This is a genomic window from Psychrobacillus sp. NPDC096426 (genome assembly GCF_044762745.1).
GTDB lineage: Bacteria > Bacillota > Bacilli > Bacillales_A > Planococcaceae > Psychrobacillus.
This window is the reverse complement of the sequence record NZ_JBIWEX010000016.1, coordinates 57,672-110,858: the sequence shown is the minus strand read 5'-3', so window position 1 is coordinate 110,858 and position 53,187 is coordinate 57,672. Positions and strand designations below refer to the sequence as shown.

General features: G+C 36.9%; 46 protein-coding genes and 1 pseudogene. 22 read left to right on the top strand and 25 right to left on the bottom strand.

The genetic code is table 11. The features are described 5' to 3' along the window. The first annotated feature begins 755 nt into the window (after positions 1 to 755). A complete protein-coding gene (locus ACIQYS_RS14300) occupies positions 756 to 1,886 on the top strand; it encodes a SpoIIE family protein phosphatase (protein ID WP_402981236.1) in 1,131 nt (376 codons plus the stop codon). A gap of 41 nt (positions 1,887 to 1,927) precedes the next feature. Here the strand turns inward: ACIQYS_RS14300 and ACIQYS_RS14295 are convergent, their stop codons facing one another. Then, positions 1,928 to 2,758, bottom strand: coding sequence for a CheR family methyltransferase (locus tag ACIQYS_RS14295; protein ID WP_402981232.1), 831 nt, complete (start codon positions 2,756 to 2,758; stop codon positions 1,928 to 1,930). A 17-nt stretch (positions 2,759 to 2,775) separates the two neighbouring features. Next, positions 2,776 to 5,517, bottom strand: a complete 2,742-nt coding sequence (locus ACIQYS_RS14290) for an ATP-binding protein (protein WP_402981227.1) — start codon at positions 5,515 to 5,517, stop codon at positions 2,776 to 2,778. A 253-nt stretch (positions 5,518 to 5,770) separates the two neighbouring features. On the opposite strand from ACIQYS_RS14290, the gene ACIQYS_RS14285 reads away from it, so the two are divergent. Continuing rightward, the gene (locus tag ACIQYS_RS14285) at positions 5,771 to 6,859 is read left to right on the top strand and encodes a hypothetical protein (RefSeq protein ID WP_402981222.1); all 1,089 of its coding nucleotides are present in this window, start codon (positions 5,771 to 5,773) and stop codon (positions 6,857 to 6,859) included. Between the two features lie 200 nt (positions 6,860 to 7,059). Beyond that, positions 7,060 to 8,415, top strand: a complete 1,356-nt coding sequence (locus tag ACIQYS_RS14280; RefSeq protein WP_402981219.1) for a DL-endopeptidase inhibitor IseA family protein — start codon at positions 7,060 to 7,062, stop codon at positions 8,413 to 8,415. 255 nt (positions 8,416 to 8,670) lie between these two features. Here the strand turns inward: ACIQYS_RS14280 and ACIQYS_RS14275 are convergent, their stop codons facing one another. Then, positions 8,671 to 10,044 carry a DUF4179 domain-containing protein gene (locus ACIQYS_RS14275; protein WP_402981216.1) on the bottom strand — a complete coding sequence of 458 codons (1,374 nt, stop codon included), beginning with the start codon at positions 10,042 to 10,044 and terminating at the stop codon, positions 8,671 to 8,673. Next, complete coding sequence (locus tag ACIQYS_RS14270; RefSeq protein WP_402981213.1) at positions 10,037 to 10,558, bottom strand: sigma-70 family RNA polymerase sigma factor; 522 nt, start codon at positions 10,556 to 10,558, stop codon at positions 10,037 to 10,039. Before ACIQYS_RS14270 ends, ACIQYS_RS14275 begins: the two co-directional genes overlap by 8 nt. A 207-nt stretch (positions 10,559 to 10,765) precedes the next feature. Between ACIQYS_RS14270 and ACIQYS_RS14265 the strand changes: the two genes are divergently transcribed. The 5 genes from ACIQYS_RS14265 to ACIQYS_RS14245 all read left to right on the top strand — a co-directional run bounded on the left by ACIQYS_RS14265 (position 10,766) and on the right by ACIQYS_RS14245 (position 13,854). After that, positions 10,766 to 11,587 (top strand): EcsC family protein, encoded by an 822-nt coding sequence (locus ACIQYS_RS14265; RefSeq protein ID WP_402981210.1) that lies wholly within the window; start codon positions 10,766 to 10,768, stop codon positions 11,585 to 11,587. A 129-nt stretch (positions 11,588 to 11,716) separates the two neighbouring features. Beyond that, positions 11,717 to 12,151: a hypothetical protein gene (locus ACIQYS_RS14260; protein ID WP_402981207.1), complete on the top strand. Its 435-nt coding sequence runs from the start codon at positions 11,717 to 11,719 to the stop codon at positions 12,149 to 12,151. A gap of 38 nt (positions 12,152 to 12,189) precedes the next feature. Continuing rightward, entirely contained in the window at positions 12,190 to 12,423 is a 234-nt protein-coding gene (locus ACIQYS_RS14255) for a YfhD family protein (protein WP_402981204.1), read from the top strand. Between the two features lie 165 nt (positions 12,424 to 12,588). Beyond that, positions 12,589 to 12,897, top strand: a complete 309-nt coding sequence (locus tag ACIQYS_RS14250) for an ArsR/SmtB family transcription factor (protein ID WP_402981201.1) — start codon at positions 12,589 to 12,591, stop codon at positions 12,895 to 12,897. 12 nt (positions 12,898 to 12,909) lie between these two features. Then, positions 12,910 to 13,854 (top strand): cation diffusion facilitator family transporter, encoded by a 945-nt coding sequence (locus tag ACIQYS_RS14245; protein WP_402981198.1) that lies wholly within the window; start codon positions 12,910 to 12,912, stop codon positions 13,852 to 13,854. Between the two features lie 784 nt (positions 13,855 to 14,638). On the opposite strand, the gene ACIQYS_RS14240 is transcribed toward ACIQYS_RS14245, so the two are convergent. Together ACIQYS_RS14240 and ACIQYS_RS14235 are read right to left on the bottom strand one after the other, a co-directional pair. Beyond that, positions 14,639 to 15,058, bottom strand: a complete 420-nt coding sequence (locus ACIQYS_RS14240) for a pyridoxamine 5'-phosphate oxidase family protein (RefSeq protein ID WP_402981195.1) — start codon at positions 15,056 to 15,058, stop codon at positions 14,639 to 14,641. A 252-nt stretch (positions 15,059 to 15,310) separates the two neighbouring features. Then, a complete protein-coding gene (locus tag ACIQYS_RS14235) occupies positions 15,311 to 16,183 on the bottom strand; it encodes a patatin-like phospholipase family protein (protein WP_402981192.1) in 873 nt (290 codons plus the stop codon). Between the two features lie 263 nt (positions 16,184 to 16,446). On the opposite strand from ACIQYS_RS14235, the gene ACIQYS_RS14230 reads away from it, so the two are divergent. Next, the gene (locus ACIQYS_RS14230; RefSeq protein ID WP_402981189.1) at positions 16,447 to 17,712 is read left to right on the top strand and encodes an Nramp family divalent metal transporter; all 1,266 of its coding nucleotides are present in this window, start codon (positions 16,447 to 16,449) and stop codon (positions 17,710 to 17,712) included. A gap of 52 nt (positions 17,713 to 17,764) precedes the next feature. Here ACIQYS_RS14230 and ACIQYS_RS14225 read toward each other — a convergent pair whose 3' ends face one another. The 3 genes from ACIQYS_RS14225 to ACIQYS_RS14215 all read right to left on the bottom strand — a co-directional run bounded on the left by ACIQYS_RS14225 (position 17,765) and on the right by ACIQYS_RS14215 (position 19,921). Beyond that, on the bottom strand, positions 17,765 to 17,944 hold the full coding sequence (locus ACIQYS_RS14225) for a hypothetical protein (RefSeq protein ID WP_402981186.1): 180 nt from the start codon (positions 17,942 to 17,944) through the stop codon (positions 17,765 to 17,767). 72 nt (positions 17,945 to 18,016) lie between these two features. Continuing rightward, complete coding sequence (locus ACIQYS_RS14220; protein WP_402981183.1) at positions 18,017 to 19,114, bottom strand: threonine aldolase family protein; 1,098 nt, start codon at positions 19,112 to 19,114, stop codon at positions 18,017 to 18,019. Positions 19,115 to 19,204: 90 nt separating this feature from the next. After that, complete coding sequence (locus ACIQYS_RS14215) at positions 19,205 to 19,921, bottom strand: gamma-glutamyl-gamma-aminobutyrate hydrolase family protein (RefSeq protein ID WP_402981180.1); 717 nt, start codon at positions 19,919 to 19,921, stop codon at positions 19,205 to 19,207. A gap of 154 nt (positions 19,922 to 20,075) precedes the next feature. Here ACIQYS_RS14215 and ACIQYS_RS14210 point away from each other — a divergent pair, with 154 nt between their 5' ends. After that, the gene (locus ACIQYS_RS14210) at positions 20,076 to 20,957 is read left to right on the top strand and encodes an SDR family oxidoreductase (RefSeq protein WP_402981175.1); all 882 of its coding nucleotides are present in this window, start codon (positions 20,076 to 20,078) and stop codon (positions 20,955 to 20,957) included. 94 nt (positions 20,958 to 21,051) lie between these two features. Here the strand turns inward: ACIQYS_RS14210 and fabF are convergent, their stop codons facing one another. The 4 genes and pseudogenes from fabF to ACIQYS_RS14190 form a co-directional block, all read right to left on the bottom strand. Further along, positions 21,052 to 22,287 carry a beta-ketoacyl-ACP synthase II gene (gene fabF / locus ACIQYS_RS14205; RefSeq protein WP_402981172.1) on the bottom strand — a complete coding sequence of 412 codons (1,236 nt, stop codon included), beginning with the start codon at positions 22,285 to 22,287 and terminating at the stop codon, positions 21,052 to 21,054. 14 nt (positions 22,288 to 22,301) lie between these two features. Further along, the gene (locus tag ACIQYS_RS14200; RefSeq protein ID WP_402981246.1) at positions 22,302 to 22,865 is read right to left on the bottom strand and encodes a TetR/AcrR family transcriptional regulator; all 564 of its coding nucleotides are present in this window, start codon (positions 22,863 to 22,865) and stop codon (positions 22,302 to 22,304) included. 108 nt (positions 22,866 to 22,973) lie between these two features. After that, positions 22,974 to 23,813, bottom strand: a pseudogene (locus tag ACIQYS_RS14195) (aldo/keto reductase). A 6-nt stretch (positions 23,814 to 23,819) separates the two neighbouring features. Next, on the bottom strand, positions 23,820 to 25,022 hold the full coding sequence (locus ACIQYS_RS14190; RefSeq protein ID WP_402981169.1) for an MFS transporter: 1,203 nt from the start codon (positions 25,020 to 25,022) through the stop codon (positions 23,820 to 23,822). A 172-nt stretch (positions 25,023 to 25,194) separates the two neighbouring features. Between ACIQYS_RS14190 and ACIQYS_RS14185 the strand changes: the two genes are divergently transcribed. Then, complete coding sequence (locus tag ACIQYS_RS14185) at positions 25,195 to 25,569, top strand: winged helix-turn-helix transcriptional regulator (protein WP_402981166.1); 375 nt, start codon at positions 25,195 to 25,197, stop codon at positions 25,567 to 25,569. A gap of 873 nt (positions 25,570 to 26,442) precedes the next feature. On the opposite strand, the gene ACIQYS_RS14180 is transcribed toward ACIQYS_RS14185, so the two are convergent. The 4 genes from ACIQYS_RS14180 to ACIQYS_RS14165 form a co-directional block, all read right to left on the bottom strand. Beyond that, positions 26,443 to 27,840 (bottom strand): SpoVR family protein, encoded by a 1,398-nt coding sequence (locus tag ACIQYS_RS14180; protein WP_402981163.1) that lies wholly within the window; start codon positions 27,838 to 27,840, stop codon positions 26,443 to 26,445. A 20-nt stretch (positions 27,841 to 27,860) separates the two neighbouring features. Then, positions 27,861 to 29,024, bottom strand: a complete 1,164-nt coding sequence (gene yhbH / locus ACIQYS_RS14175; protein WP_402981160.1) for a sporulation protein YhbH — start codon at positions 29,022 to 29,024, stop codon at positions 27,861 to 27,863. A gap of 109 nt (positions 29,025 to 29,133) precedes the next feature. Beyond that, positions 29,134 to 31,029, bottom strand: coding sequence for a PrkA family serine protein kinase (locus tag ACIQYS_RS14170; protein ID WP_402981157.1), 1,896 nt, complete (start codon positions 31,027 to 31,029; stop codon positions 29,134 to 29,136). A 241-nt stretch (positions 31,030 to 31,270) separates the two neighbouring features. After that, the gene (locus ACIQYS_RS14165) at positions 31,271 to 32,509 is read right to left on the bottom strand and encodes an MFS transporter (RefSeq protein WP_402981154.1); all 1,239 of its coding nucleotides are present in this window, start codon (positions 32,507 to 32,509) and stop codon (positions 31,271 to 31,273) included. A gap of 502 nt (positions 32,510 to 33,011) precedes the next feature. On the opposite strand from ACIQYS_RS14165, the gene ACIQYS_RS14160 reads away from it, so the two are divergent. From ACIQYS_RS14160 to ACIQYS_RS14150, 3 genes are all read left to right on the top strand, one after another. After that, positions 33,012 to 33,347 carry a L,D-transpeptidase gene (locus tag ACIQYS_RS14160; RefSeq protein WP_402981151.1) on the top strand — a complete coding sequence of 112 codons (336 nt, stop codon included), beginning with the start codon at positions 33,012 to 33,014 and terminating at the stop codon, positions 33,345 to 33,347. A gap of 28 nt (positions 33,348 to 33,375) precedes the next feature. Continuing rightward, positions 33,376 to 34,089, top strand: coding sequence for a YwaF family protein (locus ACIQYS_RS14155; RefSeq protein ID WP_402981148.1), 714 nt, complete (start codon positions 33,376 to 33,378; stop codon positions 34,087 to 34,089). Between the two features lie 124 nt (positions 34,090 to 34,213). Then, positions 34,214 to 34,513: a hypothetical protein gene (locus ACIQYS_RS14150; RefSeq protein WP_402981145.1), complete on the top strand. Its 300-nt coding sequence runs from the start codon at positions 34,214 to 34,216 to the stop codon at positions 34,511 to 34,513. A 63-nt stretch (positions 34,514 to 34,576) separates the two neighbouring features. Here the strand turns inward: ACIQYS_RS14150 and ACIQYS_RS14145 are convergent, their stop codons facing one another. After that, the gene (locus ACIQYS_RS14145; RefSeq protein ID WP_402981142.1) at positions 34,577 to 35,461 is read right to left on the bottom strand and encodes a DUF4349 domain-containing protein; all 885 of its coding nucleotides are present in this window, start codon (positions 35,459 to 35,461) and stop codon (positions 34,577 to 34,579) included. 195 nt (positions 35,462 to 35,656) lie between these two features. Between ACIQYS_RS14145 and hutU the strand changes: the two genes are divergently transcribed. The 7 genes from hutU (at position 35,657) to ACIQYS_RS14110 (ending at position 42,307) form a co-directional block, all read left to right on the top strand. Next, on the top strand, positions 35,657 to 37,324 hold the full coding sequence (gene hutU / locus ACIQYS_RS14140; RefSeq protein ID WP_402981139.1) for a urocanate hydratase: 1,668 nt from the start codon (positions 35,657 to 35,659) through the stop codon (positions 37,322 to 37,324). A gap of 6 nt (positions 37,325 to 37,330) precedes the next feature. Further along, complete coding sequence (gene hutI, locus ACIQYS_RS14135) at positions 37,331 to 38,590, top strand: imidazolonepropionase (protein ID WP_402981136.1); 1,260 nt, start codon at positions 37,331 to 37,333, stop codon at positions 38,588 to 38,590. A gap of 35 nt (positions 38,591 to 38,625) precedes the next feature. Then, entirely contained in the window at positions 38,626 to 40,128 is a 1,503-nt protein-coding gene (gene hutH, locus ACIQYS_RS14130; RefSeq protein ID WP_402981133.1) for a histidine ammonia-lyase, read from the top strand. A gap of 86 nt (positions 40,129 to 40,214) precedes the next feature. Then, entirely contained in the window at positions 40,215 to 40,370 is a 156-nt protein-coding gene (locus ACIQYS_RS14125) for a hypothetical protein (protein WP_402981130.1), read from the top strand. Between the two features lie 697 nt (positions 40,371 to 41,067). Beyond that, a complete protein-coding gene (locus ACIQYS_RS14120) occupies positions 41,068 to 41,196 on the top strand; it encodes a sporulation histidine kinase inhibitor Sda (protein WP_142607610.1) in 129 nt (42 codons plus the stop codon). A gap of 386 nt (positions 41,197 to 41,582) precedes the next feature. Next, positions 41,583 to 42,029 carry a hypothetical protein gene (locus ACIQYS_RS14115; protein WP_402981126.1) on the top strand — a complete coding sequence of 149 codons (447 nt, stop codon included), beginning with the start codon at positions 41,583 to 41,585 and terminating at the stop codon, positions 42,027 to 42,029. Next, positions 42,017 to 42,307, top strand: coding sequence for a YxcD family protein (locus ACIQYS_RS14110; protein ID WP_402981123.1), 291 nt, complete (start codon positions 42,017 to 42,019; stop codon positions 42,305 to 42,307). Before ACIQYS_RS14115 ends, ACIQYS_RS14110 begins: the two co-directional genes overlap by 13 nt. A gap of 40 nt (positions 42,308 to 42,347) precedes the next feature. Here ACIQYS_RS14110 and ACIQYS_RS14105 read toward each other — a convergent pair whose 3' ends face one another. The 4 genes from ACIQYS_RS14105 to ACIQYS_RS14090 form a co-directional block, all read right to left on the bottom strand. After that, complete coding sequence (locus ACIQYS_RS14105; protein WP_402981120.1) at positions 42,348 to 42,551, bottom strand: alpha/beta-type small acid-soluble spore protein; 204 nt, start codon at positions 42,549 to 42,551, stop codon at positions 42,348 to 42,350. A 124-nt stretch (positions 42,552 to 42,675) separates the two neighbouring features. Beyond that, complete coding sequence (locus tag ACIQYS_RS14100) at positions 42,676 to 43,467, bottom strand: VLRF1 family aeRF1-type release factor (protein ID WP_402981117.1); 792 nt, start codon at positions 43,465 to 43,467, stop codon at positions 42,676 to 42,678. Positions 43,468 to 44,381: 914 nt separating this feature from the next. Beyond that, complete coding sequence (locus ACIQYS_RS14095; RefSeq protein ID WP_402981114.1) at positions 44,382 to 45,599, bottom strand: amidohydrolase family protein; 1,218 nt, start codon at positions 45,597 to 45,599, stop codon at positions 44,382 to 44,384. Positions 45,600 to 45,602: 3 nt separating this feature from the next. Further along, positions 45,603 to 46,700, bottom strand: a complete 1,098-nt coding sequence (locus ACIQYS_RS14090) for a hypothetical protein (protein WP_402981111.1) — start codon at positions 46,698 to 46,700, stop codon at positions 45,603 to 45,605. Between the two features lie 251 nt (positions 46,701 to 46,951). Between ACIQYS_RS14090 and ACIQYS_RS14085 the strand changes: the two genes are divergently transcribed. Next, positions 46,952 to 48,766, top strand: coding sequence for a sulfatase family protein (locus ACIQYS_RS14085; RefSeq protein ID WP_402981108.1), 1,815 nt, complete (start codon positions 46,952 to 46,954; stop codon positions 48,764 to 48,766). Between the two features lie 50 nt (positions 48,767 to 48,816). On the opposite strand, the gene ACIQYS_RS14080 is transcribed toward ACIQYS_RS14085, so the two are convergent. The 3 genes from ACIQYS_RS14080 to cax all read right to left on the bottom strand — a co-directional run bounded on the left by ACIQYS_RS14080 (position 48,817) and on the right by cax (position 53,126). Then, positions 48,817 to 50,856 (bottom strand): Na+/H+ antiporter, encoded by a 2,040-nt coding sequence (locus ACIQYS_RS14080; RefSeq protein ID WP_402981105.1) that lies wholly within the window; start codon positions 50,854 to 50,856, stop codon positions 48,817 to 48,819. Between the two features lie 189 nt (positions 50,857 to 51,045). Continuing rightward, a complete protein-coding gene (locus tag ACIQYS_RS14075; protein WP_402981102.1) occupies positions 51,046 to 51,984 on the bottom strand; it encodes an MBL fold metallo-hydrolase in 939 nt (312 codons plus the stop codon). Between the two features lie 83 nt (positions 51,985 to 52,067). Next, the gene (gene cax / locus ACIQYS_RS14070) at positions 52,068 to 53,126 is read right to left on the bottom strand and encodes a calcium/proton exchanger (protein ID WP_402981099.1); all 1,059 of its coding nucleotides are present in this window, start codon (positions 53,124 to 53,126) and stop codon (positions 52,068 to 52,070) included. Positions 53,127 to 53,187 lie beyond the last annotated feature (61 nt).

Below are 53,187 nucleotides of genomic sequence, written 5' to 3'. Positions count from 1 at the left end.
CTCACACCCTCCAAGACTCGCTACGAGCGAATGGCTAGTTCTTACTCGGTGGGAATCCCACCCACTATATGTTGCAACCTATGCTCGGTCGCTCCCGGAGTCGCCGCCCTTCCGCGAAAATCAAAGGAGCTTGCTGACTAATTAGTTTCTCGCTTTAGAAACCAAAAGTTTTACTTGAATCGAGGAGGAAAATCTATTATTAGTAAGTATCTCGTGAAAATTTATCCAATATATGGATAAGAGTAACAAACTGGTTATTGAAAGCAACTAGTTCTATAAGGGAGGCAACCAAATTAACACGAGAGCAACCAAATTGTTGGTGAAAGCAACCAACCCTTAAAATAACAAGTTTACTTGGAGTGAGACGATAATGATTACGAGGCGTTATTTCAATAAATGATTGAATGATTCAAGCTTTACCATAAAAAATGTTCCACTTATTTTAGACAGCATTTTCTAATTAGGTTTAATAAGTATTGCGAAGAAGCGGACCTGCTAAATATAAATCTCTGATAACTGCACACGCCAAGTAGATTTCTATTGATTGCAGCGGAAAGCGTACGCCTGGAGTGGAAATCATAGCGGGCACTTAATAGGGCTTTTTAATGCGCATTATCCATACAATCCGATTGTTCTGTTTACATTGACATATTATTCAATAAATACTGTTTATTCTATATATTTAGTTGATTGTTATCCTCATTATGTTCTATCATATAAAGAACAAAGATTTAATGAAAAGAGGCTATCTAGAGATGACAATCCTAATGGTAGATGATAATTCAGTAAATTTATTTGTAATTGAAAGCATCCTAAAAAAAGCAGGTTATGAGAATTGTCATCCATTAAATTCTGCGGAAGAACTATTCCAGTACTTACGAATGGATGAAATAGAAGCACCCGTCCCAATGGTTGACCTTATCCTATTAGACATTATGATGCCTAAAATTGACGGAATTGAAGCTTGTCGACGTATTCAGCAAGTTGATAGATTAAAAGAGATACCGATTATTTTTCTGACTGCTTTAAATGATTCTAAAAATCTAGTAGAAGCATTTGATGTCGGAGGAACTGATTATGTTACTAAACCAATTGATAAATTAGAGTTTTTGGCAAGAATCCGACTTGCTTTGAGACTGAAATTTGAAAAAGACCGAAATAAAGAGCAGGAATTGAAGATGCAGGATGATTTATTACTTGCGATGCAAGTGCAAGGCAGTCTCTTAAATGACTCCATAAATGACCACCATTTAAGTATTCAAGTATCTCATCGTCCTTCTGATAATCTTTCTGGAGACATGTACCACTGGCATAAATTTAGTGACCATCGATATGGTATTATCCTCTTTGACATGATGGGGCACGGCATTAGTGCTTCACTTGTTAGTATGTTCATTTCCTCGGTTTTAAGGGATGCAATAAAGAACTTAGAAGACCCAATACTCGTTATTAAAGAACTCAATCGTTATATGACCTCTTTACACGATAAAAATAATTTGAATTATTATTTCACAGCGATCTACTTAATCATTGATACTGAAAAACAAGAAATAGAATATGTTAATGCAGGACATCCTCCAGGATTTTTACGAATAGATGGAACACTTGTTACGATGGAAAGAGGGGCATGTGCAGTCGGATTGTTTGATAAGATTCATGTAAAGAAATCTAATGTTTCCTATAAAAAGGATATACAGCTTTTACTTTATACGGACGGAATACTGGAGTCAGAGGCTGTGGATGAAATGGAGACTATAAATAAATTACAATTGGTCACTATGCAAGAATGGAAAGAAACAGATTGTCTATTCCAGACGATTCTCAGCGATATTAACCAGTCCAAACAAAAAGATGATATATGCTTGTTGATGATAAAAACGAAATGAAAAAGTAGCTTCTCCAAACGAAAATTGGATAGAAGCTACTCTTATTTTTTTCGATAGAGCGGCTCAGCTGTCGAAATCTCCTCATAAGCGTCCGCATATTCGCTGATTCTCAACGACTCCTTATTTCCTAGACCAAGAAAACCATTTTGAGACAAACTTCGGATAAATAATTCATGCACTTTGTTTTGAAGCGATGGATTAAAATATATTAATACATTTCTGCAGAAAATCACATGAAATTCATTAAACGATTGATCCGTAACTAAGTTATGCTGTGCAAAGATAACGTTCTTCAAAAGTTGCTCAGAAAAAAATACATTGTGAGAATTTGTTTTATAATAAATAGAAAACTCTTTAGTCCCACCTGCTTTAAGATAATTCTTTGTATAGTTTTGCATTTTATTCAATGGGACAATTCCTCGTCTCGCCTGTTCTAAAGCTATTTCGCTCATATCTGTCGCGTAAATCGTTGTTTTGTCCAGCAATCCCTCTTCATCCAGTAGAATTGCCATGGAAAGCACTTCCTCCCCCGTTGCACAGCCGGCATGCCAAATTCGGATCTCTTTATAGCTACGGAGGATGGGAATGATATTCATTCTAAATTCTTTAAAAAAGGAAGGATCTCTGAACATTTCTGTTACCGGAACGGAGAACCCTTCAATGATTTTTTCTAGAAAACCAGGTTCATGAATGGCCCTTTCAGTGAGTACCGTAATATTTGGAGCGTTCTCTATATTTCTTCTGTTTTCAATCCTCCGTATGATAGAAGCACGTACATATTGTTTAAAATCATAGCCTGCTAAACGGTGAATCGTTTCCAATAGCAAGTCCACTTCCAGTTCTTTTCTTCTATTTTCATCTTGAGTATACATTTAATCATCCATTTCTATTAATTAGAAACCCATACACGTAGGACAGATAAAAGTTGTTCTAAATCCAGGGGTTTGCTTACATAATCAGAAGCCCCTGTTTCTAAACATTTCTTGCGATCCTGCTCCATTGCTTTTGCAGTAAGGGCAATAATAGGTAGATCCACCAGCTCGTCATTTGAACGGATTTTTTGCATTGTTTCATATCCATCCATATTCGGCATCATAATATCCATCAGAATGATATCAAACAATAAGGGCCGCTTTTCTAGAATTTTCAGACATTCCAACCCATTGTTTACGGAAGTAACAATCATTCCTTCTTGCTTCAAAGCAGCTTCTAAAGCAAAAATATTACGCAAATCATCATCTACGATCAATACGTTCTTTCCTTGTAGAACATTTTGATTATCTACTTGTAGCAAATTCGTTTTTGCTGTTTCAGAAGGCAAAATTCCATCATCTATTACAGATACAGCAACTTCCTCTAGTGAAGTTAAAACTCTTCCCTCTACAGTCATCTTTCCGGGAAAGCTTGGAAGGTACAATGTAAAAGTACTACCGAATCCTTCTTCGCTCTCTAGAGTAATATAACCCCCTAAAAGTTTTGCATATTCTTGGCAAATAGAAAGACCAAGACCAGTCCCTCCATATTTCCTCATTGTCGCACCATCCGCTTGTTGGAATGCTTCAAAAATCAATTGGTGCTTCTCTTTTGGAATACCAATTCCTGTATCCTTTATAGAAAATGAAATCCAGTAGTCTTCTTTTCTAGCAAATGCAGGCTCTAAGTCCTTGTTTTGAACCTTTTTAATTTCTATTAGAATACTACCTTTTTCGGTGTACTTAAATGCATTAGAAAGAAGATTCTTTAAAATTTGAAGCATTCTTTTTTCATCTGTACAAAATAGATTTTGGATATTTGAATCTTTTACAATATTAAACAAGAGACCTTTTTGTTCTGCAACATGATTAAAGTTCATTTCTAAATAATTCGGCAAGTCATCGATATTCATTTCGCTATATTCAATTTCCATTTTTCCTGCCTCTACTTTAGACAAATCAAGAATATCATCAATTAATGATAAGAGGTCTTTTCCAGATGTATGGATGACTTTAGCGAACTTCTCTTCCTCTTCTCTCGATTGTTCTTGTGCATTTTCAGCAATCAGTTCAGAAAGGATTAATATACTATTCAAAGGGGTCCGCAGCTCATGTGACATATTTGCAAGAAATTCGGACTTGTACTTAGAACTCAAAACTAGTCGTTCTGCTTGTTCTTCCAATTCTATTTTCGCCTGATTTAACGCAGCTGATTTTAGTTCTGCTTCTTTTGAACGTTCTTCTAGCTTTTCATTTATTGTTTGTAATTCTTCCGATTGCATTTGTAACTCTTCCGACTGTGTTTGTAAATCATCCGATTGAACACGCAGTTCCTCTGTCATGGTCTGCGATTCGGTAAGTAACCGCTCTATTTCTTCCCGATCCTTTGCACTGTTTAATGTAATCCCAAAGTTTTCTATTACATCTACTATAAATTGTTGATCCGCTTTAGAAAAATTAGTCAGACTAAGTATTTCTATTACCGCTATTACTTCTTCTTCATATACAATGGGTGCAATGATCATACCTTTTGGACGAATTGTTCCTAAAGCGGAAGGAATCAATTGAAAATCATCTAAATCACTCAAAATATGCATGCGTTTTTTTAGCGCATACTCCCCAATTAGGCCTTGTCCTAATTCGAAATAATTTCTGCCCACTGTTTCAATTTGCTCTGCAAATGTGGCACTCTTCACAAACCGATGTTTTTCATTTTGAAAGTCTCTTACATAAATAGCACCATAAGACGCTTTTGCCTCTTCCGTGATGGCTGAGATGAATGCCTTACTTAGGTCTGTTATGGACGTAATCCCTTGATAAGAATTAAATGTATTGTTCATACGTTTTTGATGCATTTCTCTTTGCTCAAGAATCGTAAGCAATTCATTTGTTGCAATGCCTAGTTCTCTTATCTCATCTTGGGATCTTAGTTCAATTCTTTTCGATAAGTCTAGCTTACCCGTATTTGTAAAAGTGGCGATACCTTTAATCGTCTCTATTACATCGTTCATCGTTTTAACAATTGAACGAGATACTAACGTAGAGATCACAATTGCCACACCAAACACGAGTATGCCTAACGTGATCAAACCCTCGATTAACCTATCAATATTTTGGTTTAATGCATCTGATCTTTTCTGTCTAGATTCAAGTTCAACTTCTCTAAAGTTATCAAACTGGCTACGAATCAAATCTACCGTCGCCCCACCTTGATCACCTTCTAAATAACTTGACATGTTCCCATTACTTTCTTGTTTCTTTTGATTAATCATCGGTTCTCCCACTGTGTCGATCCATTTGATGATTTTCTCTTTAATAACCATTAGTTTTGCTTGTTGTCCTGTGTCATCTACTAAACTATATAATTCATCAAAGCTATTTCGCCATTCCTTATTTCCTTTGTTATACGGCTGTAGATAACTTTCCTCTCCCGTAATTACATAACCTCTTTGTCCCCTCACCATATCAAGAACATATTTTTCGATTTGATGAGACAATGTCGTTACTTCAAAATCATGACCCATTATATAGTCTTTATCAGCTTGTACGGAAGAAAACTGTTTATTTACAAGAAAGAAGGCAAAAATGAGCATTATTAAAATCAATAAATAGCCAGACATGATTTTCATGCGAAGACTTATTCTTCTATTTTTTTTCATAAATTAAAACCTACCTTCTAATAATCTGCAAAAATACCGCTACTAAAGAACATTATACAATAACTTAAATACTTATTTTATACAATTCTAAATTATTCGATATATTTCGACACCGCTAGATTGAAATTACACCTAACATATGGTAATTTATCCATAATATAATACTAGAAGAAATATTTTATATAGCATATTCTTAATAAGGCTTATGTAAAGAAATGTTATATAAGACTATTTTTTTTGCAGGAGAATAGAAATGAAGAAATTATTATCCATTGTATTAGCAACTGCTATCGCAGGAGCTAGTGTATTCACCCCTTTTACGAACGCGGAAGCGGCATCCATTACTAAAGCTGAATCTTTAGTAAAAGAGGCAGAGAAACATGCTGGAGCTTTAAAATGGCAAATATCGGTTGAACTTACGAAAGAAATAAAATATCCAGATATGAAAATCTTCAACTTAACTAAAGATGCTTACTTAAATGCTAAAAAAGAGATTGCTAAGGTAAGTGCCAAAGATAGAGCGAAGTTAGAAAAACGCCTAGAGGATAACGTTGGTATCCACTATTCTCGTGCGATGGGATACATTGATGCAATCACTTCTGGTAAGAAAATTGTGGATAAAGCAAATCAATTTAACAAACTGTATGCAACTAATCCAACATCTAATGTAACAGAAAAAAGTTACCATGAATTATCTAGCGAAATTCGTAAACAAGCAATCTTACTTTACCGTGTTTATGGAAAATCGACTCGTGATGCAATTTTAACGAAATACAAAACTCCAGGTGAAAAAGCACTTCAATCTTCTAAATACGTAATTACTGCAAAAATGGAGCTAGATAAATTAGATGATTTGATCACTAAAAAAGCAAATCAAAAAGCAGTGGAAGCACAAGTTTCTACATTCTTTGATGCGTTAGAAGCAATTGAGGAAGAGTCAATCATCGTTGACCTTTATTATGCTTACTATGACAGCATTAGAGAAGATAAGAACTTTGTTGCACAAGAAAAAGAAATTACTGAATTCTTCAAAAAAGCTACTGAGTATGCAAATGGCGAAAAACTTGATGAAACACTAAGCCTGTATAGCAAAGAATATCCTGGCTATGACTCACTTAAAGAAAATTTAGAAGCAACCTTCAAAGAATTTAATATAAGGTACCGAACTTTAGGTTTAGAAGTTCAGTATATTATGGAAGAAACAGCATTGGTTATTCATCAGCAAGAAGTAATATTCAACACAACGGATTCACTTGAATATACTACTATTTACCTTTTAGAAAAAGATAAAGATGGAAACTGGAAATTCCTCGATTCATCAGATAATATAGAAGCATACTGATATACATGTTAACGTAGATGTAAAATAGAAGTTTAGTAACTGTAGTTATTTGTAGAAATACAAGTGGCTGCAGTTTTTTTATGAATAAATAAGTAGCTGGTTTACTATTTATAAGAGGTGGAGCTTTCGCATGTAACAGGAACTCCATGCTTTGCGTCTAATGAAATAGTAGAAAAAATACATTCTTTGGAGGGTTATGTATGGGCAAGGTTGGAAAAAAGCTTTTAGTTATCGGATTATTTGTTCTGTTACTTTGTATTCCTTTTTCTCAAAACGCTGTAATGGCTTCAAATGTTCAAACTACAAAACAAACGAATGAGTTAACAACGAAACAAGCAGCTAGCTTGGCAATTGAGTTCAATAAAATATCCAATTACGTGCAACGAGGAGGAGAATACAAAAAGGGAGAATACAAAACTTTTTCATACAATAAAAAAACGTACCGCTATTTATCCAGCTCTATCGACACAAAAAAGAAATTAATGAGCTATTTAGAAAAAGTGTTAGTTTCTTCGGAAGCAGAGCAATTTATCAAAAGCCGAGGAATTATCGAGTACAAGGGCAAATTGGCACAAGTTGAAGCAGATGGCGGCTCTTTATTGCAATGGGAAAAAGCCACTGCTCAGTTTATAAAAACAGAGAAAAATACGCAGCATTACCGTATAATTGTTCCCGTATGGAATACAAATGAAAAGCAAAATTTTATAGTGGAGTATCAATATGTGAACAAAGCTGGTTGGAAAATTAGTAAGGAACCTAAGCAAGAGAAAAATACAGCAATTACAGAAAAATTAGCCGTTGAACTGGCAGCGAAGTTTGAAGCAACCATATCACACGTTCAAGCTGGTGGAGATTACGTGACAGGTGAATACAAAACATTTCCACTTAATGGAGTTACGTATCGTTACCTTTCCAGTAAAATTGATACAAATACAAAATTAATGAATTACTTAACCCAATCAATGACTGCATCTGCTGCAGAGCAATATATAAAAGATAGCGGTATTATTGAGTATAAAGGTAAACTTGCTCAGGTTGAAGCGGATGGCGGTTCTCTATTGGAATGGACAAAAGCTACAGCTGAATTCCTTAAGTCTGATAAAAACACAACATTTTATCGGATAAACGTTCCCCTTGGAGAGACGAAAGAAAGATATATGTATATTGTAGAATATCAATTAGTAGACAAAGTAGGCTGGAGAGTCAGCAAAAAACCTTATATGGATTTGGATATTCCAGGTAATACAAATCCAATTTCCATTCTGTTCAATTATTTACTGATTGACTCAAAAGTAGCACAAAATCAATTTCTTCCATACTCTTCTTTTAATGTGTCAGAGTTTAAAAAAGGAATCAAAAAATTGGAATTGACTAGTTTAAAAGAAATCGGAAGAAATAGCTCACAAGTGGAATTTATCGTCAAAATTAATGCAACACTTGAAAATGATTATAATGGTCCTTTAGTGAGTGGTGAAAACAAGTTGTATTTCACTGTTCAACCAACCGATTACATGGAATTTAAAATTGATCAGGTTGGTATTGTGAATATGTATTAAAAAGCAAATTAGAAATACCGTGGATTTCCGCTACATCGAACGCTTTTTGCGGGCATAAGTCCGCCTCCTGCGTTCTAATCAACTAATATGGATCTATTCATATGCAGCATTTATTATTAGAATGTCGATTATTTGAATCTTGAGCGGTGCTTTGGGTAGAACGTCGACTAAAGTCTTACCGAATTAACTTTAAGAGGGATGTGAAGTGACAAGCTACTTCTCATCCCTCTTTTTCAGTTATCACTTGACTGTTGATTATTTAATTTCTATCTTTACATCTTCTTCTATCCAGGAAGGGTAAAAATCGAGATCCAAGCGAATTGGATTTGTAAAAGTTGTGAATGCGGGTAATTCAAATTCGAATTTCTGCCCCACTTCAGGATCGTTCATCACTGTTCCTCTCACACGATTAATAGAGCCAGGTGTACGCTCTTCAGGAACTAAATAAAATTCTTTTCCTTTAGCATCTATAAATTTATTAAAGTGAACCATATTCTTATCGTATTCCTTATCGACTTGCACTATAAAACTGACTTTATTATCCTTCACTTGCAAGTTAGAGAATATCGATTTTGAAGGCTGTTCCAAAAACTCTTTAGCTTCGGTATCGATTAAAATATGGGCTTCATCTTTATGCATTGCCGCTACTTTTCCAAAGGTTAATGTTAATTCCTTAGGATCATGGAAATAAAAACTTTCCATAAGTGGGACTTCCCACAAGTTTCCTTTAGGTAGTACTTTAAATGAATTTCCAGGCATAGCAGACCAAGTCCTACCCATTTCATCTACAAGCTTTAATTCATCAAATGCTCTCGCCAGAAGCTTCTTTGAATTATTAGGATCTTCCTCTAATCTAACGATCGTCCTTATTGGATTAACGATTATCTGCTTTAGTTTAATACGTTGTCCTTCAATTGTAACTTCTTTATCCACTTCAATACTTTTATTCTCTACATCCATTAATTTATAATTGAATGGAATATTAAAATGTTCCACCTTATCTCCATTTTTTATACCCATCCCCCAAGAGGAAGCGTTTGAAAATGTCACTCTTTCTATAGTTTCCACTCCGCTATAAAAGTTCGCTCCCGCTTTTGGTGTCAAATTCAAAACATAATTACTTAGATCAAGACGATAGCGAGGATTCATTCCTGAGGATAATTGCAGATACTTTAATTCAAGAGTGCTCAAATCCATTTCTTTCGAATGAACAGAATAAAAAACGACCATTCCTTTTTTGTCTGCAATTACTCCATCTAGAGTCACCGTAATACCGTTCTTTTCCTGAGAGAGATTTATTGGCTGATAAAAATCATTTTCTATAGCTGCAGTCAAACCTTTATCTTGCTGAATAAGTGCAACAATACGATCCATCCCCGGAATAGATGCAACCTTGCTAGCGAATACAGGAGATACAGAGATCGAAGTGACAAATGAGATGAGAAGGATTGCTGCAATTACTATCGACCATGTACTCCGTTTTATGATCTTGGTTCTTTTTAACGCTTGTTCTTTTTTTGCTCTCTCGAAACCACTTCTTACGGCAAAATGTAACTTTTCCTTTGATACTTCGACTTGATCAATTGATTTCTTCCTTTGCTCTAATTTCTTTTCTTCCTCTTCAAACACGTTTCATCTCCCCTTTCTCTTCAAATCCTGCCCGAAGTGCTCGCAATGCTTTATGTAGTCGTGTTTTAATCGTTCCTTCAGGTGTATCCCACAAGCGCGCGATGTCCTTTATTTTGACATCCTCAAAATATTTCAAATGCAATAATTCTCTATCGTAATCGGATAAACTTAATAGTGCTTCCTCAACCTCTAAAAAAGTGAAATCTTCGCATACTCCTTGCATGCTAAGTATTCTTTCCTCCAACACTTCCCTCTTACTTTTTTGTATAACATCTTGACAATAGTTCATCATAATACGGATGAGCCATGTCTTAAAGTAAGCAGGCTCCTTCACTTTTTTTATACTACGATAAGCCCTATATGTCACTTCTTGAACTGCTTCTAGTGCATCTACTTCGTTTTTCAAATAAGAGAACGCTGTTCGATATAATGCTTCCTGATAGGTATGCATTAGTTCTAAAAATGCATCTGCATCACCTTTAATCGCTTTCTTCGCCAGTTGCTTTTCACTCAAAATTTCACCCCGTTTCAATTGTGCTTATCTATTAGACCTACAACTAGGAAAAAAGTTTTGAACAAATGGTTAATATATATACGTAATCAGTTAATACTCAAGTTTGTCAATGATACTAGACATATTGCATAGTTATAAACTCACATTCGAAACTTTTTACTCGCAAATTCGTAAGTTGAGTATACAAAGAAAGAGGCGAAACTAAAAGTGCATGGTTCTAAAGAATGGTTACTGGAAGAATTAAAAAAGGTGGAAGATTGGGAGAAAGAACAAAGTGATTTATGGTTTTGGGAGAAGCTTGGTCGCCTGCCGTTTAAAATAATGGATAAATGGACACCCACTTTTATTCAAAATAAAATAGGTATCCTTATAGATGAGCTTGGACAATACATTCAAACAGGTGGAAGCTATTTAAGTTCCACATCCAAAATAGCCTCCTACTATCCAGATTTAGGAGTACGATCATCGGAGGAAGTAAACAAACTACCTATACCCCAAATGGATGTTGCTGTAGATAAACTTACTGGAAACAGAAAAAAACTAGCTACTCTTCAAGGCGCTAGCACAGGTATTGGGGGTATTTTTACACTAACAATCGATATCCCCCTTCTTCTAGGTTTACAATTAAAAACTTTACAAGATATTGCAATTTGCTATGGCTATGATCCAAATGACAAAAAAGAGCGTTTGTTTATTATTAAATGCCTTCAATTTGTCTCTGCTGACATAATTGGAAAAGAAGCAATTCTTACACAGTTATCACTATTTGATCAACCGGATGAAGATGCAAAGAGAGAAATATTATCCGAATTACAAGGTTGGCGTGAAGTTATGTTCACGTACCGCGATCAATTCGGATGGAAAAAGCTATTTCAGATGATTCCAATTGCCGGCCTTGTTTTTGGTGCATTCATTAACCGATCTGCTATAAACGATATAGGTGAAGCAGGTAAAATGCTTTATCGTAAAAGGAAAATTATCGAAAGACTTGAGAATAGTACAAACAACGACATTTCTCCCGAAAAATAAATAATCTCTCCTACTTTTCCTTCATTTCTTCTCATTACTTAAGAAGATATGCTAAAAATGAATTTATTACGCGTCAAATAGGATATACTATTATTATAGACCGTAAATAAAAGATGAGGAGGTATGAATATGTCAGTTGCTAGTGAAGCATCTCAAGTAAACCTGGATTTTTTAATTAATGATTTGGGCCTTCGACAAGTATCAAATACCGCCCTGTTTCGAAAGGGAAATATATTAGTTATTTCCCCATCTGTTCAAAACAAATCGAACACATTTGAGCTCGGTGAATCACTTATGAAAAAATATGATCCCGAAACGGATGAAGGATATTTACTCATTCGTATAAAAGAAAAGTTTTTAATGGCAAAGCTTCATCCTTTTCAAAGAAAAATGATGACAGCAGAAACGGAAAAGAGTACAAAAAGTAAACCTTCTTTTTGGAAATTCAATGTCATTGAATCCATTATTCCACGTATAGAAAATAATGGAGACCGTGAGCTATCATATAAAATCCAGGCTCCGACTTCAAGACAATTAGTTTCTTTTTTTAATAAAGTAAAATAAATTGCACTGAGAATATATTCTCAGTGTTTTTGTTTTTTATGATTAAAATAACAGATCAGTGCCATATTAGTATAGAACGAAAAACAGAAAGGAGAATTAACATCGGTAGAGACAATAAGCAAGGTAAAAGCAAAAACAAAGACACACTTCCCCAAACACCTAAAAACCAGAAAATAAAACCAAGTAACGTTCAGGAAGAATATGCTGCGGAGTTTGCAGAACTTCCAGGAAACACTACAAAGAAAAAAAGCAAGCAAAAAAAGCCTCAATAAAAAGAGGCTTTTTTTGCTCGTGCAATTTAATACCGTTTTATTACATATTTTATTTCCCCTTATACTTATGAATGCTGTTATATCATTGACCATCTTTCTAGTTAGAGCGTATAATATGTGCATGAGCATATGTTCATATACAATTAACGAAAGCGAGAAACTCTAATGGAAAAACAAAATCATGCATTCTTAGCTCCGAATACAGTAGATGAGGCTTCCCGTGTTTTCAAAGCACTAGCAGACCCAACTCGAATTAAAATATTATATTTACTATCTCAAGAAGAATGCTCGGTAAGTCATATTACGGAAGTATTGAATATGACACAGTCGGCTGTTTCGCACCAATTAAGTTTACTAAGAAATTTACGTCTTGTTAAATATAGACGAGATGGAAATACTTTTTACTACACTTACGACGATGAACATGTGATTACCATTTTGAATCAAGTCATTTCACATATTGAATGCAAATAAGGAGGAAAATATATGGGTCATCACCATCATCATGGTCACGACCATCACGGACATTCTCACAGTCATTTTGAGGAGTCTCGGAAAGGAAATAAAAAAGGGTTACTAATTGCTTTATTTATTACGACTGGAATTATGTTTTTAGAGTTCTTTGGAGGCTTATTCACAAATAGCTTGGCGTTATTATCCGATTCTGGACATATGCTAAGTGATGCAAGCGCTTTGCTTTTAAGCCTAGTAGCCATATGGTTTTCTTCAAAAGCACCTTCACCTCTCAAAACATTTGGAGGTTATCGCTTTGAAATATTAGCTGCATTATTTAATGGGATTACTTTATTTATTATTGCTGGATTTATTGTTTGGGAAGCATTTGGTCGCTTTATCGAACCCCAAACAGTTGCAAGCGGAGCAATGATGCTAATTGCTGCAATCGGGTTGTTCGCAAATCTAGTGAGTGCTTGGGCTTTAATGCGGAAAGGCGATGTGAAGAACAATGTAAATTTACGTGGTGCTTACTTACACGTTCTTGGAGATGCTTTAGGATCCATCGGTGCGATAGTAGCAGGAATTCTTATGCTATTATTTGATTGGTTCATCGCTGATCCTATTATTTCCGTCCTCGTTGCATTATTAATTTTGAGAAGTGCATGGGGGCTTATCAAGCATTCTGTTCATATCTTAATGGAAGGAACACCAATCTCCATCGATCAAACCAAAGTAAAGGCTGAATTAGAAAAAATTGAGGGTGTCATTAATGTCCACGACCTTCATATATGGACGATTACTTCTGGATTAGACTCATTAAGCTGTCACATTGTCATTGATGATGAAAAGAATAGCCAACATATCCTCCAACAAGCCATAAACAAATTAAGAGAGACATTCCATATAGATCATGCAACAATTCAAATAGAGACCGAAGAGATCAAACACAGTAAATTGAATTGTCATTTGAAGTAAAATTTTTACCTGTATTTTAGCAAGTTGATTAAAGTTTCCGCAATGATTTTCGTTACAGGGCGGACGCTTTCCGCGGGGGGAGCGATGAACCTTCATCGACGCTACGCATGCGCTGTGAAGTTTCATCTGTCTCACTTCATCCCGCTGGAGTCGCCGCCCTTCCGCGAAAATCAATGAAGCTTGCTGACTAATTAGATTCTCGCTTTATAAACCAAAAGTTTTATTAGTATCGAAGTAGAAAATCCATCATTAGTAGTATCTCGTAAAAAAACTTATCCAGTAAATGGATAAGAGTAACCAACTGGTCATAGAAAGCAACTAGTTCTATTAGGTAAGCAACCAATTTATGTACGGAAGCAATCATTTCTCAAATCAAAGAGCCTACTTGATAGGAGACGACCATTAATATAATAAAAATATACATTATTTAGTAATTTATAACATAGTGAAGTTCATGTTCACTTTCTAATATTTCTTTTTGGTTTGTTTAGCTAAACGCTAATTAGCTAGCATATTTCGTTTATTGCAGCGGAAGGCGGTGACTATAGCCAAGGCCAACAGGATGTTGGTCACGAAGGCGTTGTCACAGAATGTGGCCCTCTTAGCCTTTGTTCCTCTGTGAGACAGATGAGCCATCACAACGTACGCGTAAGCGGCGGCGAGAATCGGCGGCTGGTAGTTTCCTAAAGCATAAAAACAGGTGTAGAATAATGCTCAATTTACACCTGCTTCAATTTATGAACCTATATTGGCAGCCCCTTACATTACATGGTTTGGTGGCCTTTTAAATTTCTACAATTTGAGGTTCTTCCCCTTTTATGTTCATAACTCGGATTTGTGTAGGGGTAATTTTTAAAATTATTAGATTGGGATCTTCAGGTCCGTCAAACCAGCCTTTTAATGCATTGTTCCATACTTTTTTCTTCATACTCTCATCATCATATTCTTCGACAGTTCCTTCTATTTCTAAGAAAGCATCGCCTAATCCTTTTCCTTCATATCCTAAAAGAATATGAGTGTTTGGATTTTTTTGGATTTCTTCCACTTTGTGCGTCTTTTTACTTGTCGCTGTGTAGAGAATGAAATCATCGTTAAAGAAGGTCATATAACGGGAATGTGGTTTGTTTTGTTCAATCGTCGCCATCGTACCAATCAAGCTATCCTTCAATATTTTTTGTGCAATTTCTTTCGCGTTTTTTGCCATGAATCAATCTCTCCTTTTAATGACTTTCACTCTTATTGTTCCCTTTTAGACGCAAATTATTAGTTACCACTAAGATGTAGGGCATTGTCTGCGCTTTTTAGCAAGAGTCTCACATCTCCACACTAAATCCAATATTATGTAGTTTTTTGAGACGACGATGAAGTCGTGCCGTAAGAGCCGCAGTCATGAAACCCACTCGAGCGCAGCACGAGTATAACGGCACAACATAGGGATTTAATGAATAAATAGGAATCACCATGTTTTTAAAAATTGTGTAGCCCGGTTCCTCCCTTTTTCTAATAGATTCGCTTTCATTTCCCTATCTAAATCAAACTGCGTGGCGCTATATTCATCAACAGGTATAAAAATAACATTCTTCTCCAGTTTACGAGAAATATATCTTTCATCATGTGCATTTTTCATCGTGGAAAAAAGTGCTTCAAATAATTGTAAACCATTTTTAATTTTATGAGGTTGCATCTCCTCCGAGCTACTGCTTAGCTTCAATCCAAGAATAGGACGCTCTTTGTTTCCATTATCAAAAATCCACATTGGGAAATTGCTTAATACCCCTCCGTCCACAATAATCGTGTCTCCAGAATCAACCCTCATTTTAACCGGTTCAAAGAAAAAAGGAATGCCACAGCTCATACGCAGAGCCCTAGCAACAGGAAAGCTTTCTGGAGATACTCCGTACCGCTCGAGATCATCAGGAAGCACCATCATTTTCCCGTTCGTTAAATCGGATGCAACAAGCTTCAAAGACCCTGAAGGTAAATCAGAAAATGAATAGACGCCTTTCACCGCTAATTTTTCCAAAAACCAGTTTTCTAAAGCTTTCCCTTGGTATAAACCTAATCCCCAATACAATTTCATCCATTTCATAAATGGAATGGGAAGTACTGTTTTACGCGGATCCAGTAGAGTTTGGAAATCTTGTTCCACCATTATTTTTTCTATTTCCTTCCCAGTATATCCTGCAGCTATAAAACACGCTAAGATACCACCAGCACTCGTTCCTGCAACCCGTTTGAATTTGTATCCCTTTTCTTCTAATACTTGAAAAGCGCCTACTAGCGCAATACCTTTCATTCCCCCACCCGAAAATACCCCATCGATTAACATACATGACCTACTCCCTTTTTCATGTCGTTAGAACAATGTAAGAGAAATAGAGAGGAATTAGAACAATATCCGACAGTTATTTTGCGCATTATTCAAATATATCAGAATCTTATATTGCTATAACTAATATTACTAGTTATAATTAAACAAGATTCAAATAACGTACTTATGTACATTATGCGTACAAAATGGGATGAATGTTCTCAAATACAAAATGTAAGAGGTTACAATTTTCGAACTTACATAAAAAAAGGGGATAAAATATGACACTGGAAATTAATCAAAACTTACTTCCACCACAAACATTGGGTGAAAAGCTAAAAAGTATAGGTCCTGGAATTGTTGTTGCAGCAACTGGAGCTGGAACAGCGGATTTAATAACTTCTCTCGTAATCGGGACACAATTTGGGATGACGTTCGTTTGGGCAATTATCGTTGGATCTGTACTAAAGTATTTTTTAAATGAAGGGGTTGGAAGATTATACTTAGCAACTGGCCAAACGATTTTAGAAGGCTGGCACCAACTTGGTAAATGGGCTACTGGTTATTTCGGAGTCTATTCAATTATATGGGGATTCGTATATGGAGCAGCCGCTGCATCCACATCTGGGATGGCAATGCATGCAATGTTTCCAATCATGCCAGTTTGGGCATGGGCTATTATTCATGGAGTTGTTGGATTTATCTTAATTTGGGTTGGACGTTATCTATTATTTGAAAAAGTAATGACTGTGTTAATAGGGGTTATGTTCGTAACAATCATTGGTACAGCAGCTTTGTTTTTACCAAGCTTCGGTGAATTTTCATATGGTTTAGTTCCACGCGTACCTCAAGGTTCCTTTATCTTAATGCTTGGATTAGTAGGTGGTGTTGGAGGTACTATTACAATGGCCTCTTATGGGTATTGGTTAAAAGAGAAAGGCTGGAACGGGAAACAGTGGATTTCTGCTATGCGTACAGATGCAAAAATTGCCTATATACTGACTGGGCTATTCACATTTGCAGGACTAATCATTGGAGCCCAATTTTTAGCTGGTTCCGGTGTTAGTATTCGAGATGATGAAGGATTAGTAAAATTAGCAAATATGCTAGGGGCTGAGTTTGGTACTCCGATGAGATGGATGTTCTTAGTTGCTTTCTGGTCTGCTGCCTATTCCTCCCTTCTTGGTGTTTGGAATGGTGTTCCTTATCTTTTTGCTGACTTTGTTAAAACAGTACGTAAAAAGAAAAAGGCTGTTAAAGCTGAAGTATCTACCAAAGATCCTGCATACCGTTTTTACTTATGCTGGCTTACTTTTCCACCGATGATTTTATTTTATTTTGGTAAACCAGTTGAACTTATTATTCTTTACGGAGCTTTAGGTTCTCTATTTATGCCGTTTCTAGCAGCTTCTTTACTTTTTCTATTGAATTCGAAAAGAGTGGCAAAAGAGTCGAGAAATAAGTGGGTTCCTAATGCTATATTAATTGGTTGTCTCGTTATGTTTGGTTTTCTAGGTATTCAAGAACTTGTTAAAATTTTTAGTTAACCAATAGAAACAACCGAACGGTGAGGGCATGTTGCCCTCACCGTTTTTTTTATCAAATATTTAATCTAGAAGGATTATCCTTATTGGTAGGTTTACCTTTGTTTTCGTTATCATTGTTTGTCTTTGCTTCTTTATTTTGACCTCTTACATCTAAATCATCTGGACTTACATCATATCCAAACCCATATTCTTCACGATCTAAAGATTTTCTCGGATTTTTACCTTTTGTCATGAATCTTCACCTCCATGACAAATAATTTGTGCAATTGAACATTTTTTATTCATGGGTAACCAATTGCTCAACTTAAACTTGAGATTTTCTTAGTTTTTCATCAAGTAATTGAAATACTTGCTTCAATTTTTCTTTTGATAGAATTGCATACTGATTACCAACATTCACTTCAAAACAACATGACTTTTGTGTTACTTCTTTTAAATAGCCTGTTAATCCGATACTCGTTTCCGCATATAACTCTGCTAGTATAGGTTCTACCTGTTCTCTAGATGCTTGAAAATGGACATGAAACATATTAGAAACAGGTATCAAGGGGATAGTTGAAACGGTCTCACATGAATTGAAAAAGGCAGCAAGTTCTAAAGCGTCCTGATAAAACTGATTCATCTTCTGTTCATTTTCATCGAAATAATAATTAGCACTTAAGATATATGGGTATAAACTGATCAAGTCCCCGCCATGTCGTCTTTTCCATATTTTCGATTCATCGGTAAACGCTTTGTCACCTGCGAGAATAGCTCCGGCAACTCCTCCAATGCCTTTATAAAATGATACATATACGCTATCAAAGAGACTACAAATTTCAGCAGCTGTTTTTTCATAATAAGGTAGTATCTCAAAAAGTCGTGCGCCATCCAAATGTAGTCTAATTCCTTTGTCGCGGCAATACGTAGAAATTTTTTCTATTGTTTCATAATCAGGCAATTGACCGCCAATCTCCCGCTGAGGCAATTCAAGTAATATACAAGCAACCTCTTCATACATATTCAATACATCTGCTAACTCTATTAATCTATCTTTGTCTGCTAACAAAACAGACTGGATATGATGCAATTCCTTTAGCCCATCTTCCTCATGTATTTCTAAATGGCAAAGTGGATGATATGCGACCTTTTTCAAACCTTTCTCATCACACCATATACGTAATGCAATTTGTTGGGCCATTGTTCCACTTGGGAAGAAAACTGCTTTTTCTTTCCCAAGATATTTAGCCATCTTTGTTTGAAATTCTTCGATAAGACTACCATTACCGTAAATATCACCTTCCTGCTTGTCATCCACCTTTTGCAAGGCATTCTTCAAGACTTGTATATCTCTCTTTCCGTGTCCTGATACTTGATAATTAGTTTCCTTAAATGCTTCGAGCAGTAATTTTGGTTCACTCATTTTATTGACCCCAGTCCATTTTTTGAATAATTGCAATACGTTCAATCTACAACAAATCTTGAACTCTTACAATCGAAAATTGTACTGTGTTTATATATTTTTTCGCTTTAAAGCAGCATGTATATAGGCTTTAAATACACGTTTTGAAGCGTCGTCACCGTCTACTGCGAATTCCTCTGGATGCCATTGAAAACCAAATGCAAAAGTATGCTTTGTACTTTCTACACATTCGATTATTCCATCGGTAGCTCTCGCAACAACCCGCAAATTTTCTCCTACTTTATTCACGGCTTGATGGTGAAATGAGTTTACTTTAAATTCATCTTCTTGTAATAATTCATATAGATGACTGTCTTTTTCTACTTTTACTGGGTGGGATCTATGTGTACGAATCGCCTTTTGTAAATGCTGCATTACGGCTTCTTTCCGCTGAGAGTGAATAGATTGATAAAGCGTTCCTCCTGTAACGACATTTAACATATGAAGTCCTCGACAAATACCTATATATGGTTTGTCTAATTCGAGCATTTTCTGTACAAGAGCAAACTCCATTTGATCCAAATGAGGTGTGATTCTACCTAGATGAATATGTGGTTCAGCATTGTAATAAGATGGATCGATATCTTCTCCTCCTGTAACAAAAAGGCCATCGATTTGTTTTGCTAGTTCGTCTGTATCTTCTTCTGGTAAAAGCGGTATTAATACTGGAATCCCTCCAGCTTGTATAATTGCTTGTCCATAGACGGGAGGCATAAAATAGTTGCCATCGTCTTTCACTTCTGCCGTTATTCCAATGATTGGTTTCATTTAAGTATCCTTCTTTCATTTATGTATATCAGATGGATATATACCCTTTTTGGGTATAAGAAAAACGAAACTTATAATTCCGATAATCACTTTCGGAAGTTTGTTTTTTTCTAAGGAGGGAATAATAAAATTACCACTTAAAAGGAGGATTTCCATGACAACAGATAAATATGCAAAAATCGATCAAGAGGTTTCTGGTCAAACTCAAAACCAACAACCTGGAACGGAGACAGAAATGACTCCCCAACCAATTTATGATGATTCAAATTATAGAGGCTCTGGGAAACTGAACGGTAAAGTAGCACTTATTACAGGCGGTGACAGCGGAATTGGAAGAGCAGTTTCCGTAGCTTTTGCCAAAGAGGGTGCGAATGTTGCCATTGTATACTTGGATGAAAATGAACAACAAGATGCTGAAGATACAATTAAAGCAATCGAAGAATACGGAGTCAAAGCGATGAAAATTAAAACAGATTTAAGCGATGATGAAAATTGCCAAAACACGGTGGATGAAGTAATTCAACAATTTGGCCAACTTAATATATTAGTGAACAATGCCGGAAAACAATTTCCTACAAATGACTTTTTGAAAATTACACCTGATCAGTTACAAGAAACATTTTCAACGAATATCTATTCAATGTTTTATCTGACACAGGCTGCGTTACCTCATATGGCGAAGGGAGATACGATTATAAATACTTCTTCCATAACGGCATACAATGGATCACCAGAACTTATCGACTATTCCGCAACAAAAGGGGCAATTACTGCATTTACTCGCTCCCTTGCACTGCATTTAATAGAGAAAGGAATACGCGTAAACGCTGTGGCACCTGGTCCCATTTGGACCCCGCTTATCCCTGCCACTTTCGATAAGAAGCAAGTGCAGCAACATGGCGCTGATACGCCTATTGGTAGACGTGGTCAACCTGCTGAACTTGCACCTGCCTATGTACTTTTAGCTTCTGCTGATTCTAGTTATATGACAGGACAAACGATTCATGTCGATGGCGGAAACTTTGTTGGTTCATAACATCATAGTCACGGAAAAGAAGCTTTTGCTAGTGCAAAAAGCTTCTTTTTTGTTTTTTCGTGTTCATAGGGTGATTGTTCTCATTCAACCATTTTTAATCAACAATTTTCTTGAAGGCTAGCACAGCGTTATGCCCACCAAAGCCGAAACCATTTGAAAGCGCATAGTTTATTTCTGTTTCCACAGCTTCGTTTGGAACGTAATTCAAGTCACACTCTTCGTCCGGGGTTTCATAATTGATGGTAGCTGGTGCAATATTTTCTAACATACTTTTAAGTGTGATAATTGCCTCAATTCCACCTGCTGCACCAAATAAATGACCAGTCATTGATTTTGTAGAACTTACTTTCAAATCATACGCATGATCGCCAAAAACAGCTTTAATCGCTTTTGTTTCTGATTTATCACCTTCAGGAGTACTTGTTCCGTGTGCATTAATATAATCAATTTTCGTAGGATCAATTTGCGCCATTTCTATAGCTAACTTCATCGCTCTTGCTGCGCCGTCGAAATCTGGTGATGTAATATGGAATGCATCTGTTGTTGAACCGTATCCTACAATTTCACCTAATATGGTTGCTCCACGCTTTTTAGCATGTTCATATTCTTCCAGAACTAAGATGCCTGCTCCTTCCGACATAACAAATCCATCACGATTCTTATCGAAAGGACGACTAGCTTTTTCAGGAGCATCATTTAACGTAGACATCGCTCGCATTCTAGAAAAGGCAGCAAAGGATAATGGATTTATAGATGCCTCTGCTCCACCTGCCACGATTACGTCCGAATAACCATGTAAAATATTTACATAGGCTTCTCCTATTGCATGATTCGATGTTGCACAAGCAGAGACTGGTGAAAAACTTGGACCTTTAAAACCATATTTAATCGCAATAATCCCAGTTGCCATATTACTAATCATCATCGGGACCATAAATGGAGATACTCTTCTTGCCCCTTTCTCTAGTAGCAATTGATGATTCTCAAGGGTCGTGTTAATGCCCCCAATTCCCGAGCCAACATAAACACCTATTCGTTCTTTATTTACTGTATCTAAGTCTAATTTCGATTGAGCTAACGCTTGTTTTGTTGCTGCATAGGCGTATTGCGTATACAAATCGTATTTTCCTAATTCCTTCTTATCTAAGTATTCTTCCGCTGGAAAGTCGTGAATAATCCCAGCAATTTGTGTGTTAATTTCTTTAAATTCATCGGATTCAATTTTTTTGATACCGGATTTACCTTCTTTAATATTTTTCCATAATGTATCTATATCGTTTCCTAGTGGAGAAACGACTCCATATCCTGTTACAACCACTCGACGTTTCATTCATATCCTCCTCATTATCTCTTTTTAATATTTCCATTTATAAGCAGTTTTAATTGAGCAATTACAGTTATATATAAGTTTTCTCCCAATATTCGATTATATTGGAGTGCACCTTTTACACTTGAAATGAGTAGTGCTGCAAGTCCTTTTGTATCCTGTGTTACTTGAAGGCTACTTTCTTCTAATAATTTTATCACATATTCAATTTCTAAGTGGCTCAATTGTTGTACACTCGCTTGCATAGTCACTGGCAAAAAGTTATAGTCTGTTTGCATTGAAGAGATCGGACAAATTTCGTTTGGACTTATTTGTTCAGCTCTACTAGAAATAAATTCCCATATCTTATCTTCTATATTTATTTTTGTATTAGCTATTTCTATATAGGAATGGTCTAATCCTTTTTTTATCCTTGCGCAAATCGCAAGACCTAAGTCCTCCTTTTTCTCGAAATGGTAATGAATGCTCGCTTTCGTTACACCAATTTCTTTTGCTAAATCATCGTAACTAAAAGATAAATAACCTTTTTCCCGAATATTTCTAAGCGCAATTTCAATGATCTGTGATTTTCTATTTTCCATAGACAAATATTAACTTACTAGTAGGTAAGTGTCAATTCAACACAAATATGTCCCTGTAATTGAAACAATTCGGAATTGTATCCGAATTGTTTGCATCACAGGGACGGTTTAAAAAACAAAGTTATCTGGGTCTGGTCCTACTCGGTGATCCTCATTCAAACTGTCGATATACTCTATATCTTCTTTTGTTAATTCGAAATCAAACACGTCTGCGTTTTCTACAATTCGATGTGCTTTCGTCGATTTCGGAATTGTTATAACACCACTTTGTTAATGCCAGCGTAAAATGATTTGAGCTACTGATTTCCCATATTTGATTGCAATTTCTTGAAGCGCTTCATTGTCTAGCAATTGTCCTTGCATAAGTGGAGCCCATGCTTCTACTTGAATATTATTTTCCTTACAGAATGATTTGAGCTCTATTTGAGTTAAACGTGGATGAGATTCCACTTGGTTTATCATTGGTTTTATTTCCGCATCTTTGATCAAATCTTGTAGGTGATGTATTTGAAAATTACTTACACCAATTGCTTTTACTCGCCCTTCTTTATACAGCGTTTCTAATGCTCGCCATGCCTCTTTATATTTACCTGCAACTGGCCAGTGAATGAGATACAAATCTAAATAATCTAATCCTAGCTTGGTTATGCTTTCTTCATAAGCGGCGATCGTTGATTCATATCCTAGCTCTGAATTCCAAACTTTTGAAGTAATAAAAAGGTCCTCTCTCTCAATGTCTGTTGTTTCTATTGCTTCACGTATGCCCTGCCCCACTCCAACTTCATTGCCGTAAATAGCTGCTGTATCTATACTTCTATAACCATATAAAATCGCCGTTTTTACAGCATCTATAAGTTCTTGTCCCTCTTCCACTTGAAATACACCTAACCCTAACAAAGGCATTTCCACATTATTATTCAACGTTGTTATAGATTGTAAATTTTTCATCATTAATCATTCCTCCAACCTTAGTTTTTGTTTATCTTTTCTATCCAGCATTCGACTAATTCCCGTTAATAGTACCGCAAGCAAAACCATTACTGCTCCAATCCAAGTAGTATGAATAAGCCCAATAGATTGTGCTACCATTCCACCTAAATACGCACCAATTGCAATTCCCGCATTAAATGCTGCAATATTCATAGCAGAGGCAACATCAACTGCACTTGGAACAAAACGCTCCGCTAACATGACTACATACACTTGAAGACCAGGGACGTTCATAAATGCAAACAAGCCCATGAGGATAATTGTTATGAACCCAGCAACTTTAAATGGTGCTGTCAATGCTAAAATGAGTAACACGATCGCTTGTGCGATAAACATATAGAATAGAGAACTAATCGGGTTTTTATTTGATAGCTTTCCACCTATCATATTACCGATTGCAATCGCAACCCCATAAATAAGTAGAATAATTGCAATTGAACTTTGCTTAAATCCAGTTATCGACTGCAGCAACGGGGATAAGTAGGTGAATACGACAAATGTTCCTCCATAACCAAGCGCTGTAATGCATAAAACTAATAGTATCCGACTATTCGTCACCAGTTTCACTTGATCTCGAATTGTGGTTGGATTACCTTTCCTTAAATCCGATGGCACAAGTATACTATTAGCGACAAATCCAATAATCCCTATCAAAACAATCGCCACAAAAGCGAATCGCCAACCAAACTGCTGACCTATAAATGTACCAAATGGAACGCCTGTAATTGTAGCAACAGTTAGCCCTGTAAACATAATGGAAATCGCGCTCGCTCTGCGATCTTCTGGTACTAAGTCAGCGGCAATAGTCGATCCAATTGACATAAATACCCCATGTGAAAATGCGGAAATGACACGGGCAACTAGTAAAACCGTCACACTTGTTGCACTTGCAGCAATGCCGTTCCCTATGATAAAGACTACCATTATCCATAACAGTAATGTTTTACGCGGCATTCTGGATGTAAGTGATGTTAAAATTGGTGCTCCAAACATTACCCCTAATGCATATAGCGAAACAGTAAGTCCCGCTGTTGTAATCGATATATTTAAATCCTGAGAAATTAACGGTAAAAGTCCCACACTAACAAATTCAGTCGTTCCAATGGCAAATGCACTTACAGCTAATGCAAGTAGTGCAAACATACTTCGTTTTTTTTCTAGCTTCATTTTTTCTCTTCCCTTCTTTTTTAGTGCTGTGTGAGCAAACATTGTGTAAATCCACCAGCAAATGTTATTATGATTTATAAGGGTCCAAAAGAAAAGTACGCACTTTTAAGTTATATAGGAACCCAAAAGTTATATAGGTACTTTTTAGTTCCTATTGAAAAGGAGAAGAAAAATGACAAAAAAGAAATATAATATATCAGTTGAGGCAACATTAGAAGTAATCGGTGGCAAGTGGAAATGTGTCATTCTGTGTCATTTAACCCATGGAAAAAAACGAACTAGTGAATTGAAGCGTCTTATGCCCGATATCACACAAAAAATGCTGACACAGCAGTTAAGAGAATTAGAAGCAGATGGGGTTATTAACCGAATTGCTTACAACCAAGTACCACCAAAAGTAGAATACGAATTGAGTGAGTATGGTTTAAGTTTAGGAAGCATTTTGGATGCGTTATGCGCATGGGGAGAAGTCCATATAACGAAAGTATATGGAGATAAGTTTTCTGTCTTAGAAGATAATATTTTAAACGATAAGCTAAAAAGCTAATACTTTGGCATAAAATGTCTTAGAGCATTCAATTGTACTGGGACAGCAACTAAATCGACTAGGAAAACAACTCTGTGGTCAGCGCGCATAGGTGCGTTGTATAGAAAAACTGCGTCGTAAGGTGACCGCTATGATTTTCGCAGCAGTCGGACGCTTTCCGCCGGGTAAGCGATGAGCCTTCACCGCCGCTACGCGTACGTTGTGAAGTCTCATTTTGCTCACTTATCCGGCAGGAGTCGCCGCCTGCAGCGAAAATCAATGGAAATTGCTTGCTTACTCCATAACAACTCGATAAAAACAGGATTTTATACAGTTTATGGAATGTTTGTATCCAGTAAATGGCTTAAGGCAACTAATTGAAATTGAAAGCAACCAGTTCTACTCGGAAAGCAATCAAATCAGCACGAGAGCAACCAAATTGCTAGTGAAAGCAATCAATTCTTATGATAACAAGTTTACTTGGAGTAAGACGAAGATGAATACTAGATGCCACTCCAAAAAGTTCGATAAAGCAAACTTTACCCTAGTAAATGCACCATTTATTTGAAAATAGCACTTTCCTAATAGTTATCATAACTTTTGAGTAGTGGATTTGTTCAATTTATAGAAAATTGGCAATAAATTTTGATGGATTAGAGCGGAAGGGCGGCGACTCCAGTGGGATGAAGTGAGACAGATGAAACTTCACAGCGCACGCGTAGCGTCGGTGAAGGTTCATCGCTCACCCCACGGAAAGCGTCCGCCCTGTAGCGAAAATCATTGCGGACATTTTTTTCAACTTGCTAAGACGCTTTATCTCTATAAAATGTCTCTGAGCAACCATTAAATAAACGAGATCCCAATAATTTGGAATCTCGTTTTTGGTGTATTCAGTTAGACGACTTTACGGGATACTTTCTTCCCATCATATGCATAAACAGTTGGCTTTTCGTCCACTACTGTTTCCATATGCACATTTCTTCCCCATAGCTGATAAATATAAGGAAGTACATTTTCTAAATAATGAGGATCCAGTTCTGTTCCCTCATACCCATGCTTTAAATACAGCTCTCCATTCCTAGCGTAGTCACCATCTTCCACTACGATATAAGGAAAACTTCCATTCGTTCGCATCGACACTAGTTGATCCCTAACATTCTCATGGTCTTTGTCAGTAACTTCATAGTTCCCTTTCTTTTTTTCAAACAAATAGAGATCCTCTTGCTTCACCAGTTCTTTTGTTAAATAGTTTCGAATAAATGAAATATCTGATTCAATTTCCCGTACTTCGAATATTTTTTCCCTTCCTGTGTTAGGCTTTATCCCTAACCGTTTCATTTCTTCTGTCGGGTTATCATACCTATTTTCAATATCCTCGAAGATTTTTAATCCTAAATAGTATGGATTAATACTCGTTGGAGAAGGCTGGACAACATTTGCATTTAGTTTTGCAAATTCAATTGTCTCATCTGTCGTTAAATCCATTTCTCTTAGAATCCGTTGATGCCAGTAGGATGCCCAACCTTCGTTCATAATTTTGGTTTCTAGTTGTGGCCAAAAGTAAAGCATTTCTTCTCGCATCATCGTTAAAATATCTCTTTGCCATTCTTCTAATTCCCGGCTATATTCTTGTATGAATAGCAGTAAATCTTTTTCGGGATTAGGAGGGAACTTTTTTCTCTTTGGAATCGTTATGTGCTTAGCACTAGCCGGTCGATCCATGTTCCATAAATCATCGTAAGGTGTTTTCCTTACAACCTCTTCTTCTTCCTCATCCAAGTTATAATCAGGCAGTTTAGGTCGGATGAGAGAAGGATCGATATGTTCCTGAATCGCGAGTATGGCGTCTAAAAAGCTTTCTACTTCTTCTTTGCCATAGATCATTTCATAATCTGCTATCCGTTCAGCGGTTGCTGTCATGCTTTCTAGCATATCTCGTCGTGTATTGGAAAAACGAACATTATTTTTAAAGAAATCGCAATGTGCAAGTACGTGTGCAATGATTAGTTTATTTTGGATAAGGCTATTGGTATCGAGTAAAAATGCATAACAAGGATTGGAATTAATAACGAGCTCGTATATTTGGCTCAATCCAAAGTCATACTGTATTTTCATTTTGTGAAATTGCTTACCAAAACTCCAATGCGTAAAACGTGTTGGCATTCCATATGCACCAAATGTATAAATAATATCAGCAGGGCAGATTTCATAACGCATTGGAAAATAATCTAGTCCAAAACCGGATGCTATTTCTGTTATCTCGGCAATTGCATGATGAAGCTTTGTATCCACTTAATAACCCCCCTTCCGTTTCAAAGTGATGCTTCGTATTTACGAAATAAACTCTTAAGCGCTTGATAAACATCACGATTTTCCTTTAGGACATAATGGCGAAATTTTGGATTTTCAATTTTCTTATACGTATTCATCAGTGTAGAGTATCTACTATGTGCATTTACCTCACCGTAGCCGAACATGCTGGAAATATCCATTAATTCATTGACCAGTTTAATGCATTTCTCGTTATCACTTGTCATATTTTCACCGTCGGAGAAATGGACCGGATAAATATTAAAACGAGCAGGATTATACTTTAGATGTATAAGTTCTAATGCCTTTAGATACGCAGATGAACAAATAGTTCCTCCACTTTCCCCTTTGGAAAAGAATGCTTCTTCTGACACTACTTTTGCTTCTGTATGGTGGGCAATGAACTCGATTTCTACTGTTTCATATTTAGTTCGTAAAAATCTGGCCATCCAGAAAAAGAAACTTCTAGCGCAGTATTTTTCAAAAGCACCCATGGAACCACTCGTATCCATCATCGCAAGGACAACTGCCTTGGATTCCGGTTTGGTCACTTCATCCCAAGTTTTAAAACGTAAGTCATCGTTATGAATTGGGGATATTTCCGCTTTTCCTTTCATCGCGTTACGTTTTATAGCCGTAATAATCGTCCGTTTCTTATCAATGTTCCCCATAAGTCCTTTTTTCCGAATGTCTTTAAATTCCACTTTATCAGTGACGATATCCATTTGTTCTTTTTGTTGTAAATTAGGTAGCTCCATCTCTTTAAATAAAGCACTTTCTAATTCTTCGATAGTCACTTCTGCTTCATAATAATCTTTTCCTGCCTGATCGCCAGCTTGTTTTCCTTTCCCTTGACCGGCTTCCCCTTCACCCGATCCTTTGGCAATTACATCCCCTACTTGGCTGTCCCCGTCTCCTTGGCCAACATGCTTTGTTTTGTCATAGTTGTAACGAATTTTATATTCGTCCAAAGAGCGGATAGGTATTTTAATAACATCTCGTCCATTTGACATAATAATACTTTCTTCACTTATTAAATCTGGCAAATTATCCTTAATGGCTTCTTTTACTTTATCCATGTGCCGCTTTTGATCTTGGTATCCTTTTCGATGGAGAGACCAGTTTTCCTGGGAGATAACAAATTGTTTTTCTTCTTTTTCACTCACTCTCATCAACACCTACCTATTTTTTATCTTATGCCAGAGCGCCAAAGTTATTGCCAATGTGTATAAAAAAACAAGACTAATAGCTACCATCAGTCTTGTTTTTTTATATTTATCTATTTAGCAGACTACCAACGTAACGTAATAATTCATTTGCTGAAGTAGTATTATACCCATGTTCATCTACTAGTCTTGCAATGACTTCATTGACTTTCTTCAGATGGTTTTCATCTGGCGTTTGAGAAGATGTAGTGATTTTTACGACATCTTTTAAATCCGCAAACAGTTTCTTTTGAATTGCTTCCCGTAAACGTTCATGAGAGTTATATTCAAATCGTTTTCCTTTTCGCGCATAAGCAGAAAGTCGGATTAAAATTTCTTCTCTAAATGCTTTTTTCGCATTTTCTGAAATACCAATTTGTTCTTCTATCGAACGCATTAGCTTTTCATCCGGATTCATTTCTTCTCCCGTTAGCGGATCTCTCATTTTGTTTTTATTACAAAATGCTTCTACGTTGTCGAGATAATTATTCATTAATGTAATAGCCGACTCTTCATACGAATACACAAACGCTTTTTGCACTTCTTTTTTCGCAATTTCATCGTACTCTTTTCGAGCGATTGCAATGTAGTTCATGTATTTCTCTCGATCGTCTTGTGAAATAGATGCATGCTGATCCAGTCCTTCTTTTAATGCTCGCAACACATCTAATGCATTAATCGAAGGGATTTCTTTTCGAATGATTGCGGACGAGATTCTATTGATTACATAACGGGGATCTATCCCGTTCATGCCTTCGTTTAACGATTCTTTCTTTAATTCCTCAAGATCGATTTCGTTAAATCCTTCTACACTTTCTCCGTCATATAGCCGCATCTTCTTTACGATATCAACGCCTTGTTTTTTAGGGATTTCCAATCTTGTTAGAATAGAGAAAATAGCAGCTGCTCTTAGTGCATGTGGTGCAATATGAACATGGGTCATATCACTTTCTTTAATCATTTTTTCATAAATTCGTTCTTCTTGACTTACTTTTAAATTATACGGAATCGGCATAACGATAATTCTAGAGTGAAGTGCTTCATTCTTTTTATTGGAAATAAAAGAACGATATTCCGTTTCGTTTGTATGCGCTACGATCAACTCATCTGCACTTATTAATGCGAATCTTCCTGCTTTGAAATTACCTTCCTGTGTCAAAGATAATAAATGCCACAAAAACTTTTCATCCAGTTTCAACATTTCTTGAAATTCCATGATTCCACGGTTTGCTTTATTTAGTTCTCCATCAAAACGATATGCCCTTGGATCAGATTCCGACCCAAACTCTGCAATCGTCGAGAAATCGATACTTCCAGTCAAATCCGCAATATCTTGCGATTTTGGGTCAGATGGTGTAAAAGTTCCGATTCCTACCCGCTTATCTTCTGAGAAAAAGATTCGTTCAATCAAAACATTTTCGATACGTCCATCATATTCCTTTTCCAGTCGCATTGTATTGAGTGGAGATAAGCTACCTTCAATCCGAATTCCAAACTCTTCTGCAAAATCTTCACGCAAATGTTGTGGAATTAGATGCAGGGGATCTTCATGCATCGGGCAACCTTTGATCGCATAGACAGCACCTTCATCTGTTCTTGAGTACTGTTCAAGTCCACGTTTTAACAATGTCACAATGGAGGATTTTCCTCCGCTAACAGGTCCCATAAGTAAAAGAATTCGCTTACGAACATCTAGTCTCTTGGCAGCGGGATGAAAATATTCTTCCACAAGTCGTTCAAGCGCCGTTTCAAGCCCAAAGATTTCTTTACCAAAAAAATGATACATTCTTTGCCCGTCTCTTTCTGTTAAACCTGAGCTTTTTATCATGCTATAAACACGTGAATGAGCAGTTTGGGCAATTTCTGGTCTTTCTTTCAACATATCTAAAAATTCCTCGAACGTGCCTTCCCACTTCAATTGATTTTCTTCTTCGCGGTAGCTCTTCACCTTACTTAAAATATCCATCTATTCCCTCCATTCAGGGCTCTATTTTATACATAGTATGAAAAAATAAAGTTTATGATACATAATACTTTTAACCATCAGCTCATTTTGTTTTCACTATTCTACCTAGTTCAACGTTCCTCGACCAGTACTCCTCTAAGACTTACACCATAATTTTTTCCAAAAAGAAAACACCCCTCGAAATATTCGAGAGATGTTCGTTTTACTTTATTATTGGACGATATAACTGAACAAACTGTTGTTAATTCCCAGTAGCAAGTTCCTCAGGATTTGTTGTAACTTTTTGGTTGTATAAAGGCATGATAAACAACATTCCTACAAAGAATAACACTGCTGCACATTCAAAAATAACTGTTAGAGAGAATTGCTCTTTCAAAATTCCTGCTAGACTCATTGTCAATACCATGGATCCTGTAAACAAAGGCATTAAAATACCATTCACTCGGCCGATAAAAGTACTTTCTGTTCGTTGTAAAATCATTGTGTTAATACCAATCTGTATAAATGGTAGCATCAACCCGTTAAAGAATTCCGCGGTAAGCGTAATCCATAAATTGGTAGATAAACCCATAACTGCAAGTCCAACACTATTTACAAGCATACCAAATACTAGCAATCTTTGAGGAGCCACTCCCTTAAAAAGTGTCATCACGACTGCCCCGCCTAAAATCATCCCAATTCCGTTCGTCATAAGTAACCACTGAAGATTTTCTTTTGGTAATCCTAGTTGTTCTGTCACAAGAAAAATAGAAAGTGGCTGAATAAATCCTAAACCGAGTCCAGCTGCTAAAAAAGCAAAACCTAGTAACTTCAACTCTGTTTTCTCTAATACATAGCTAACTCCGCTTTTCATTTCTTCCCATATGGAAGTTATTGGACTCTCTTCCTCTATTTTTTGATCACTAGGTAAAAAAGCAAGCGCTACTGCCGATAGTAGAAAAGCTGCTCCTGTAATCGCAATAGAAATATGGATACCAAATGATTGAAAAGCGAATGTACCTAAAATAGGTCCGAGTACCATAAAGATCGCAAAAACAGTTTGATAAACAGACATACCTGCTTGGATTTGATCCATAGGCATATGCATTTTAAATAACTTCATACCTGAGGGCTGCGAAAATTGAGATAAAATCGCAGATATTAATGTTGCAAAAAATACGACTTGCCAAGTCCCTAAAAAGAGCGTAGCAAGCACTGCAAAAACCGAAATTGCACTTAATATATCGCACCAAACCATCGTTCTTTTTGGACGCCAACGATCTGCAAACGTCCCACCTATAAATGAAAAGATGAATATTGGAGCAAATTCTGCTACCGATATCATGGAAACTGCAAATGGGTCTCCATTTGTCTGTTCCATCACAAATAACAAAACTGCAAAATTTCGTACCCATATACCAATTTGTAAAAACATTCCAGATACAATAATTGCTTGAAAAACTCGATTGCGAAACAGGCTACCTGATGTGGCTTCTTCCAAAATAGAACCTCCCTCTTCCGTGGATATAAATACCAAGCTTTTTATCTATTTAATAATATAAGAGGTTCTCTACTTTCACAATGAAATTGTGGTGTATAAGAATAAACTATACAAAAACTTAATATCCCTTTACAATTCCTTGCTCTTGCTATAGTTATCTCTACTATAGGTTCATTAATTCAAACAAGCCATTCTCTAGTTTAAGAGAACGGCTTGTTTACTGAACTAATTTTCTTGTTGAAACAAAGTTAATATGGATATGGAATTACATATCCACTTTACTTACATTTACAAGTACCAGCACCCGTTTTAGAGCATTTTTTACATTTCTGTTTTGCCATTCATTCACTCCTTTAGTTGATTAATAAAGAATATGATGATGGCTGATTGTCCAATACATTAACTTGGAACTTTTTTATAAGAAAACGCAAGCACCTATTACTGTCACGAACTGACACTCTGCCATATATATAAAGTAAGAGACTTTTTAGGAGATGACATTATGACTCTTTGGATTGATGTATCAGTACGAAAACGCCAATTAAAGCTTTATAATGCTAGCATATTAGTAAAGAAATATCCGATTGCAGTCGGAAAAATATTGACACCTACACCCACAGGAAATTACATTATTGTTAATAAGGAACTGAAGCCAGGCGGACCTTTTGGTGACTTATGGATGGGTCTTTCTAAAGCACATTATGGTATTCACGGTACGAATAATCCATCTTCCATCGGGAAAGAAGTTTCCCATGGTTGCATTAGAATGCATAACAAAGACGTACTAGAACTCTCTTCTATAATCCCCACTAGTACCAATGTATACATTCACAAATAGGGCTCGAAAACGAAATGAGGGATAGGATTTGAATGAAAACGAATTGAAGACATTCGCCTTGTTTTCGCTCGAACATATAATCGCAATTTCTGTTCTGTTCATTTGTTTATTACTCTTGTTTATGCTAAAAAATGTATTGGCTCGTCCATTTAACCATACACTTCTCTTTGAACGTATTTTTGCTCTTTCATTATTTGCAATGGAGATTGCCTACCATTTTGTATTAGCACGAGAAGGAATATGGAGTTTAAGTGAATCATTGCCCCTTCACCTGTGTAGCTTTAGTTTATGGTGTTCGTGTTTCCTCTTATGGACTGGGAATAAACGACTGTATGACTTTATCTTTTTCGCTGGCATGGGCGGAGCTCTTCAAGCAGTATTAACCCCCTCTATAGTAGTAAACTTTCCTGATTTCAAATTCATTCAATTCTTTTATGTGCATAACGGCATTATATTAACAGCTTTTTATCTTCTATGGGTAAAGGGCTATCGACCTACTTTTAAAGGGATAATTCAAACAATGATTATCTTAAACGTGTTGTTTCCTTTCATTTTTGCTATTAATATTCTTGTTCATGGAAATTATATGTTTTTAAGGGTGAAGCCTATTAATGGTAGTCTCCTAGATTTCTTAGGGCCGTATCCTTGGTATATTCTATCAATGGAAGGTGTTGCATTTCTTCTCTTCCTAATTGCTTGGTTGATTTTCAGAAAGCGAAACTCCAAAAATGAGCATGAATAGATGAAAAGCAAAGTTTAATAGAGGTAGTAGATTAGTTAACCTATTCATAATCTTTCTTTTTTCATAGTATGAATAGAGAAAGAGACAACTTTCTCAATACGAATAACACGATGTCCGTCCAAGTATGGCAAGTGTCCAAGCTGCACTCGATTTGGCAATTGACCAAATGATTGATCCAAATGATATCTACGTTCGAGCAGGCGCCGTGGGGAGGGATGGTAGCTTTGCGAATCCTTTCAGTACAATTATGGAAGGAATTAAAGCTGTAAATATTGGAGGAACCGATCATATATTAAATGGGGCGTATCCAGTTACATTTCAAATTTTAGTGAACAATACAGGGATAACATTGGTCCGCCTCAAGCACTATCAATGTAATTGGGTAGTAAACCGCACTGTAGTCCCTCAAGGTGGCACCAAATAGTAATAAAACAATATCCGAGTGGCGAAAAGCCAACTTCTGCTGAAGTTGGCTTTTTGCAAGTTTCTACTTTTTCTGTTCAATTCGCCTTCTTTTAATAATCCAATACATAGCAAACGCAATCACAGCTAGTATTAGGAAGACTGGTAAATTACCGATGAAAAATACCACAATAGCAGATCCAGTAGCAAGTAACACATTCGTACTTGTAACCAACTGTTTCTTCGTCTTTTCCCAAGTATTTAAATCATTATTTTCTATTCCGGGAATAATCACTCGATTTTCAATCATCGTCAGTTCTATCGTTGAAAAAGAAGACTGATTTTCAAGATATTTCATCTTACCCACAATCACTTCAATCTCTTCTTGTACCTTCGCTAAGTCAGAAGAAATTTTCAATAAATCTTCCGTTTTCTCTGCTCTCTCCATAAACGTGAGCAAGCGATCCTCGACTACTCGTTTTGATTTTAGCCGGGACGTTAAATCCACATATTGCTCCGTAACATCTTGACCGGTAACATTACGTTCTAACACTTTTGACGCTACCCCTTCTACATCAGTCAAAAAGGTTTCAAAATGCTTTTCTGGAATCCGCACAATCATACTGCCGCTACTCGTCTGATCGTCTTCCCTGTATACATTCGACTCGACAATATAACCACCATATTGCTTCACCTTCTGCTCTATATTGCTTTGTGCTTTTGCAAGTTCTTTTACATTAGTTCGGATGATAGCATTATGAATAATCATCCGTTGATCATTCTCCTCAGAAGGAGTTTCTGCATTACGTTCCACAGTTCCCGTCGCAGGACTTTCCTCTTTTTTAGCATAGCTAACAGAATCATTTACGCTGTCCATTTCAGAAACACTCGATTTTTCTTCAATTGCACTACAACCCACAAGTAAACCAAAATAGCTGAGAAGTAGAAAATAGAAAAGCACCTTCTTCATTTTTACTTACCCCCTTGTCTATATATAAACAGACGGTTTCACCAAAGAAGAGTTACATAATGTCAGAAAATTTAGTTTCGATACACTAATATAACAGTCTATTAGCAGATGAGAAATTTTTACTTTTTTCTCAAAAACACTTAAAATATCGGAAAATTCCGATAGAATTAAAATAAGAATAGAGGAGGGTTATATATGGGAAAAGCAAGTGAAAAAGTTATCCAATATAGAGGGACAAAATTGAATACTAAGGGTTGGCTTCAAGAAGCAGCACTTCGTATGCTGATGAATAATTTAGACGCAGAAGTTGCAGAACATCCCGATGATTTAGTCGTATACGGTGGAATCGGAAAAGCAGCACGTAATTGGGATGCATTTGATGCCATTGTTCGCTCGTTAATAGAACTAGAAAATGACGAAACATTGCTTGTACAATCAGGAAAGCCAGTTGCTGTTTTTAAATCTCATGCAGATGCCCCCCGTATTCTTATAGCAAACTCTAACTTAGTTCCAGCTTATGCAACATGGGAACATTTCCACGAACTTGATAAAAAAGGACTCATGATGTACGGCCAAATGACAGCAGGTAGTTGGATTTACATCGGTTCCCAAGGGATTGTTCAAGGTACGTATGAAACCTTTGCAGAGTTAGCAAAACAACATTTTAGCGGATCTTTAAAGCATACTATTACGGTTACTGCAGGTCTTGGCGGTATGGGAGGTGCACAGCCACTCGCAGTTACGATGAATGGTGGAGTTTGTATCGGTATTGATGTCGACGAGTCCCGCATTGACCGACGTATCGAAACAAAATACACAGATATGAAAGCGCATTCATTAAACGAGGCGATTCGATTAGCAGAAGAAGCAAAGCGGGAAGGAAAAGCCCTTTCAATTGGTCTTGTAGGAAATGCATCCGATATTTTACCAGAAATGATTGCTCGAGGCTTTATTCCTGATGTGCTAACCGATCAAACATCTGCCCATGATCCATTAAACGGTTACATCCCCTCTCGTATGTCATTACAAGAAGCAGTGACGTTCCGAAATAGCAATCCTATAGAATACGTTAAACGCTCAAAGGCATCGATGACCATACATGTTAAAGCGATGGTTGACATGATGGATAGAGGAGCAGTGACATTCGATTATGGTAATAATATTCGCCAAGTTGCAAAAGACGAAGGATTCGCACATGCATTTAACTTTCCTGGATTCGTTCCAGCATATATTCGTCCCCAGTTTTGTGAAGGAAAAGGTCCTTTCCGATGGGTTGCATTATCTGGTGATCCTGAAGACATTTATAAAACAGACGAAGTGATTTTACGTGAGTTTAGTTATAATACGCATTTATGCAACTGGATTAAAATGGCACGCAAAAAAATTCAATTTCAAGGCCTGCCCTCTCGAATTTGTTGGTTAGGCTACGGAGAACGCGCACGCTTTGGGAAGATCATTAATGATATGGTCGCGTCTGGTGAATTAAAAGCCCCGATTGTTATTGGGCGAGATCATCTCGATTCAGGCTCAGTAGCTTCTCCTAACCGAGAAACAGAAGCAATGAAAGATGGTTCGGACGCAGTTGCAGATTGGCCAATATTAAATGCCATGATTAATGCAGTTGGGGGTGCAACATGGGTATCTGTTCACCATGGAGGCGGCGTTGGAATGGGCTACTCCATCCACGCAGGAATGGTCATTGTCGCAGATGGCACAAAAGAAGCGGAAGTAAGACTAGAACGTGTCCTCACTTCAGACCCTGGAATGGGGATTGTTCGGCATTTTGACGCTGGTTATAAACTTGCGGAAAAAACAGCGCGTGAAAAAGGCATTCACATTCCAATGATGAACCAGGAGGACTGAGCAGCAATGGTAAAAGCCGTTTGGATTAAGCACGCATCGCAACTCGTTACGTTAGCAAACAAAGCAAAAGGTCCCCGTATAAAAGACGCAATGAGTGAATTAGCGATTATTGAAGGTGGAAGTATTTGGCTCGAAAACGGAATTATTCAAGCAGTTGGTACTACGGAAGAATTGGAAGCGTTGTATAAACAGCGTGAGATCGATGCAGAAATTATTGATGCAACAGGTTATCTCGTAACACCTGGTCTAGTAGATCCTCATACACATGTTGCATTTGGTGGAAGCCGTGAGCGAGAATTTGAAATGCGTCTAAAAGGAGCTACTTATATGGAAATTATGAATTCAGGTGGCGGAATTCATGCGACAACACAAATGACTCGCGATGCGACAGAAGATGAACTGGTCCGGCAAACTTCTAATAGACTGGATTCTTTTTTAGCTCATGGAGTTACTACTATTGAAGGAAAAAGTGGGTACGGACTAGATTTGGAAACAGAATTAAAACAACTTCTCGTAATGAAACGATTGCAAGATGAACACCCGATTGATATTGTTCCAACGTTTATGGGAGCGCATGCCGTTCCAGTAGCATTTAAAGGCCGTGAAGATGAATATGTAGATCTCATTATTAATGAAATGCTACCCGTTGTTGCTAAAGAAAAGCTAGCGAAATTTAATGATGTTTTTTGTGAAGTCGGAGTTTTTACACCAGAACAATCCGAGCGCATATTAGAAGCCGGTAAATCTTTTGGACTTATTCCGAAAATACATGCAGATGAAATTGAACCATACCATGGAGCAGAGCTTTCAGCAAAAGTCGGTGCAATCTCTGCGGAGCATTTATTAAAAGCATCAGACGATGGTATAAAAGCAATGGCTAAGCAAGAGGTAATTGCTTGTTTATTGCCCGCTACCGCCTTGTACTTACGGGAAAATGCAGCTAAAGGAAGAGCAATGATTGATGCAGGTGTGCCAGTCGCAATTTCTACAGACTGCAATCCTGGCTCCTCTCCTACTACATCTATGCCACTTGTGATGAATTTAGCTTGCATTTCCATGCACCTCACTCCAGCCGAGAGTCTATGTGCTGCAACTTATAATGCAGCTTGCGCAATTCAAATGGAGGATAAGGTTGGTTCTTTAGAAGTTGGAAAACAGGCGGATGTCGTTCTTTGGAACGTCCAAAGTTATCAACAACTACAATATTTATTTGGTGTGAATCACGTAAAAACAGTGTGGAAAAAAGGATTGAAAGTCGTTGGCTGAAGTAGAAATTCTACAAAGAAAGAACGTGAAGAGGAATGATTAGTTTAAAAGGAAGCGAACTCACGCTCGAAGATATGCGTGCCATTTTATATCATAATGAACAAGTTAAGCTTGATAAAAACGCTATAGAAGTGGTTGTTAAAAGTAGGACAGCAGTAGAAAAAATAGTAAAAGATCGACGAACAGTATATGGTATCAACACAGGCTTCGGAAAGTTTAGCGATGTAAGTATTGAGGAAGGTGACGTTCGTACACTCCAACTTCACCTCATTCGCTCGCATGCTTGTGGTATTGGTCCACCTTTTGATGAAACAGTTTCTCGTGCCATGATTGTATTACGATTAAACGCTTTGTTAAAGGGTTTTTCGGGAATTCGGCTGGAAGTACTTGAACGACTCGCGTATATGGTGAACAACAGAATTCACCCAGTAATCCCACAACAGGGATCACTAGGTGCATCCGGTGATTTAGCTCCCCTCTCTCATTTAGCACTAGTCCTCATTGGTGAAGGTTTTGTAATGGACAATGAGAAGCATATTCCCTCCAATGAAGTATGGGCTAAACATAACTTACAACCAATTGTACTAGAAGCAAAAGAAGGTCTTGCACTTATAAACGGAACCCAAGCGATGACAGCTCAAGGTGTTGTTAACTGGTTAGAATCAGAAACACTTGCCTATCAAAGCGAGTGGATAGCCGCAATGTCCATGGAAGCTTTACATGGTATCACTGATGCGTTCCACCCTGCAATTCACGAAGCTCGTGGCTATTCGGAGCAAGTGGCCGTTGCTCACCGTATGCTAAAATGGCTCGAAGGAAGCAAGCTTGTGACTAAACAAGGGGAGAAGCGTGTACAGGATGCTTATTCTTTACGTTGTATCCCGCAAATTCATGGGGCTAGTTGGCAAGTATTAACCTATGTAAAAGAAAAATTAGAAATTGAGATAAATGCTGCAACGGATAATCCGCTACTAGTGGAGAATGGAGAAGTCGTTATTTCAGGTGGAAATTTCCACGGGCAACCGATTGCCTTTGCAATGGACTTCTTAAAAATTGGGATTGCAGAGCTTGCGAACGTTTCCGAAAGAAGAACTGAAAGACTCGTTAATCCTCAATTGAATGAAGGACTCCCGCCTTTTTTAAGCCCGCAGCCTGGGCTTCAATCAGGTGCTATGATCTTACAATACGCTGCAGCAAGTTTAGTGTCTGAAAATAAAACACTTGCCCATCCTGCCTCTGTTGACTCCATCCCTTCCTCTGCAAACCAAGAAGATCACGTCAGCATGGGTACAATTGGGGCAAGACATGCCGCACAAATTATTCAAAACGTACGCAGTGTACTTGCGATTGAAGCTTTATGTGCAACCCAAGCGGTGGAATATCGTGGTGTTACACTCATGTCCCCTTCCCTTTTGAAAAAATGGCAAGATATACGAGCATTTATCCCATCTATCACCAAAGATCGTATCTTTCATACAGATGTTGAAAAACTAAACTTCTATCTAAAAGAAGAAACTACTAAAAATAAAGAAGAATAATTTCTAAAGATAAAGGTTTACCTTTAGAAAGATGGGGTAGTAAATATTTAGTATCACAAAAACACTACAATTAGGAGGAAATTAACATGACAACGAATTCAATCGCAGAACGCAAATGGTGGAAAATCGGCGCAGCAACATTTCTTTCAGTAGGATTATTGGCAGCATGTGGTGACGGTGAAGATGAATCAGAGGTTGATGACAATATCGAAGAAGAAATAGAACAAGATATTCCAGAATAACGAATAAGATAAAGACGGAGAATAAAGTGCAAAAACCACCCACTCAGGTGGTTTTTCTTTTTGGCTTTAACTTTTATATAAAACTATTAGTATTAATAAGAGGTAAAGGTTTAAAACAGAATAACTCGGGGAAATAAAAAGGAAGAAGCATAAAGAACGATATTAGGAGGAAATTAACATGACAACGAACTTATATACTGGACATAAATAACGAAAAATTGGAGCTGCAACATTTCTATCGGTGGATTACTAGCCGCTTGGATTGAGAATAACTAATGTACATTGAGTTACGGGATATTAAATTGCTTGTGGATAAGTCCAACGCATATACGTTTACTTTAAAAAATATAAGATTGACTTATGTATATAAGAATATTTGTACCGCCCAATGTATGTTATGCACGATAAAATTGATTTAGAATCTAATACCTAGTCTATTTCTATAAAAATGTTTCGACAAAATTCGATATAATCATTTTTGTGGATAAAGTTATTCACAAAATACCAACTGCTATATAACCATTTGTATAGACTTATTAACAATTGATAACAGGTTATCCACTTCTATCTGTGGATAAGAGAACGATTGTTCTTAATCTTTCTTTTTGTTAAATTTAGATTATAGAAATAAATGAATCATTTTTATTTTTCTCAAAAGATTTAGTGGAATTTATTAAAATCAGGAGGTGTTATTAGAATGAGTAAAATGTCAGATGAATTGTTATTAGAGTCTTATAAAAGAGCAAAAGAGCTGAAACTCTCTATTGATTTTATATCACTCTTGGAAAACGAAATTTGCCGACGCTCATTGATTGTCTATTCATAATCTCTTCTAGCAGTTTTAACCAATCTATTGAGAAAAATAATCCTTATATCCTTTCTACCAGACACCCCTCATCCGTTACTTTTTAGAGGGTGTCTTTTTTCATTCTATTTTTTTCCATCTAACGAGTATTTCACATTCTTCTTCCAAAATATTTCGACATTATTCCTCCCTTGTGGAATTGTGGATAAAGTTATACACATACCCAAACTGATAAAACAGTTAATTATCATGCACACTAATAAAGTTAATAACAGTTTATACACAGATTTGTGCATAACTTTTTTTATTAGACTCACTGCTTAGTCCATGCAAAGTGCAACTTTCTTTTCATTGTCCCGTAAATAGTGTAAAGTTAAGGTATATCGCTTACAAATGGAGGTTACAAATTGAAAAAAATAGTTATATTTTTATTAACAGCTACGCTAGTATTTTCATCCGTTGGAAACTTTGTATTTAACGTTGATCCAATTACAGCTGAAGCGAAAAAATATAAATCAGGCAAGAAAAGCTTCAATACAAATAACAATAAAACGAACAACAATTCAAATATCGAAAAGAAAAAAGAAGATACTACAACCGCAACGAGCAAATCCACTTCTAACACCAATAATAAAGGTGGATTTACATCTGGTGGCCTCATGAAAGGTCTGTTTGTCGGTGGACTTGCTGGATTATTATTCGGCAGTATGTTCGCTAATATGGGCATGCTTGGTTCTCTTTTAGGCTTTGCAATAAACGCTGCAGCAATTATTCTAATTGTAGTAGTTATTCGTAAAATCTTCCGCCTGTTTAAAGAAAAGAAAAAAGAGGATGCTAATTCATGGAGAAGTTAATAATTCCTGAACAAAACATCATTAACGCTGTTTGTGTATATATTGCCCGCCAAAAAAATGTTTTACCAGAAGAAGTCGAAGTTGAACTTATGTATGATGACGATTCTGGATTTACAGCGGAGGCGTATGTTAATGGATATCAGCAAGTTTTAAGTACATTAAATTTAATAGAGGCACTGCGATTGACAATCAAAGAATTTTTGAATCTTGACCCTAACTCATCAGGTATCGAATTAATCCTCGATGATGAAGAAGGCATAATGGCAGCAGTTCATTAATGATAAAAACCGGTGGCAATTTCGCCACCGGTCAAATTTGTTATTGTTGTTTATTTGGTTGCCCACTCATTTGCGCTTGGGCTTGAGCTACTAAACGCTTAGTAATTTCTCCGCCAACGGAACCGTTAGCACGCGCTGTAGAATCTCCACCAAGGTTTACACCGAATTCTTGTGCAATTTCGTATTTCATTTGGTCAAGAGCTTGTTGTACTCCTGGTACTAGAAGTTGATTACTATTAGTCATGTTGTTCACCTCCTTGTGAAAATAGATTGTGCGAAAATGATTCGTTTATGCAAAAAAAGAAAAGGTGAATTTTGCTAATGAGATGGAGCCAAGTAAATTTTTTACCTGGCTCCATTTTTTTCTGTTACTTCTCGAAAATTTGATGAATCACTTCGCTCGATTTACTGTTATTTAAGTTTTTATGGATGCAACTTGCTGGCAAATCCTTTAAGCAGTCTGTAAATGCTTTTGCCATTTCTGCTTCTCCTGCTACATGAAACTCTCGCCAACCTCGTTTTTTTCTTAATTGTTCGATGGTTGTATTCATTCCTTTGAAGAAGGTAGTTGCATTTACTTTGTATCCCGGTTCCAATGCGGAGCTCTTGTCCGCAATCGCCCGTCTTCCCTTGGCATCTATTTTTGTCTTTTCTCTCCACTCTTCCGAAACTGGATCGAATTTATAGGTCAAATCATCTCTAACAAATCCCATGGCAGTATCCAAAATACGGACTTCACCAAAGCTTGGCATGATTATTCCCGCTTCTGGATATGCTTTATACATATACTCTAATTGTTCTGTCATCGGATGGTTTTCCCAGTAAAAGTTTGTTTTAACCGGTACCTGCACATAGTAAACGGACCATAAATCTTCATTTGCAGTAGCAAAAATAACAATTCCTTTACGCAAGTCATGCGCGTTCTCTTCTATTTCGTTGATTATTTTTTCCTTTATTTGTTCAAATGCTTTTATCTCTTGCTCATCATCGGATGCTTCTAAATATTCACCAATTCGTTTTAAGCCGCTTTTCAAATGGATTTTCCATGCACCTTTGAGCGTATCTGGGTCTGCAGGATTGGTGTTTAAGTAGACACTTAGCACACAACGATCTGTACAGCTATATGCTTTTAAGGCTTGAAGTTCTTTATTTATCGTCATTTATCCTAAAACCTCCTTTTTTTATGCACACTTAGCATTTCCCTCAAGCGAGTAGAAAATCCGCAATAAACGTGTTATGTTTTAGGCTGAACTTCATTTTTTTAGAAACAAAAAAAATACCCTTTAAAAGGATAGTTTGCGCACATAGGAATAATGCGTAATGAGGAATTATTAAGTGAGCCTTAGGATTTCCGCTGCAGGGCAGACGCTTTCCGCCGGGTGAGCGATGAACCATCACCGCCGCTTCGCGTACGTTGTGATGGTTCATCTGTCTCACTCATCCGGCTGGAGTCGCCGCCCTTCCGCTCCAATCCACGAAAATTACTAGCTAATCAGAGTCCTGTTTTTAAATTCAATCCTATGTAGTATTTCTTGAAAATAATATCTAGTAAATGGCTAAGAGCAATCAATCAGTTATGGAAAGCACCCAGTTCTATTGGGAAAGCAACTAAATCAGCACGAGAGCAACCAAATTGCTGGTGAAAGCAACTATTTCTTAAAAAAACAAGTTTACTTGGGATGAGATGACAATGATTACGAGGTGTTATTCCAATAAATGGTTGAATGATTCGAGCTTTAGATAGAAAATGCTCCACTTATTTTTAGGCAGCATTTTCTAAATAGCTTTGATAAATATTGCGTAGTGGACTTGATAAATTTATATCTCTGATAATTGCAGACACCAAATTAGCAAGAAATTCCTATTGTTTGCAGCGCAAGGTGGCGACTCCTGCGGGATTAAGCAGGACAGGTGAAACCCCGCAGTGGAGTGCCAGCGACCGAGGAGGCTCACCGTCCGCCCTGCAGCGGAAATCCTAGCGGTAACTTCCTTAAGACGCATTATTCCCATATAGTACTTAATATAAATAAGAGTCACACCTTATGTTTGACGATTTGGATATTTTTTGTTCATTTTATAATCGATTTATTACCATTTTACCTTGATAAAAAACTTTTTTTATTTTCTCCGTTTCCGTTATTTCCAAACCTGGAATACCTTCTGCGACTAAGAAATTTGCATCCAGTCCTCTTTCTAAACGGCCAAATTGCTTTTCTTTGCCTAGTATCACCGCTGGGTTATTAGTAAGTAAAGCCAAAATTGTATTTTCATCGTAATTATTTTGCTTTAAAAGCCGCATGGACGGATTAGCAATTAGCATTAATTGGTCCGGTCCTTTTAATGATTGATCTGGATATGGTAACCATGCTACTCCTGGATATGGTGGTAAATAAGCATCTGTGGAAATTGAAACAGCTATGTTTTCATTTACAAATTTCAGCACTTCTTCTGGTGAGTTTGGTGTTAAATGCGTTCCTCCTATTGGAGTAGCAACAATTTGCACACCAAGATTAGCAGCTTTTTTTATTAGCTCATCCGTAATTCCATGGGCATGATGCAAAACATCCACGCCAACTTCTAATGCCATTTCTATTCCTTCTTTACCTGCAACATGAACGCCAATTTTCTTTCCTAGTTGATGATAAATATCTACAATTTGTTTCATTTCCTTCAACGAATACATAAGTTTTCCGGCATTTGGCACTTCATTTGCTGAAAAATTTGCAGGCGTTGCATTGATAAATATATTTTCACCTGGATAATCACTTTCTTTCGCAATTTGCTTAACTAAGAACGGATCAATTAAATCCTTTTTACGGACAGCTGTAGACTGAGTAATAGAAGTAAAATGGACTATTTTGTCAAAACCAATGGATATACTAGTTGTTGCAAAGGAAACGTTTAATGGCATTCCATGAATTGCTTTTCGATAATCCTCTATCGTAAAATCACAAAGTGGATGACCGCAAATTTGTTCTCCAAGTGCTGTTATTCCAGACGATAAAGCATGAAAAAGAATCGTTTTTCCCACTATAAAATGAGTTTCGGGAGTAACTGGATAGAGAGAAGTTGGTGCAAATTCAAGTAAATGCGTATGGCAATCAACCAAAGAAGGAGTTATTACATAATTTGTATAGTCAATAGCATGTATAGACGAATGTTGTTTACGAACATTTTCCCATGTTCCTACATCCAGTATTTTTCCATTTTCAATTACCATCGCACCATCTTTAATTGTTCCAAATTGACTTACAGTTACGATTTTTTTAGCACGAATCATATAAATACTCATTATTTAACCTACCAAAAATGGCGTTAAAAAATATGCAAGTAAACATGCGGTCGCAATTCTAATAACCAGCCCGATAATTGACGCTACTAACGCTTCTCTTTCATTCAAACCCGATACTTCTGCCCATGTTGCAGGAATTTGACCGAAAATAACGGATAGCGGTAAACCTGAATTGGCTAAAACAAAAGAACCGACTATTAATCGTGGATCGACTGAGGTTGATAGTTCTGCAAGTTGAGCAACAGCAAGTGTAGGTGCAGCAAGAATCGATACTATACCCGTCGCTGGTTCAATACTTAAAAATGTTAAAATACTTGATAAGCTTGATTCAATTACATCCCAAGCTCCAAAGAATCTGAGTGCTCCGATAGCGAAAAATACAGCCGCAACCGCAGGGATAATAATTAAAAATAGAAGCTCTGCACCTTCTTTTGCTGAGGTAAAAATTGTTTCAAGAAACTTTGTTTTAGGTGTAAATCTCGGTAGGCTTTCTAAATCAACCTTTTTGGTATCACGGTAAATCGTAATAGACAATACCCACGGGACAACAACGATTGGAAGAAAAATAGATAGGATAATAAGTGGAAATGCATTGATATTAAATACGGAAAGTGCAATGAGACCTAGCACTAACGTTGCAAAGGATTGCGGGGACTGTATCATTGTTGCAACTGCAATTTTTTGTTCTGCTTTCGTTGCATTTGCTTTCACAAGGACAGGCCCTGCAATTTTTCCAGCAGCATTTATATCACCTAGAATATTGTAAACACTCGGCACAATAACAGAAGGGTTTATTTTAAGCCATTTCATAATTGGAACGAAAATTCGGATTAAACCGTCTGTAAAACCTAACCGTTCAATTAGACGCCCGAAAATTACACTAATAATGATAGCAATTCCTATTTCACTCGTTAAAAAAACATCCACTACGATAGGTTTTACTTCAGCAATAATCGTATTAAAAAAATTAGACAGCGAACTAGGATTGAATAATAGGATTAATAGCGAAGCAACTACTAACAAAATTCCGATGATCTCAATTGGATGCCATTTCGACCGTACGCCATTTAACTTATAGCTTGGTTCTTGATTTTTCTCCACCCGAACAACCTCCCTTACACTTTTTATACTTTATGTCCAATAAGAAATATGTGTGTTTGTCTTGGTTAATAAATCTTCTTAGCAACAAAAGTAATAGTATGAAAGAAATCACGGCATTCACTTAATCTCTTTCCGAATCTAATACCGCGGTAATCGTCCTTTTTACTTATCAAATTAAGCTAGAAACTCCCAAGCAATTATTAAATTCGAACGTAAAATATAGAAATCGGGTTTTTAGGAGGTGATAAAATATGAAAAATGACTACGCAAAACAGTCAGAAACAAGTTCCCATGAACGAAAACCCAATTTCTTAATATTTCTAGTAGACGAACAACGCTTTCCAACTGTTTATGAAAGCGATGCACTTAAAAAATGGAGAAAAGAGAATTTGAAGACGCAAGAATTATTGCGAAACAATGGTTTGGAATTTCTCAATCACTATATCGGTAGTACTGCCTGCTCTCCGAGTAGAACAACTTTATACACAGGGCAATACCCATCTCTTCACGGGGTAACGAAAACGACTGGAGGTGCAGCAGATACACCTGAACCAGACATCTTTTGGCTTGATCCAAATAGTGTACCTACCATCGGCGATTATTTTCGAACAGCAGGCTATGATACATTTTGGAAAGGAAAATGGCATGCCTCTCATCAAGATATATTAATACCTGGTACACAAAATACGATGCCTAGCTATCACCCTGCAACTGGTGTCCCAGATGCAAAAAAAGAAAAACTATATTTGGTAGCAAATCGTCTTGATGAATATGGTTTTTCCGGTTGGCTAGGACCTGAACCACATGGTACAAATCCAAGAAATTCTGGTTCTTCTGCTGAAATTGGTACGAAAGGACGGGATGAAGTATACGCGAGAGAAGTAGTTAATCTCCTTCACTTTCTTGAAAAAAACAAGACAAATGCAAGCGACAAACCATGGTTAATCGTCTCTTCCTTTATTAATCCACATGATATAGCTTTATACGGAGACTTAACGGAGTTATCCCCATTATTTAACTTTAAAGTAGACCCATCTGTTCCGTACATTCCACCTGCTCCTACTGCCACTGAGTCGCTAATCACAAAACCAATTGCACAAGAAAGCTATAAAGAAACTTACCCTAAAACCTTCCAGCCTACTAGAGATACAATATTTTATCGACAACTTTATTTTTCGTTGCAAAAACAAGTAGATGGTGAGATATCCAAAGTTTTTCGTGCATTACAACAATCCATTTTTTACGAAAACACGATCGTTATATTCACTTCTGATCACGGCGATTTGTTAGGAGCACACGGAGGATTGTTCCAAAAATGGTATAACGCCTATGAAGAAACGATTCATGTACCTTTTATCATTCATAGTCCTAAGTTATTTTCTGGACGCAGAACTGCGAATTTGTTAACAAGTCATGTGGATATCCTTCCTACACTACTTGGACTTGCCGATATTAATGTGGATAAAATAGCAAATGAACTACAGCAAGATCATACCGAAGTGCATCCACTTGTAGGACGCGACCTTACACCTCTTATATACAAGAAAGATAACTTTCATCGAATGCATGAACCCGTCTATTTTATGTCGGATGACGATGTGACAAGAGGCTTGAACCAAGTTAGCTTCACAGGTCAGCCTTATCAATCAGTGACACAACCTAACCATCTCGAAACAGTTATTGTCCGTCTCCCAACTGGAAATAATAATACGCGTGAAATATGGAAATTGTCTCGTTACTTTGACAATCCACAGTTTTGGAGCACCCCTGGAATAGAAGACCAAACAACGGAGATTATTAACCAAATTTCTATAGATGAAGAACATCGTATTTCCGTATCTAAAATAACAACGAAAACCCAACCAGTTCCGGAACAATATGAATTATATAATCTATCTGAAGATCCGCTTGAACTAAAGAATCTATCATATCCAACAAACGAAAATGATGATAGCAAACTTATTCAAGAACTCTTGACCAGTTTATTAGTAGAACAATGCAAACAGAAAAGACTACGCCCTACAAGTGGACTAGTACCAGGTCAGCCTAATTGTAAAAACAAATAACAAAAAAACAACCTACCGCCAAACATGAGTAAGGCGGTAGATTGTTTTTATTAATGGGATTGCATACTGTTTTCTCCCATCCAATACGCTTCCCTAATATTAATCTGCCGGCGAATTTTCCTCATAATATCCATGGAAACTTCCCCTGTTTCATATAAGTTTTGTATCTCATCTCGTTCCGCTTGAAAGGCTTTATCCCTCAACTCTCGTTGCTGACGAATGTATCTACTTGAATCTGCCCCTTTACGCGCTAGCTTAAATTTCATAATCATTTCATTGTACTCTCCAATAATTAGTACATTGACTCCTTCGTTTTCAGGGGTCATATTTTCTCTCAAATATGAAATTGCCGTTTTAGCCATTTCCATTTTAAGCATTAACACTTTTTTGTTTTTTTCAAAACGAGCTTTCAAGGAGCTATGTTCTGTTGACTTAAAAGAGCTTGCTATATTCAATATTCCTCGTTTTATAATTGTCCAAACGAATAATCCTCTATATAGTAATCGATTCGTCACGGCAACACGCATCCGGTAAATATGCTCTTGTAATAAATATAGTGACTCTAGATCAATCTGTTCATTTGCTTGCAACTTTTCAATATAATTTATTTCTACTTCTAACGCTTTCAAACGAGTTTCGATTTCCAGTGCTTTTTTTCGAGCACTTTCTTCCTCACTTACATAAATGAAGCGATTTCTAATTTGATTATAGTGAGAAATAATCGAAACAGCTGCTCCTCTATTTTCATCTGTAGTTAATACGCGCATTGTTCTAATCGCAGCATCCATCGAACGAAGAATCGCTTTTCTTTCCAATTCTTCTTTCAGCTCTTCCGTATTTCCTTTTTCCGTTTTCGCAATAATAGGAAGGAAAATACTTGCCAAAACTAGCGTTACCAAAATGACTCCCGCTGCAATAAAAATAATTAACGATCGCTCAGGGAACACATCACCATTCTCTAAAAAGTAAGGGATTGTAAAAGCACCTGCAAGTGTCACTGCCCCGCGCACCCCGGAAATTGTTGTGATGCTAATGTATCGTATCGATGGCTTTGGCAATCTTTTCGCTTTAAGCAACCATCCTCCCCACCATCCTACAAAAATCCAGACAAAACGTAATGCTAAAAGAGATGCGGAAATGATCAATATATAAGTAATCACTTCAAAGTTATTGAAAAATGGACTTTCAATAATTTCTCGCGAGACACTTGGAATTTGTAAACCTAACAGCACGAATACAAGTCCATTTAATATATAAATGAGAATCGTCCATGTACTTTTTGATACAACTTGCAATTGAACATTCGGTGATTGCTCACGATCTCGATAAATTGCATGGACAATACCTGCAGCCACGACCGATAAAATTCCAGAAAGATGAAAATGCTCAATAATATAAAAAATGATAAATGGTGTCAATAGTTGAATGAGCATATGAAGCGTTACGTCTTCCATACCAAATCTACGGATCAATAATTTCAATCGAATAATAAGATAAGCAAGTATGGCTCCTCCTAAAAATCCTCCAAGTGCGATCAATATAAAACTCCAACTTGCTTCCGCAAGGGAAAATATACCTGTTACAGTTGCCGCTACGGCAAACTTAAACGCAACTAGCCCAGAGGCATCATTCATAAGTCCTTCGCCTTCAAGCACATGCATAATCGTCTTCGGCATTTTCACCCGACTCGAAATAGCTCCGACCGCTACAACATCTGTAGGAGATAAAATAGCAGCGAGTGCAAAAGCTGCAGATATTGGAATCGAAGGAATAAGCCAGTGGATTAAGTACCCAATTACAACTACCGTCAAAAACACAAGTCCAAGTGCTAACAATAGAATAGGCTTTTTCAATTTCCAAAGCTCATGTCTGGAGACATTTTTCCCATCATAAAATAATAATGGAGCTATGAATAATATGAAAAATAGTTCCGGTTCCATCGGTACATGTATTCCTAACGGCAATGCCGCAAGTAATACACCAAGCGCAATTTGAATAAGCGGGACCGGTATGTATGGCATAAAATGATTAATAAAGTTAGAAAGCCCGATAATGGCCAATAAAAGTAGGACAATCATTAAAAATTCCATCACGTATCTCCTTTCTACATCTTTTACTTATTAAGTGTAAATCTGTTTTTTAAAAAATACAAATGACTGCGTAGACAACTCAAAGGTTAATGAACTTTCACGTAATGTATTCTATAAAAAAATCTACTTTTCAAAAATACGACTAGTCCAGAATCGCACTTAAATTGAAAGGTAGATTTTTTATTTGAATTATTTAGAAAGGTAATCCAACAATCCCATCGCACTAACTTCTGTATCTAACTGTAAGATGCTATATACCTCATGATCATCCGAAATACCTAGCCCTCTTAGATGCTCCCTCACTAAGCTTAATAAACGCTCAGCAAGCACTTCGTATCCTTGTTGTTCTATATAAATTGTTTTTGCCTCATTTACGTAAACTTCCAACCAACTAGAAACTTGACGGTATACTTCATCCGGCATATTCGTCGTCCCATAATGTCCAAAGTAAATGGAATCGAGCTCCATATTTTGCATACGGTCAATCGCCTGATGCATAGCATCCGGATCAAATTGGTTCGGTGAAGTAGAAGGTAAAAATAAATGAACATTATCAGGCACTAATTGTGGATAGCGTACCCCAACTGTATCTCCCGTGAACATTCCATTACTAACCGGATCAAAAATACTAAAATGATGTTTTGCATGACCAGGTGTATCTAAAAACTCTAATTGACAATTAGGTCCAATTCTCAGCTTGTCCCCTTCATTTTTAATAAGCAACCGCTCATTATCTATTGGAACGATTGGTTCAAATAGCTCCGCGAATTTATCGCCATATACTGCCTTCGCACCGGCTATAAGTCTCGATGGATCTGCTAAATGCCTTGCACCTTTCGGATGTACAACAACTTTTGCATTAGGGCATTCTTTTAATAGTAATCCAGCTCCTCCAGCGTGATCTAAGTGAATGTGCGTGACGATTATATATTTCACTTCGTCCAAGCTAATTCCTAAATCCTTTAGGCCTTCTTTTACATACTTTATAGACGGGCTTGCACTCGTTTCGACAATTGTTATTTCCTCTTCTAAAATAACAAATATGCCTGTCCGTTCTGTCATGTCTAAGTCATGTCCATCGATTAAACAAATTCTTTCATTTAATTGGATTGGCTTTAATTGTTGCACGACGTATTCCCCCTAAGTAACGTGTTTTATCTATTGAATATTCTGTCAGTTACTATTTTAACACTCTTTACTAATTATCTGCATCAAAGAAGAAAAAAACCAATTCCCATTATTATATACGCTGCGAAAAGTAAAAGTCCTTCAAACCAGTTCGACTCACCATCATGAGAAACATTAATAACTAAAAGTGCTGCGGTAACCATTGCGACAAGCTCTGGCCATGTGAAAACGAGTGGCATGGACTGAGGCATGAACAAAGAAACAATAACAAGTATCGGTGCTACAAACATGGCAACTTGGAGCGTCGAACCAACCGCTATTTCAACGGAAACATCCATTTTGTTTTTGACGGCCATCGTGATTGCAGAAACATGCTCTGCTGCATTTCCAACAATTGCTACGATAATGACACCTATAAACAACTCGCTCCACCCAAATTTAGCTCCGAGCATTTCAAATGTATGGACTAATTGCTCCGAAACGAAAGCCACTACTACTGTTGTCAATAAAAGAATTAAAATCGATTTCCCTTTCGCCCACTCCGGCACTTCTTTTTCTTTTTCCGTTTCTGGTTCGTCGGATGACGAGAATACACCTCGATGCGTGACGAGTTTGAAAAATAACCCAGCAAGATAAAGAGCTATTAAAATGGTGGCAATTCCAATACTTAAGCTCAATGTTTTCCCAAAATCCATTTTCATTGAAAAAACTTCGGGAATGACAAACGCCACAATAACAGCAAAAATGAGTAATCCAGAATTGTATCTTGCACTGTGTACACTGAATCTTTGACGCTTAAACTTAATACCCCCAGCAAAAAACGATAATCCTAGTACAAGTAGCAGATTACCGAGAACTGATCCAGTTAGTGACGCTAAAACAATCCCAACCATTCCAGCTTTTAATGTGAAAATAGAAATAATAAGTTCGACTGCATTTCCAAAAGTGGCGTTCAACAAGCCCCCAACTCTTGGACCACTTACGATAGCCAAACTTTCCGTTGCCCTTCCTATGTATCCGGAAAGCCCAATGATACTCAAGCAACACAGCAAGAACATAATCATCTCGGCCCAATTTAATAATGCTCCTATAAGAACTAATGGAACACCTACAAACACAAGAATAGCAAATAGTTTATTCACTAAAAAACACCTCTTCAAATTAGTTCATTTCCTTCTTATCCTTCCCTTGTTTAAAAAGAAG

Bases quoted from the DNA above. Each gene is read 5' to 3' on its own strand.
- ACIQYS_RS14125 (WP_402981130.1), top strand. From the start codon at position 40,215: ATGACAACGAATTCAATCGCAGAACGCAAATGGTGGAAAATCGGCGCA.
- ACIQYS_RS14300 (WP_402981236.1), top strand. From the start codon at position 756: ATGACAATCCTAATGGTAGATGATAATTCAGTAAATTTATTTGTAATT.
- ACIQYS_RS14230 (WP_402981189.1), top strand. From the start codon at position 16,447: ATGACACTGGAAATTAATCAAAACTTACTTCCACCACAAACATTGGGT.
- ACIQYS_RS14160 (WP_402981151.1), top strand. From the start codon at position 33,012: ATGACTCTTTGGATTGATGTATCAGTACGAAAACGCCAATTAAAGCTT.
- ACIQYS_RS14285 (WP_402981222.1), top strand. From the start codon at position 5,771: ATGAAGAAATTATTATCCATTGTATTAGCAACTGCTATCGCAGGAGCT.
- ACIQYS_RS14235 (WP_402981192.1), bottom strand. From the start codon at position 16,183: ATGTTAATCGATGGGGTATTTTCGGGTGGGGGAATGAAAGGTATTGCG.
- ACIQYS_RS14080 (WP_402981105.1), bottom strand. From the start codon at position 50,856: ATGGAATTTTTAATGATTGTCCTACTTTTATTGGCCATTATCGGGCTT.
- ACIQYS_RS14220 (WP_402981183.1), bottom strand. From the start codon at position 19,114: ATGAGTGAACCAAAATTACTGCTCGAAGCATTTAAGGAAACTAATTAT.
- hutH (WP_402981133.1), top strand. From the start codon at position 38,626: ATGATTAGTTTAAAAGGAAGCGAACTCACGCTCGAAGATATGCGTGCC.
- ACIQYS_RS14105 (WP_402981120.1), bottom strand. From the start codon at position 42,551: ATGACTAATAGTAATCAACTTCTAGTACCAGGAGTACAACAAGCTCTT.
- hutI (WP_402981136.1), top strand. From the start codon at position 37,331: ATGGTAAAAGCCGTTTGGATTAAGCACGCATCGCAACTCGTTACGTTA.
- ACIQYS_RS14085 (WP_402981108.1), top strand. From the start codon at position 46,952: ATGAAAAATGACTACGCAAAACAGTCAGAAACAAGTTCCCATGAACGA.
- ACIQYS_RS14200 (WP_402981246.1), bottom strand. From the start codon at position 22,865: ATGGAAAATAGAAAATCACAGATCATTGAAATTGCGCTTAGAAATATT.
- ACIQYS_RS14110 (WP_402981123.1), top strand. From the start codon at position 42,017: ATGGAGAAGTTAATAATTCCTGAACAAAACATCATTAACGCTGTTTGT.
- ACIQYS_RS14210 (WP_402981175.1), top strand. From the start codon at position 20,076: ATGACAACAGATAAATATGCAAAAATCGATCAAGAGGTTTCTGGTCAA.
- ACIQYS_RS14215 (WP_402981180.1), bottom strand. From the start codon at position 19,921: ATGAAACCAATCATTGGAATAACGGCAGAAGTGAAAGACGATGGCAAC.
- ACIQYS_RS14260 (WP_402981207.1), top strand. From the start codon at position 11,717: ATGTCAGTTGCTAGTGAAGCATCTCAAGTAAACCTGGATTTTTTAATT.
- ACIQYS_RS14095 (WP_402981114.1), bottom strand. From the start codon at position 45,599: ATGAGTATTTATATGATTCGTGCTAAAAAAATCGTAACTGTAAGTCAA.
- ACIQYS_RS14120 (WP_142607610.1), top strand. From the start codon at position 41,068: ATGAGTAAAATGTCAGATGAATTGTTATTAGAGTCTTATAAAAGAGCA.
- ACIQYS_RS14250 (WP_402981201.1), top strand. From the start codon at position 12,589: ATGGAAAAACAAAATCATGCATTCTTAGCTCCGAATACAGTAGATGAG.
- ACIQYS_RS14100 (WP_402981117.1), bottom strand. From the start codon at position 43,467: ATGACGATAAATAAAGAACTTCAAGCCTTAAAAGCATATAGCTGTACA.
- ACIQYS_RS14185 (WP_402981166.1), top strand. From the start codon at position 25,195: ATGACAAAAAAGAAATATAATATATCAGTTGAGGCAACATTAGAAGTA.
- ACIQYS_RS14255 (WP_402981204.1), top strand. From the start codon at position 12,190: ATGATTAAAATAACAGATCAGTGCCATATTAGTATAGAACGAAAAACA.
- ACIQYS_RS14190 (WP_402981169.1), bottom strand. From the start codon at position 25,022: ATGAAGCTAGAAAAAAAACGAAGTATGTTTGCACTACTTGCATTAGCT.
- ACIQYS_RS14170 (WP_402981157.1), bottom strand. From the start codon at position 31,029: ATGGATATTTTAAGTAAGGTGAAGAGCTACCGCGAAGAAGAAAATCAA.
- hutU (WP_402981139.1), top strand. From the start codon at position 35,657: ATGGGAAAAGCAAGTGAAAAAGTTATCCAATATAGAGGGACAAAATTG.
- ACIQYS_RS14240 (WP_402981195.1), bottom strand. From the start codon at position 15,058: ATGGCAAAAAACGCGAAAGAAATTGCACAAAAAATATTGAAGGATAGC.
- ACIQYS_RS14290 (WP_402981227.1), bottom strand. From the start codon at position 5,517: ATGAAAAAAAATAGAAGAATAAGTCTTCGCATGAAAATCATGTCTGGC.
- ACIQYS_RS14150 (WP_402981145.1), top strand. From the start codon at position 34,214: ATGGCAAGTGTCCAAGCTGCACTCGATTTGGCAATTGACCAAATGATT.
- ACIQYS_RS14295 (WP_402981232.1), bottom strand. From the start codon at position 2,758: ATGTATACTCAAGATGAAAATAGAAGAAAAGAACTGGAAGTGGACTTG.
- ACIQYS_RS14145 (WP_402981142.1), bottom strand. From the start codon at position 35,461: ATGAAGAAGGTGCTTTTCTATTTTCTACTTCTCAGCTATTTTGGTTTA.
- ACIQYS_RS14280 (WP_402981219.1), top strand. From the start codon at position 7,060: ATGGGCAAGGTTGGAAAAAAGCTTTTAGTTATCGGATTATTTGTTCTG.
- ACIQYS_RS14225 (WP_402981186.1), bottom strand. From the start codon at position 17,944: ATGACAAAAGGTAAAAATCCGAGAAAATCTTTAGATCGTGAAGAATAT.
- ACIQYS_RS14245 (WP_402981198.1), top strand. From the start codon at position 12,910: ATGGGTCATCACCATCATCATGGTCACGACCATCACGGACATTCTCAC.
- fabF (WP_402981172.1), bottom strand. From the start codon at position 22,287: ATGAAACGTCGAGTGGTTGTAACAGGATATGGAGTCGTTTCTCCACTA.